39 protein-coding genes and 3 rRNA genes (1 of these 42 running past the window's edge) are annotated in these 57,671 nt (G+C 73.8%); 14 read left to right on the top strand and 28 right to left on the bottom strand.

Annotation, left to right across the window (positions count from 1 at the left end; all coding sequences use genetic code 11):
- Together ACYX4T_RS00210 and ACYX4T_RS00205 are read left to right on the top strand one after the other, a co-directional pair.
- A protein-coding gene (locus ACYX4T_RS00210; RefSeq protein ID WP_476012575.1) for an aromatic ring-hydroxylating oxygenase subunit alpha crosses the window boundary here: on the top strand, positions 1-986 show its 3' portion. Its footprint begins 202 nt before the window's first position; 986 of the gene's 1,188 nt are visible here — the last part of the coding sequence; the start codon falls outside the window, past its left edge; its stop codon occupies positions 984-986.
- 111 nt (positions 987-1,097) lie between these two features.
- A complete protein-coding gene (locus ACYX4T_RS00205) occupies positions 1,098-2,087 on the top strand; it encodes a GDSL-type esterase/lipase family protein (protein ID WP_476012574.1) in 990 nt (329 codons plus the stop codon).
- A gap of 3 nt (positions 2,088-2,090) precedes the next feature.
- On the opposite strand, the gene ACYX4T_RS00200 is transcribed toward ACYX4T_RS00205, so the two are convergent.
- The 6 genes from ACYX4T_RS00200 to ACYX4T_RS00175 all read right to left on the bottom strand — a co-directional run bounded on the left by ACYX4T_RS00200 (position 2,091) and on the right by ACYX4T_RS00175 (position 6,374).
- Entirely contained in the window at positions 2,091-2,801 is a 711-nt protein-coding gene (locus ACYX4T_RS00200) for a PIG-L deacetylase family protein (RefSeq protein WP_476012573.1), read from the bottom strand.
- Positions 2,802-2,835: 34 nt separating this feature from the next.
- On the bottom strand, positions 2,836-3,210 hold the full coding sequence (locus ACYX4T_RS00195; RefSeq protein ID WP_476012572.1) for an MmcQ/YjbR family DNA-binding protein: 375 nt from the start codon (positions 3,208-3,210) through the stop codon (positions 2,836-2,838).
- 14 nt (positions 3,211-3,224) lie between these two features.
- Positions 3,225-3,371 carry a hypothetical protein gene (locus tag ACYX4T_RS00190; protein ID WP_274201517.1) on the bottom strand — a complete coding sequence of 49 codons (147 nt, stop codon included), beginning with the start codon at positions 3,369-3,371 and terminating at the stop codon, positions 3,225-3,227.
- 40 nt (positions 3,372-3,411) lie between these two features.
- Positions 3,412-3,834, bottom strand: coding sequence for a hypothetical protein (locus ACYX4T_RS00185; protein WP_476012571.1), 423 nt, complete (start codon positions 3,832-3,834; stop codon positions 3,412-3,414).
- A gap of 1,224 nt (positions 3,835-5,058) precedes the next feature.
- Entirely contained in the window at positions 5,059-5,874 is an 816-nt protein-coding gene (locus ACYX4T_RS00180; protein WP_476012570.1) for an Fpg/Nei family DNA glycosylase, read from the bottom strand.
- A gap of 29 nt (positions 5,875-5,903) precedes the next feature.
- Positions 5,904-6,374, bottom strand: a complete 471-nt coding sequence (locus ACYX4T_RS00175) for a ribose-5-phosphate isomerase (RefSeq protein WP_476012569.1) — start codon at positions 6,372-6,374, stop codon at positions 5,904-5,906.
- Positions 6,375-6,471: 97 nt separating this feature from the next.
- Here ACYX4T_RS00175 and ACYX4T_RS00170 point away from each other — a divergent pair, with 97 nt between their 5' ends.
- From ACYX4T_RS00170 to ACYX4T_RS00140, 7 genes are all read left to right on the top strand, one after another.
- Positions 6,472-9,063: a glutamate--cysteine ligase gene (locus tag ACYX4T_RS00170; RefSeq protein WP_476012568.1), complete on the top strand. Its 2,592-nt coding sequence runs from the start codon at positions 6,472-6,474 to the stop codon at positions 9,061-9,063.
- A gap of 29 nt (positions 9,064-9,092) precedes the next feature.
- Positions 9,093-10,868, top strand: coding sequence for an N-acetylglutaminylglutamine amidotransferase (locus tag ACYX4T_RS00165; protein WP_476012567.1), 1,776 nt, complete (start codon positions 9,093-9,095; stop codon positions 10,866-10,868).
- A 63-nt stretch (positions 10,869-10,931) separates the two neighbouring features.
- Positions 10,932-12,776: a S9 family peptidase gene (locus ACYX4T_RS00160; RefSeq protein ID WP_476012566.1), complete on the top strand. Its 1,845-nt coding sequence runs from the start codon at positions 10,932-10,934 to the stop codon at positions 12,774-12,776.
- Between the two features lie 58 nt (positions 12,777-12,834).
- Positions 12,835-13,185, top strand: coding sequence for a type VII secretion target (locus ACYX4T_RS00155; RefSeq protein ID WP_476012565.1), 351 nt, complete (start codon positions 12,835-12,837; stop codon positions 13,183-13,185).
- Complete coding sequence (locus ACYX4T_RS00150; protein ID WP_476012564.1) at positions 13,185-14,462, top strand: RNase A-like domain-containing protein; 1,278 nt, start codon at positions 13,185-13,187, stop codon at positions 14,460-14,462. The genes ACYX4T_RS00155 and ACYX4T_RS00150 overlap by 1 nt, the downstream gene beginning before the upstream one ends.
- Before the next feature lie 2 nt (positions 14,463-14,464).
- On the top strand, positions 14,465-14,815 hold the full coding sequence (locus tag ACYX4T_RS00145; RefSeq protein WP_476012563.1) for a contact-dependent growth inhibition system immunity protein: 351 nt from the start codon (positions 14,465-14,467) through the stop codon (positions 14,813-14,815).
- Entirely contained in the window at positions 14,812-15,495 is a 684-nt protein-coding gene (locus ACYX4T_RS00140) for a contact-dependent growth inhibition system immunity protein (RefSeq protein ID WP_476012562.1), read from the top strand. The genes ACYX4T_RS00145 and ACYX4T_RS00140 overlap by 4 nt, the downstream gene beginning before the upstream one ends.
- Positions 15,496-15,556: 61 nt before the next feature.
- Here the strand turns inward: ACYX4T_RS00140 and ACYX4T_RS00135 are convergent, their stop codons facing one another.
- The 5 genes from ACYX4T_RS00135 to ACYX4T_RS00115 form a co-directional block, all read right to left on the bottom strand.
- On the bottom strand, positions 15,557-16,657 hold the full coding sequence (locus ACYX4T_RS00135) for an acyltransferase family protein (RefSeq protein ID WP_476012561.1): 1,101 nt from the start codon (positions 16,655-16,657) through the stop codon (positions 15,557-15,559).
- A 67-nt stretch (positions 16,658-16,724) separates the two neighbouring features.
- Entirely contained in the window at positions 16,725-18,149 is a 1,425-nt protein-coding gene (locus ACYX4T_RS00130; RefSeq protein ID WP_476012560.1) for an aldehyde dehydrogenase family protein, read from the bottom strand.
- 82 nt (positions 18,150-18,231) lie between these two features.
- Positions 18,232-19,242: a TauD/TfdA family dioxygenase gene (locus tag ACYX4T_RS00125; RefSeq protein WP_476012559.1), complete on the bottom strand. Its 1,011-nt coding sequence runs from the start codon at positions 19,240-19,242 to the stop codon at positions 18,232-18,234.
- 48 nt (positions 19,243-19,290) lie between these two features.
- Positions 19,291-20,319, bottom strand: coding sequence for a 2,3-diaminopropionate biosynthesis protein SbnA (gene sbnA / locus ACYX4T_RS00120; RefSeq protein WP_476012558.1), 1,029 nt, complete (start codon positions 20,317-20,319; stop codon positions 19,291-19,293).
- A gap of 169 nt (positions 20,320-20,488) precedes the next feature.
- The gene (locus tag ACYX4T_RS00115; RefSeq protein WP_476012557.1) at positions 20,489-22,402 is read right to left on the bottom strand and encodes a serine/threonine-protein kinase; all 1,914 of its coding nucleotides are present in this window, start codon (positions 22,400-22,402) and stop codon (positions 20,489-20,491) included.
- 145 nt (positions 22,403-22,547) lie between these two features.
- On the opposite strand from ACYX4T_RS00115, the gene ACYX4T_RS00110 reads away from it, so the two are divergent.
- Complete coding sequence (locus ACYX4T_RS00110; RefSeq protein WP_476012556.1) at positions 22,548-23,153, top strand: FHA domain-containing protein; 606 nt, start codon at positions 22,548-22,550, stop codon at positions 23,151-23,153.
- A 24-nt stretch (positions 23,154-23,177) separates the two neighbouring features.
- Here the strand turns inward: ACYX4T_RS00110 and sbnB are convergent, their stop codons facing one another.
- The 4 genes from sbnB to ACYX4T_RS00090 form a co-directional block, all read right to left on the bottom strand.
- Positions 23,178-24,206 (bottom strand): 2,3-diaminopropionate biosynthesis protein SbnB, encoded by a 1,029-nt coding sequence (sbnB, locus tag ACYX4T_RS00105; RefSeq protein WP_476012555.1) that lies wholly within the window; start codon positions 24,204-24,206, stop codon positions 23,178-23,180.
- 20 nt (positions 24,207-24,226) lie between these two features.
- Complete coding sequence (locus ACYX4T_RS00100) at positions 24,227-26,884, bottom strand: amino acid adenylation domain-containing protein (RefSeq protein WP_476012554.1); 2,658 nt, start codon at positions 26,882-26,884, stop codon at positions 24,227-24,229.
- Between the two features lie 21 nt (positions 26,885-26,905).
- Positions 26,906-31,963, bottom strand: coding sequence for a Pls/PosA family non-ribosomal peptide synthetase (locus ACYX4T_RS00095; RefSeq protein ID WP_476012553.1), 5,058 nt, complete (start codon positions 31,961-31,963; stop codon positions 26,906-26,908).
- Positions 31,964-32,140: 177 nt separating this feature from the next.
- Positions 32,141-32,749 carry a mycothiol-dependent nitroreductase Rv2466c family protein gene (locus ACYX4T_RS00090; protein WP_476012552.1) on the bottom strand — a complete coding sequence of 203 codons (609 nt, stop codon included), beginning with the start codon at positions 32,747-32,749 and terminating at the stop codon, positions 32,141-32,143.
- Between the two features lie 86 nt (positions 32,750-32,835).
- On the opposite strand from ACYX4T_RS00090, the gene pepN reads away from it, so the two are divergent.
- Positions 32,836-35,406, top strand: a complete 2,571-nt coding sequence (pepN, locus tag ACYX4T_RS00085) for an aminopeptidase N (protein ID WP_476012551.1) — start codon at positions 32,836-32,838, stop codon at positions 35,404-35,406.
- An 83-nt stretch (positions 35,407-35,489) separates the two neighbouring features.
- Here the strand turns inward: pepN and ACYX4T_RS00080 are convergent, their stop codons facing one another.
- The 4 genes from ACYX4T_RS00080 to ACYX4T_RS00065 form a co-directional block, all read right to left on the bottom strand.
- Complete coding sequence (locus ACYX4T_RS00080) at positions 35,490-36,017, bottom strand: DUF5130 family protein (protein ID WP_476012550.1); 528 nt, start codon at positions 36,015-36,017, stop codon at positions 35,490-35,492.
- Positions 36,004-36,249, bottom strand: a complete 246-nt coding sequence (gene ctaJ / locus ACYX4T_RS00075; RefSeq protein WP_476015149.1) for an aa3-type cytochrome oxidase subunit CtaJ — start codon at positions 36,247-36,249, stop codon at positions 36,004-36,006. The genes ACYX4T_RS00080 and ctaJ overlap by 14 nt, the downstream gene beginning before the upstream one ends.
- 69 nt (positions 36,250-36,318) lie before the next feature.
- On the bottom strand, positions 36,319-37,731 hold the full coding sequence (locus ACYX4T_RS00070) for an amidase (RefSeq protein ID WP_476012549.1): 1,413 nt from the start codon (positions 37,729-37,731) through the stop codon (positions 36,319-36,321).
- Between the two features lie 105 nt (positions 37,732-37,836).
- On the bottom strand, positions 37,837-38,334 hold the full coding sequence (locus ACYX4T_RS00065) for an HNH endonuclease (RefSeq protein ID WP_476015148.1): 498 nt from the start codon (positions 38,332-38,334) through the stop codon (positions 37,837-37,839).
- A gap of 416 nt (positions 38,335-38,750) precedes the next feature.
- On the opposite strand from ACYX4T_RS00065, the gene ACYX4T_RS00060 reads away from it, so the two are divergent.
- The 3 genes from ACYX4T_RS00060 to ACYX4T_RS00050 are packed head-to-tail and all read left to right on the top strand — an operon-like array spanning position 38,751 to position 40,907.
- On the top strand, positions 38,751-39,749 hold the full coding sequence (locus ACYX4T_RS00060) for a mechanosensitive ion channel family protein (protein WP_476015147.1): 999 nt from the start codon (positions 38,751-38,753) through the stop codon (positions 39,747-39,749).
- 53 nt (positions 39,750-39,802) lie between these two features.
- Positions 39,803-40,201, top strand: coding sequence for a globin (locus ACYX4T_RS00055; protein WP_476012548.1), 399 nt, complete (start codon positions 39,803-39,805; stop codon positions 40,199-40,201).
- Between the two features lie 10 nt (positions 40,202-40,211).
- A complete protein-coding gene (locus tag ACYX4T_RS00050; protein WP_476012547.1) occupies positions 40,212-40,907 on the top strand; it encodes a dienelactone hydrolase family protein in 696 nt (231 codons plus the stop codon).
- 42 nt (positions 40,908-40,949) lie between these two features.
- Here ACYX4T_RS00050 and ACYX4T_RS00045 read toward each other — a convergent pair whose 3' ends face one another.
- The 9 genes from ACYX4T_RS00045 to ACYX4T_RS00005 form a co-directional block, all read right to left on the bottom strand.
- Positions 40,950-41,522: a DUF8010 domain-containing protein gene (locus ACYX4T_RS00045; RefSeq protein WP_476012546.1), complete on the bottom strand. Its 573-nt coding sequence runs from the start codon at positions 41,520-41,522 to the stop codon at positions 40,950-40,952.
- Positions 41,519-41,962, bottom strand: a complete 444-nt coding sequence (locus ACYX4T_RS00040; protein WP_476012545.1) for an acyl-CoA thioesterase — start codon at positions 41,960-41,962, stop codon at positions 41,519-41,521. The genes ACYX4T_RS00045 and ACYX4T_RS00040 overlap by 4 nt, the downstream gene beginning before the upstream one ends.
- A gap of 26 nt (positions 41,963-41,988) precedes the next feature.
- The gene (locus ACYX4T_RS00035; RefSeq protein WP_476012544.1) at positions 41,989-46,935 is read right to left on the bottom strand and encodes an NAD-glutamate dehydrogenase; all 4,947 of its coding nucleotides are present in this window, start codon (positions 46,933-46,935) and stop codon (positions 41,989-41,991) included.
- A 149-nt stretch (positions 46,936-47,084) separates the two neighbouring features.
- A complete protein-coding gene (locus ACYX4T_RS00030; protein ID WP_476012543.1) occupies positions 47,085-49,622 on the bottom strand; it encodes a hypothetical protein in 2,538 nt (845 codons plus the stop codon).
- A gap of 13 nt (positions 49,623-49,635) precedes the next feature.
- Positions 49,636-51,312 carry an energy-dependent translational throttle protein EttA gene (gene ettA / locus ACYX4T_RS00025; protein ID WP_476012542.1) on the bottom strand — a complete coding sequence of 559 codons (1,677 nt, stop codon included), beginning with the start codon at positions 51,310-51,312 and terminating at the stop codon, positions 49,636-49,638.
- A 50-nt stretch (positions 51,313-51,362) separates the two neighbouring features.
- Positions 51,363-51,932, bottom strand: a complete 570-nt coding sequence (locus ACYX4T_RS00020) for a single-stranded DNA-binding protein (protein WP_476012541.1) — start codon at positions 51,930-51,932, stop codon at positions 51,363-51,365.
- A 312-nt stretch (positions 51,933-52,244) separates the two neighbouring features.
- Positions 52,245-52,361, bottom strand: a 5S ribosomal RNA gene (gene rrf, locus ACYX4T_RS00015).
- Between the two features lie 123 nt (positions 52,362-52,484).
- A 23S ribosomal RNA gene (locus ACYX4T_RS00010) occupies positions 52,485-55,592 on the bottom strand.
- Positions 55,593-55,961: 369 nt separating this feature from the next.
- Positions 55,962-57,493: ribosomal RNA gene (locus tag ACYX4T_RS00005) — 16S ribosomal RNA — on the bottom strand.
- Together the 16S, 23S and 5S rRNA genes form the textbook arrangement of a ribosomal RNA operon.
- Positions 57,494-57,671: the final 178 nt, after the last annotated feature.

Here is a 57,671-nt window from a genome sequence, read left to right as displayed (position 1 = left end):
GCGGGGTCCTGCACGCCCACCACGACGTGTGCGCCCACCGCGGCTCGCGCGTCGCGCCCGACGACCGCGGCCAGGTCAGGGCGTTCGTCTGCCCGTACCACCAGTGGGTCTACGCCCTGGACGGGACGCTGCGCTCGGCGCGGCTGATGGGCGACTGCTTCGCGACGTCGTCCTACCGGCTCGCGCCCGTCGCCGTCCGCGAGATCGCCGGGCTCGTGTTCGTGTGCCTCGCCGACGAGCCGCCCGACGTCGGCCCCTTCGCCGCCGCGCTCGAGCCGCGCCTCGGCCCGCACGGGCTCGCCGACGCCCGCATCGCCCTGCGCGAGCACTACCGCGTCGCCGCGAACTGGAAGACGCTCGTCGAGAACAACCGCGAGTGCTACCACTGCGCCGGCAGCCACCCCGAGTTCTCCCTGTCGAACTTCGACGTCGGCGTCAACGGCGACGTCCGCACCAACCCGCGCTACGACCGGGCGCTCGCCGCCGCCCGCACCCGCTGGAGGGCGCAGGGCCTGCCCGGCGAGGACGTCAACTTCCCCGGCGGCGCCCCGTACCGCATCGCGCGGCTGCCCCTGCGCGACGGCTTCCTGTCCGAGACTCTCGACGGGCGACCGCTCGCCCCGCCGATGGGGACGCTGTCCGACCCCGACGTCGGGAGCCTGCGCGTCATCTCGCTGCCCAACCTGTGGGCCCACGCCAACGCCGACTACGCGGTGACCACCCGCCTGACCCCGATCGACGCCGCGACCACCGACGTCGAGCTCTGCTTCCTCGTCGACCGCGACGCGGACGTCGACACCGACGCCCTCGCCGCGGTGTGGCGCGCGACCTCGGAGCAGGACTGGGTGCTGTGCGAGAAGAACTACGCCGGCATCGCGTCGCGCGGCTACCGCCCGGGCCCGCTCTCGCCGGTGGTCGAGGCGTCGGTGGAGGCGTTCCTCGACTGGTACCTCGCCACCCTCCACCCCCGCCCCGCCGCCGCGTAGGTGCCTTCGGCAGGTGGGCGCACCCCGTGTGGGTGGTCGCGGCACCTCGATGGCGTGACGCCTGATGTCTCTTGTGGGGGTCGGGGCCGACACTGACCGCCGTCGGACAGCGTGATCGTGACGGTGATCGGGGCGAGGATGGGCTGTCGGTCGGTGGTGGTCGCGGCGCTGGTCGCGACGGCGCTGACGCTCGGGGCGGGCGCGGCGGGCGCGGCGGGCGCGGCGGGCGCGGCGGGCGCGGCGGGTGCGTCGGAGCCGGCAGGCGCGGCGGGTGCGGCGGGTGCGGCCCTGCCCACGGGCAGTCCGGCCAGCGGCGGCGACGGCAACCGGCGCGTCGCGCTCGGCGACTCGTGGGCCGCCGGGACCGCGGCCGGCGCGGTCGAGGCGGCCTCGGGCACCTGCCGGCGCAGCGACGTCGCCTACCCCCCGCTGCTCGCCCGTGCCGCCGCCGAGACGGCCTGGACCTCGCGCGCGTGCTCGTCGTCCACCGGCGGCGGCAACGGCCAGTTCACCTCGCTCACGGCCACGACCGAGGTCGTCACCGCGACCGTCGGCGCCGACGCCACCGGCCTGGGCGCGCTCGCCGCCGCCTGCTCGTCCGCGGGCACCCCGGCGCGCTGCGACACCGCTCTCGCCCGCTTCGACCGCGCCCTGCGGACCCTGCCGGGCGCCCTCGACGCGGCGCTGCGCGACATCCGCGCCCGGGCCCCCCGGGCCGCGGTGACCTTCACCGGCTACCCCCACCTCGCCGAGGGCAAGGCCTGCCCGAAGGGCCCGGCCGACGCCGCGCGCGCGGCCCGCGTCGACGGCGCCGTGGACCGGCTCGACACGGTCCTCGCCGAGCGGGTGACCGCCGCCGGCCTGCGCTTCGTCGACGTCCGCCCGGCCTTCGCCGGCCACGGCGTCTGCTCGGGCACGCCCTGGCTGACCTCCCTGACCGACAGCGAGGCACTGCTGGCCGGCGGCCCGAACGCCGACGGCCACGCCCGCGGCGTGCTGACGGCTCTGGCCGCGGCCGGCCCCGCGGTCCCGCCGACGACGCCCCCGACGCCCGCCTCCCCCGCCGACGGGCGCGTGGCGGCGGGCCTGTTCCCGGGCTGAGGGTCAGCCGCCGAAGACCTCGAACGCGACGCGCTCACCGTCCGTCGTCATCTCCACGACCTCGCGGGCCTGCTCCGTGACCGGGCGCGGGTCGAGCGCCGCCAGATAGGTCGCGTGCTCGGCGAGCGAGGCGACGGCGACCTCCCGGTACCCCGCGACGTCGACGGCGTGGGTCGGCTGCGTCGAGGCGGCCACGGCGACCCGCTGCACCCCCTGCCACGGCTCGAAGCCCTCGTCGACGAGCTCGGGGAAGATCCATCGGTTGCCCGCGTCCCCGGCGGCGTCGATCGTCGCGCGGCCGACCGCCCGGTGGTCGGCGCTGTTCCACAGGCCCGGCCCGAACGTCTCGTGGTGGCTGCCGACGACCACCATCTCCGGGCGCACCCGGCGGATCTCCCGCGCGATGTCGCGGCGCAGCGCGGGACCCTCGACGACCACCCCGTCGCGGTGGCCGTCGAGGAAGCGCACCTCGTGCGCGCCGACGACGGCCGCGCTGCGCCGCTCCTCGTCCTCGCGCACGCCGGCAGCCTTCTCCGGGGGCAGGTCGTGGATGCCGGCCTCACCGCGGGTGACCAGCAGGTACGACACCTCCTTGCCCTCGGCGGTCCAGCGCGCGACCGCGGCGGCGGTGCCGTACTCGAGGTCGTCGGGATGCGCGGCGACGGCCAGCACCCGCGTGACGTCGTCGGGCAGCGGCGGCAGGTCGGTGTTCATGACGGACAGGGTGGGACCTCGAGCAAGGTCGAGGTCAAGCCGTCGGGTCCAGCTGCGCCACCAGGCGCTTCGGTGCCACACAGCGGTAGGCGTCGGTGACGACGCCCCGGACCTCGTCCCAGTCCGGCCCGCCCGGCTCGACGTCGAGACGCATCCCGAGCCAGCCGCGGTGCCCGACGTAGGGCGGGACGAAGAAGCGGGCCGGCTCGGCGTCGACCATGTCCTGCTGGGCGCCGTCGGGCGCGGCCACCCAGATCGCGAGGTGCTTGTCACCGTGGTGGTACGGGACCCAGCTCGCGAACATCCGGCGCACGAACCACGACGGCGACCCGTGGCTCACCTTCTCGGTCGCCTCGGGCAGCGCGAGGCAGACCTCCCGCATCCGCGCGAGCAGCTCGTCGGGGTCCACGCCCGCGATCCTGCCTAGAGAGCGAGCGCGCTCACCAGCGTCGCGAGCACGAACACCGCGAGCACGACGATTGTGACCACGCGGATCCAGGGCCGGTGCGTCGTCACCCCGGGCTCGGAGGCGCCCTCGGTGGGGTCGGTGCGCTCGGCGGGCTCGGTCATCTCGTTCCTCACGAAGGGGACGGATCGGGCACCCACGAGGCTACCGTCCCGCGCTCGACGTACCGGCCGGGGTCGCGTGGCGCCCGGCGTTCGGGCCGGGCCGGCCGCGGCGGGCCGCCACCGGATCCTCGACGTCGGCCGCGTGCCGGGCCCGTCGGGACGGGGTGTCGTCGGCGGCGTGGCGGCTGCCGGACCTGCTCGACGCGGGCGCCCGGGTCGAGGGGGCGGTCGAGGGGGTGGGCAACGGGGTGGGCGCGGCCGTCGGCAGCGGGCCGGAGAGCGGGGACGACGTCCGCGGTGCCGGCGCGGGGTCGAGGGGCGCGTCGAGCGGGTCGACCCGCGCGTGCTCGCCGGTCGGCACGTACCGGGAGGACCGGCCGGCCGTGCCGGCGGTGCCCCCGGCGCTCGGCGCGCCGAACGACAGCGCCGAGGCGAAGCTGTCCAGCCCGGCCAGGGCCGGCACCTCGGCGTCGCGCCGAGGAGCCGGTCGCGTCGGGCCGGAGCGGACACGGAAGGCGTCGGTGCGGTCCTCGGACGGGGGTGCGGTCGAGGACGGAGGTGCGGTCGAGGACGTGGCGGCGACGGGGGCCGCGGGACGAGCGGGGCGGGGCACCGGGCCGCTCGGCGGCCGGGCCGGGGACGCCGTCGACGGCCGGGCCGCAGTCGGGGCCGCAGTCGGGGCCGCAGTCGGGGCCGCAGTCGGGGCCGCAGTCGGGGCCGCACGCGGAGCCGCACGCGGAGCCGCAGGCGGGTTCGGGGCTGCGGGCTGGGCCGCGGTGGGGACCCCGGGTGCGGCCGGGCTCGGGGCCGCAGGTGCGGCCGGGCTCGGGGCCGCAGGTGCGGCCGGGCTCGGGGCCGCAGGTGCGGCCGGGCTCGGGGCCGCAGGCGGGGCGGGGTCCCGGGGCGACGCCGGCGGAGCGGCCGGGCCGGCGGTCGGGACGGCGGCCGGGCGCCGGGCTCGGATGGCGACGCGCGTGGGTTCGCCCGCCGGGCCCGGGGCCGGAGCAGCGGCCGGGGCCGTCTCCGCAACCGGGGCCGGGGTCGGGCCCGGCGTCGAAGCCGGGGCCGGGGCCGGGCTCGGGCCCGATGCCGGGGCCGGGGCCGGGGCCGCCGGGGAAGCCGCTCCCGCGGGCCGCCCCACGGTCTCGGTCGGCGCCGCGCCGCGCGCCGCGGGTCCGGGACGGGCGGACCCGTCCGCCTCCTCCCGCCGCGGGCGGGGCCGGGCGGGGCGCACCGGGACGGGCACGATCTCCTCGACCGGCGCGGCGGCGGCCCCCGGCGCCGGTGCGGGCGGGCGACGCCGGAAGAGGTGCTGGGCGGCCGCGGAGCAGAGGTAGCCGAAGCCCACGAGGCTCCAGAACGCGACGACGACGAGCTGCACGACGGTCGGCGGGTCGCTGAGCATCACCAGCTGCACGCCGGCCACCGCGAGGCCCGCGACCCCGAGCAGGACCGAGAACCGCGAGCGCGTGGTCAGCTGCCACCGCGGGCGACGCGGGGCGACCTCCGTGGGTCGAGCCGCGGTCCGCTGCCTCTCCCGGGCCACGCCCACCTCCCTCGTTCGGGTCGCGCGACCCGGACACCAGTCAACACAACGGGCGAACGGGCGTCGCGCACCCCCGCCCCGGACGGGCCACGCGTCACCCTCCCGAGTGACACATCGGTCGCGGGGCGCGAAACGTAACGGTCAGGTCGCGGACTGGCATCGCTCGCACCAGAACAGGTTCCGGCTCGCGTGCGTGCGCTGGGAGACCTCGGTGCCGCACACGCGGCACGGCTGACCCGTGCGGCGGTACACGTACACCTCGCGGCCGCAGCTGCGGCCGTGCGGCTGGTCGTGCCCGTGATCACACGACCGGTGCTCGGGTCGCACGGTGTCGATCGCCCCGCGGCGAACGCCGTCGGCGAGCAGCGCCACGAGGTCGGCCCACACCGCCTCCCACCGCTCGCGCCCGAGCTCGCGACCGGGCAGCAGCGGATCCAGGCCGTGCCGGAACAGGACCTCGGCGCGGTAGACGTTGCCGACCCCGGCGATCACCGACTGGTCCATGAGCAGCGTGGCCAGCGGTGCGCGCGAGCGGGAGATGCGGGCCCAGGCGGCCTCGGGGTCGGTGTCCGCGCGCAGCGGATCGGCGCCGAGGCGGGCGCGCAGGCCGTCGACCTCGCCCTCGGTGAGCACCTCGCAGGCGATCGGCCCGCGCAGGTCGGCCCAGTGCGTCGGACCGACCATGCGCATCCGCACCTGCCCGCGCGGGGGCGTGACGTCGCCGCGATGGGTCGAGAACTTGCCGTAGAGCCCGAGGTGCACGTGGACGACGAGGTCGTCGGCGTAGACGTGGAAGAGGTGCTTGCCGTGCGCCTCGGCCGCGCGCAGCACCCGGCCGTCGACGAGCTCGGCGTCCCGGGCGAAGCGGCCCTGCGGCGAGGACACCGCGACCTCGTGCCCGACGAACCGCCGCGTGTGTGTGCTCGCGAGCCGGCGAATCGTGTGGCCTTCGGGCACCCGGCGTGCGTACCCCGCGTCCGGGGCCGTCAGTCCTGGGGCAGCGCCGGGGGCCGGCCCGTCTGCTCGTAGGTGGTGAGCATGTCGATGCGTCGCTGGTGGCGCCCGCCCTCGAAGGCGGTGGCGAGGAACGCGCTCACGATCTCGGTGGCCTGCTCGAGGCTGTGCATCCGCGCGCCGACGGCGACGACCTGAGCGTCGTTGTGCTTGCGGCCGAGCTGCGCGGTCTCGACGCTCCAGGCCAGCGCGGCACGGCAGCCGGGCACCTTGTTCGCCGCGATCTGCTCCCCGTTGCCCGACCCGCCGATCACGACGCCCAGGGCGCCCTGCTCGGCGACGGTCCGGCGACCGGTCTCGACGCAGTAGGGCGGGTAGTCGTCGTTCGGATCGAACTCGGCCGGCCCGACGTCGACGACGTCGTGCCCCGCCTGCGCCAGCTCGCGCAGCAGGTGGGCCTTGAGCTCGAAACCCGCGTGGTCCGATCCGAGGAAGACGCGCACCCGCGCAGTCTGTCAGGTGTGATGCGGACCGCCGCGGGGGTAGTGGTGAGCCGCTCGGAAACATCGCCGTGACACACCGATCGTAGGTTGACCAGCTATGACAGCGCGTTCGTCGGACCGTCGGCTGGCTCCCGCGCGCGAGGTCGTCCTCGGGGTGGAGGAGGAGTTCCACCTCGTCGACCTCGAGACGCGCTCGGCCGTGCCGCGCGTGCCCGAGCTGCTCGACGAGCTGCAGGCCCTCGACGGCGGGATCGGCACCGCGTTCGCCGCGGAGCTGAAGCCCTCGATCATCGAGACCAACTCCGCGCCGACGACCGACCTCGCCGACCTGCGCACCGACCTCGTGCGGCTGCGCGGCATGCTCGCGAACATCGCCGACGAGCACGGCCTCGGCGTCGTCGGGTCCGGCAGCGTCCCCCTCATCGACGGCTCGGCCGAGGGCATCACGCCGTCGCCGCGCTACGAGCGGATGCGCGACGAGTACCAGATGCTCGCCTTCGAGCAGCAGATCTGCGGCACCCAGGTGCATGTCGACGTCCCGGACCGCGACGCGGCGATCACGGTGATGCAGCACAGCGCGCCGTGGCTGCCGATCCTGCTGGCGCTCTCGGCGAGCTCGCCGTTCTGGAAGAGCGAGGACACCGGCTACGCGAGCTCGCGCACGCTGGCCTGGCACCGCTGGCCCACCGCCGGCCCGCCGGCGCCCCTGCGTGACGCCGCCGACTACGACGCGCTTATCGCCGACCTGCTCGCCTCCGGGACCATGTCCGACCCGGGCATGGTCTATTTCGACATGCGGCCCTCGGCGCACCAGCGGACGGTCGAGGTCCGCATCTGCGACGCGAGCCCGAGCGTCGACGGCGTCGTGCTGATCGCCGGGCTGTCGCGGGCGCTCGTGCGCCACGGGGTGCGCGCCCACCTCGAGGGCCGCCCGACGCCGCAGTACCGCGCGGAGCTGCTGCGTGCCGCGAGCTGGCGGGCGGCGCGCTCGGGGCTCGAGGGCGACCTCGTCGACGTGCCGGGCCGCGAGCTCGTGCCGCCCTCGCGGGCGGTGCGGCTCATGCTCGAGCACCTCGCCGACGACCTCGACGAGGCCGGCGACCGCGCCGTGGTCGAGGAGCTGGCGCTGGAGGCGCTCGCCCGCGGGAGCTCGGCGGCGCGGCAGCGCCAGCGCGCGAACCGCAACGGCAACCTCGAGGCCGTCGTCGACATGCTCGTGGCCGAGACCCGCGGTGCCCCGGACTCGCCGGTCGACGCGCCGGTCTCGGCGACCGTCGCCCCGGTGATGCTCGCCGACTACGTCTCCCCCGGGTACGACGAGGCCGTCGCCGAGGACGGCACCGTGCGCCCGGCGTACTCGTGGCTCGTCTCGACCCTGGAGCGGATCGGCCCGTCCGGGCTGCTCGTGCACGAGAAGAGCCGTGACGCCGAGCAGCGCGCCCGCGACATGTTCTTCCCGCAGTCCGACGACGCCGAGCGGCTCTTCCCCCTCGACCTCGTCCCGCGCCTCATCACCGCGGGCGAGTGGACGACGCTCACCGAGGGCCTGGTCCAGCGCGCCCGCACCTGCGAGGCGCTGCTGCAGGACCTGCACGGCGAGCGCGCCTGCCTGCACGACGGGGTGCTGCCCGAGGGCGCCCTGCGCTGGCTGCCCCGCCCGCACGAGGCCGCGATGAACCTGCACCCGGGCGCGACGCGGGCCCTGATCAGCGGCCTGGACCTCGTGTGCGACGGCGAGGGCGAGTGGAAGGTCCTCGAGGACAACCTGCGCATCCCGTCGGGCATCGGCTTCGCGATGGCCGACCGCCGCGTGGTGCGCAGCGTGCTGCCCGAGCTGCAGGCCCCGAACGGCGTGCTCGACGCCGACGAGGGTCCGGCGATGCTGCGCGAGGCGCTGCTGGCGTGCGCGCCGCCGGCGGCGGGCAGCGACCCGGTGCTCGCCGTCGTCACCGAGGGCCCGAGCGACGCGGCGTACTTCGAGCACCGCATGCTCGCCGAAGAGATGGGCGTGCCGTTGCTCACGCCGGGCGAGCTGCGCGCGGCCGCCGGCATGATCACGGTGGCGGCGACCGGGCGCCCCGTCGACGTCGTCTACCGGCGCATCGACGAGGAGGTCCTCTTCGAGGCCACCGACGCGGGCGGCGTCCGGCTCGGCGGCCCGATCCAGGACGCCGTGCGCACCGGCCGCCTGACCCTCGCCAACGCGCCGGGCAACGGGCTCGTCGACGACAAGGGCGTCTACCCCTTCATCTCCGCGCTCACGGAGTACTACTTCGGTGAGAAGGCGACGCTCGCCGCGGTCCCGACCTGGTCGTGCGCCGAGCCCGACCAGCGCGAGTACGTCCTGGACCACCTCGCCGAGCTCGTGCTCAAGCCCGTCGACGGCTACGGCGGGCAGGGCATCGTCATCGGGCCCCACGCGCAGGAGCGGGAGCTCGAACAAGCCGCGGCGGCGGTGCGGGCGGAGCCGAACGGGTTCGTGGCCCAGGAGACCGTCCGGATCTCCACGCACCCCACGTTCACGGGCACGGCGCTGGAGCCGCGGGTCGTCGACCTGCGGGCGTTCGTCGTCCTCGCCCCCACCCCGACCGTGCTCCCGACCCCGCTCACACGGGTCGCGCCCGCCGACTCGCTCGTGGTCAACTCCTCGCGCGGCGGCGGGTCGAAGGACACCTGGATCCTGCGCTGACGTGCGCGTGACCCGGAGGAGGCAGAAGTTTGTGCGGCATCGCCGGTGAGTTCCGCTTCGACGGCCGGTCGGCCGAGGCCCGGACGGTCCTCGACATGGCCCGGGTCCTCGAGCCCCGCGGCCCCGACGGCTGGGGCGTGGTCGGCCACGGGCCGCTGGCCCTCGCCCACCAGCGGCTGAAGATCATCGACCTGTCCGAGACCGGCGCGCAGCCGATGGTGGACTCCGAGCTCGGTCTCACCGCCGTCTTCAACGGGATCATCTACAACTACAAGGAGCTGCGCGACGAGCTCCACGCGCAGGGCTACCGCTTCTTCTCGACCTCGGACACCGAGGTGCTGCTCAAGGCCTTCCACCGGTGGGGGAAGGCGTGCGTCGAGCACTTCAAGGGCATGTTCGCGTTCGCCGTCGCCGACCGCCGCACCGGCGAGCTCGTGCTCGGCCGTGACCGGCTGGGGATCAAGCCGCTCTACGTCGCGCAGGTACCCGGCGCGCTGCGCTTCGCGTCGTCGCTGCCGGCGCTGCTCGCGGGCGGCGGGCTCAACACCGACGTCGACCGCGTCGCCCTGCACCACTACATGAGCTTCCACTCGGTGGTGCCGGCGCCGCGCACGATCCTGCAGGGCGTCCGCAAGCTCCCGCCCGCCACCGTGCGGACGGTCTCCCCCGACGGCGGCACCGAGGACTGGCTCTACTGGACCCCCGAGTTCGTCCGCGACGGGGAGAAGAGCGCGCAGGAGTGGGCCGACACCGCGCTGACCTCGCTGCGCACCGCCGTCGAGCGCCGCATGGTCGCCGACGTCCCGGTCGGCGTGCTGCTCTCCGGCGGCATCGACTCGTCGATCGTCGTGGCGCTGCTCGCGGAGATGGGTCAGAAGGACCTCAAGACCTTCTCGATCGGCTTCGAGTCCGAGGCCGGCGAGCAGGGCGACGAGTTCGACTACTCCGACCTCGTCGCGAAGACCTACGGCACCGACCACGTGAAGTTCACGGTCCCCAAGCACGAGACCGACGACGCGCTCTCCGGCGCGGTCGCGGCGATGGCCGAGCCGATGGTCAGCCACGACGTCGTCGCCTTCTACCTGCTCTCGCGCGAGGTCTCGAAGTCGATCAAGGTGGTGCAGTCGGGGCAGGGCGCGGACGAGATCCTCGGCGGCTACGACTGGTACCCGCCGCTCGCCGGCATCGCGCGCGACGGCGCCCTCGACGCCTACCAGAAGGCCTTCTTCGACCGGCCGCACAGCGAGGTCGCCCAGCTGCTGACCACCGAGGCGCTGGTCGACGACGACGTGAGCCGCGCGTTCGTCGCCGAGCACTTCGGCCGGCCCGGCGCGGACTCCGCCGTCGACGCCGCCCTGCGCCTCGACACCACGATCATGCTCGTCGACGACCCCGTGAAGCGCGTCGACAACATGACCATGGCGTGGGGCCTCGAGGCGCGCGTGCCGTTCCTCGACCACGAGTTCGTCGAGACGATGGGCGCCTGCCCGCCGGAGTACAAGCTCGCCGACGGCGGCAAGGGCGTCCTCAAGGCCGCCGCCCGCGGCGTGCTGCCCGACGAGATCATCGACCGGAAGAAGGGCTACTTCCCGGTGCCGGCGATCCGCCAGCTCTCGGGGCCGGTCCTCGAGCGCGTGCGGGGCGCCCTCACCGACCCCGCGGCGACGTCGCGCGGGCTCTTCCGCCCGGAGGCCGTCACGCAGATGCTGGACGACCCGAACTCCGGTCGGACCAACCTCGGCGCGAACGCCCTGTGGCAGGTCGCACTGTTGGAGATGTGGCTGCAGGCCCACGGCATCACCTAGTCGCGCGCTGGGTACCGTGCCCGGCGACGGGGAACGTGTGCGACGAGGAGGAGGCCCGGGGCGGTGGACGAGTGGATCAGCGCCACGCGTTGCTGGTCACCCAGCCCCTCCCCCGACGGCACCGCGATCGCCTTCGTCTGGGACGGCGACGGGCGCCCGCAGGTCCGCCTGCACCGGCGTGCCACCGGCGAGGAGTGGTCCCTCGACACCGGACCGGACCTCGTCTCCGCGGTGCGCTGGTCCCCCGACGGCGCGTGGCTCGCGGTGGAGACCGCGCCCGACGGCGGTGAGCGCACCAACGTCGCGATCATCCGGCCGGACGGCAGCGACCTGCGCCCCGTGCGCGGGGTGGGCGACGCCGACCGGGGCGCGGTGACCCTGGACCGCTTCACGCACACCGGGTCGGTGCTCGCGATCACCGAGTCCGACGTCGAGACGACGACGGCCTGGCTCGTCGACGCCGACAGCGGGCAGCGCCAGCGGCTCGGTTCCGGGCACGCCCTGCAGATCCTCGACGTGAGCCGCGACCGCCGCCGCGTCCTGCTGCGCCGCGGGCGGCGGGGCTCGCGCCACGTCGGCATCGTGGACCTCGACGGCACCGAGGGCTGGCACGAGATCGACAGCAACCGCGGGCCCGGCGGGCCCCCGGGAGCCGTCGAGCACCCGGTGGCCATCACCTGGAACTCCAGCGTCGTCGCGGGCCGCTTCTGCCCCGACGGGACGCAGATGTACCTGCTCACGGACGGCGGCCGCGAGCGGGCCGCGCTGGTGCGGGTCGACGTCGCCACCGACGCGCGGCCCATGAGCCCCGAGGTCCTCGCCGAGCGCACCGACGCCGACCTCGAGCGCTTCGCGCTCACCGAGGACGCCGCGCTCGCCGCGCTGGTGTGGAACGTCGAGGGGCGCAGCGAGGTCGACCTGCTCGACATCGCCACCGGCAAGTGCTCGTCCTACGCCCCGCCCGGCGACGTCGTCACCGGCGCCGTGTTCAGCCACGACGGCGACTCGCTGGTCATGGGCATCCAGTCGCCCGAGGTGCCGGCGGCGGTGTGGTGCCACGAGCTGTCGTCGGACACCACGGCGCTGATCTGCCCGCAGGAGGAGCCCCGCTGGTCGCCGGGGCAGCTGGTGCACCCGACGCTCGAGGTCGTCGCCACCCCCGACGGCCTGCGCCTGCCCGGCTGGCTCTACCGCCCGCGGGGCCAGACCGGGCCGCTGCCGACGGTGATCTTCCTGCACGGCGGGCCGGAGGCGCAGGAGCGCCCGGTGTTCACCCCGCTCTACCAGCACATCCTCGCCCGCGGGATCGCCGTGTACGCCGCGAACGTGCGCGGCTCGGCGGGGTTCGGGCGCTCGTTCGTCAACGCCGACAACGGCGCCGGGCGCTTCGCGGCGATCCGGGACGTGGCCTCGTGCGTCGAGCACCTCGTCGACTCGGGCGTCACCGACCCGGCACGCGTCGGCGTCATGGGCCGGTCCTACGGCGGCTACCTGACGCTCGCGGCGCTCGTGAACCACCCGGAGCTCTTCGCCGTCGGCATCGACGTGTGCGGCATGGCCGACTTCGAGACCTTCTTCGCCCGCACCGAGCCGTGGATCGCCGACGCCGCGGTCGGCGAGTACGGCCACCCGATCCACGACCGCAACCTCCTGCGCGAGCTCTCCCCGGTGCACCGCATGGAGCACCTGCGGGCGCCGCTGCTCGTCGTGCACGGCAAGTGGGACACCAACGTGCCCGTGCACGAGGCCGAGCTCGCGGTGCACGGGGCCAAGGCCGCGGGCGTGCCGTTCCGCTACCTGCTCTTCGACGACGAGGGCCACGAGATCCAGCGCACCGAGAACCGCGTGCGCTTCATCCACGAGTGCGTGGAGTGGCTCGGCGAGCACCTGGACGCTCCGGCGGTCTGACCGCCGACTTCCGCCGAACGCCCCTCTCCGGGCCGCGGCTCCTGCCAGCATCCGGGGTGTGACCGCACCGGGCGAGGGGTTCGACGTCCGCCCCGGCGAGCTGCGCGCGGGCGCGGCGGCCCTGCGCGGCGACGCGGAGGCGCTGGCGGCCGCCGGTCGGGCGGCGTCCGCCGCCGCGACCTCGGTGGGTGGGGCGTGCGGCGTCGAGCCGCTGGTGACCGCGGTGGCCCGGTTCGCGCAGGCCCTCGACGGCGCGGTCGGCGCGGTGGCGACGCGGGTCGGTGACGCCGCCGCGTCGCTCGACGCCTCGGCGACCACGTACGCCACCGACGACCGGGGCGCCGCGGGCGGGCTCGGCGGGCCGGACGGTGGACCCACGGTCGTGCTGCCCGGGCTGGGTGGGCCCTGATGCCGCTGCCCGGCGACCCGGGCGCGGTCGAGGCGGCCGCCGACGCCCTCGACCGGGCCGCCCGGGACCTCGCGACGGTCGGCGACGGCGTGGCGGGCCACGGGCGGGTCGCGACGGCCGCCTGGTCGGGGTCCGCGGCGGTGCTCGCGGCGAGCACCGTCGGCACGGCCGCCACCGGCACCCGCGCCACCGCCGACGCGACACGCGCCGCGGTCGGGCCGCTGCGCACCTTCGCCGCCGAGCTCCGCCGCGCGCAGCAGGACTGGCTCGAGGGCGAGCGGATGGCGGTGCAGGGCGAGGCGCTGCTCGTCGGGGTGGGGTCGGGCGCGCCGGCCGACGCCGCGCGGGAGTCCGGGCGGCTCGCGGTCAGCGACGGCGTCGCGGTCATGGCCTCGGCGGAGGACCGGGCGCGTGCCGCGGCCGAGGACGCGGCGCGGGCCCTCGACGCCGCCGGCGCGACCCTGGCCGGGCTGATCCCCGCCGCGCCGACCGGTGCGCCACCCGACGGCAACGCGTGGGACGGGCTGGTGAAGGCCGGCGGGGACGTCGTCGACGAGGTCACGAACACGGTCGGCGGCGTCCTCGACCACGTCAACGTCCTCGACCCCGGCTTCGGCGACACGTGGGCGGGCACGTGGGAGACCACCCAGGCCGCGGTGACCGACCCGCTCGGTGCCGTCGGGAGCATGGTGCAGGGCACGGTCGAGCCCGTCGTCGACTCGTACCGGACCGGCGGGCTGGACGAGGCCATCGGCCGCAGCCCCGGCGTGATCGCCGCCGCCCTGGGCGGCAAGGGGCTCACCAAGCTCGGACGCTTCGGCGAACTGCCCGAGTACGGCCCCGATCCCCGCCCGAGCACACCCCTCGCCCCTCACGGCGGGCTCCAGCGGCACGAGGACGCCGGTGGGCACACGCTGAGGCCGAGAAAGGCGCATGTCGGCGCGACCGACGAGGAGCTCCTCGAACGCCAAGCGAGGGCGAACAGACCCATCGAGTCCTCGAGCTACGACGACCGCCAGACCGCCGAGAGGGCCATCCACGACAACATCGCCGCGAACCAGGCGGCGATCGACGACTGGCTCGCCTCTGGTCCGACCCTGCCGCAGGAGTTCGAGTTCGAGCACCCGTGGTCCATCGGTCGGTATGCCCCGGAGAACGCGACCCTGTCCGACGTGGTCGACGTCCCTGTCTCTCGGGTGGTCCTGATGGCCGACCCGTCCATGCCCGGCGGCTACTACATCCTGACGTCCTATCCCCGGCCCGTGGAGGATCCGTAGACATGACCAGCGCTCGACGCTCTCAGCTCCGGACCCTCTTCGCCACTTACCTCAACCAGGATTTCGAGGACGACTACGGCAGCCCGTCAAAGGCGGTCGGCGCCTACTGCCGAGCGGCGAGCGAAGAGCACCGGATGACGACCGCCCAAGAGGTGGGCGACATCCTGCGGATGACCAGCGACGAGGAGGGCGCGCGGCGCGCCGTGGCGGCCCTGGCGCTCGAGTACCACCCCGAAGCGGAGGGCTGGCAGATGCGCGAGTGGCTCGCCGAGCTGGAGCGCTTCCTGCGCGACCCGGGCGGTCCGACGCGGCTCGACTGGCCCCACGAGACCACCGAGGGGACGACGTCGTGACCGACCGACGCATCGACCTCGACGGCATCGCGTGGGACTGGCAGCCCGGGCGGCAGGACGTCACACCGTCCGGCCGGTCGATCGAGTCGTCGAGCTTCCCCGACCGCGAGGTCGCCGAGCACTGTGTCGCGGCGAACCTGGCGGGCAACGGCGACGTCATCGCGGCGTGGCTCGCCACCGCGCGCCCGACGCTGGGGACGACGTGGGAGCACGGCACCACCGCCGGACGTCACGTGCCGAAGTGGGCGGAGGCCGCGGCCGACATCGTCGACGTCACGTCCTCGCTGGTCGTGCTGCGCCGGGACCCGACGATGCCCGAGGGCTACCACGTGCACACCGCGTACCCGGTCCCCACGCGCCACGTCGACGGCGTCGACCCGACGTCGGCGCCGTGGCAGGCGCTCGCCGGCGTCTTCACCGGCTACCTCCACCAGGACGTCGGCGACGACCACGGGTCGATCGCGGGCGGGCTGCAGGCCTTCGCACAGGAGTGGCCGCGGGACGACGTGTGGGCGGCGACGGGCCAGGCGCAGCGGCTGCTCGACCGCTTCCCCACCGAGGACGCCACGCGGGCGGCGACCGAGGCGCTGGGCCTCGAGTTCCACCCGCCCTCGGCGGGCCAGTCCTACCGGCTCTGGCTGGGCGACCTCCAGCAGATCCTCTGGCGCGCCGCGCCCTGACCCCGACCGCCGCAGCACTGGCGGCACTCTCAAGAGATCGACAGGGAGAGCTCCCGCGCCGTCACCACCGCTCCGCCCGCCGGAACACGGCCACGAGCACGACCAGCACCACCGCGGGCGCCAGGAGCCAGAACGGTCGGGCGAGCACCCACCCCGCGTCCGGCACCCCGCCCGGAGCCGCGCCGAGGCGCTCCACCACGAGGAACACCGCCGCGAACGCCGTCATGTGCCATAGGAACAGCGTCATCGCCGTCGCGTTGACCGCCACCACCCCCCGCCACGGCCGGCGCCGGCGCAGCAGCCGGTCCGCGGCCGGCGCGACGAGCGCGATCAGCCCGAGCTGCAGGACGGCCAGCGCGGCGACCGTCGGCGTCGTCGGCCACAGGTTCGCGCCCACCATCGTCCGCGGGTAGCCGAGCACGCCGGTCAGCACGACGAGCAGGCCGAACCCGCTTCCGGCGACGGCCAGCGCCACCCCGCGCGGCACCCGTCCGCGGTCGCGCCAGAGGTAGCCGAGCTGGTGCACGAGCACCCACACCAGTGCCGACGACAGCCACCCGACGGCCGGCAGGGCGGCGACCCGCAGTGCCTCGGCCACGGCCACCGCGAGCACCAGGACGAGCAGGGTCGCCGCCGGCGCCCGTCGGTGCCACTCCGCCGTCACGGGCACCAGGGCCGTGACCAGCGCGTACACGCCGAGGAACCACAGCGGCGTCAGCATGCCCGGGAACCACGCCACCAGCGGCGTCGCCGCTCCCGCCGCCGTCGCAACGGCCTCGACGACGACCCACGCCCCGACCCACACCGCGACCGGCACGAGCAGGCGCCGCGCCCGCCGCCGCAGGAACACCCCCGCGCGGCGGCCCGCGGCGTCCCACCCGGCGAGGTCGGCGAACCCGCCGACGACGAAGAACGCCGGCATCACCTGCAGCACCCACGTCGCCGCCCACCCGAGCGGCACGGCGTCGACCGGGTTCGACATCACGATCACGCCGTCGGCACCGCGGTGGGTCAGCGACCCGACCCAGTGCCAGAGGATCACCACGACGATCGCGGCGGCGCGCACCGCGTCGACGAGCCGGTCCCGCGCGGGCGGGGTCGCGTCGGCGAGGGCCGCGACCCCGCCCGGCGCGCGGTGCCCGTCGTGCCGACCAGTCGTCACGCACGAGAGCATCCCGTCGATGACCGTGCAGGTGAAGCGGGTGGCGCCAGGGTCCTGGCCGAGGTGCTCAGAGCTGGATCGACTTGACCTCGAGGAACTCCTCGAGCCCGTAGCGCCCGAGCTCGCGGCCGGTGCCCGACTGCTTGTAGCCGCCGAACGGCGCGAGCGGGTTGAACGCGCCGCCGTTGACGTCGACCTGCCCGGTGCGCATCCGCTTGGCGACCTCCAGCCCGCGCTCCTGCGACCCCGCGAACACCGCGCCGGCGAGGCCGTAGACCGTCGCATTGGCGATCTCGACGGCCTCGTCCTCGTCGGCGTACGGCATCACCGACAGCACCGGGCCGAAGATCTCCTCCTGCGCGATGGTCATGTCCGGCCGGACGCCGGAGAAGATCGTCGGGCGGACGTAGGCGCCGCGCTCGAGCCCGTCGGGACGCCCCGGGCCGCCGGCGGCCAGCTCGGCGCCCTCCTCGACGCCCCGGGTGATGTAGTGCTCGACCCGCTCGCGCTGGCGGTCCGACGACATCGGCCCGACGCGCGTCGACTCGTCGGTGGGGTCGCCGACGGTGTACTTCGCCGACTGCTCGACGGCCATCTCGACGACCTGGTCGTGCAGCGCCTCGGGCACGAGCAGGCGGGTCCACGCGGTGCACGTCTGCCCGCCGTTGATGAAGCAGTTGCCGAGGCCGAGCTTGACCGCCTGAGTGAGGTCGGCGTCGTCGAGGACGATGTTGGCGGACTTCCCGCCGAGCTCGAGCGCGACCCGCTTGACGGTCCCGGCGGCGACCTCCTGGACGCGCCGGCCCGCGGGCACCGACCCCGTGAACGACATCATGTCGACCAGCGGGTGCTTCGCCAGCGCCTCGCCCGCCTCGGGTCCCGTGCCGTGGACGACGTTGAGGACCCCGCCGGGAAGGCCGGCCTCGGCGGTGATCTCGGCGAGGATGCTCGCCGTCAGCGGCGCGACCTCGCTGGGCTTCAGCACGATCGTGCAGCCCGCGACCAGCGCCGGCGCGACCTTGGCGACGACCTGGTGCAGCGGGTAGTTCCACGGCGTCACCGCCCCGACGACACCGACGGGCTCGCGGACGACCAGCGAGTTGCCGATCTCCTCGGTCCACGGGAACGACTCGGCGAGCCCGGCGACGCCCTTCGAGGTCGCCATCGGCATACCGACCTGGACGGAGTTCGCGAACTTCGTCGGCGACCCCATCTCGGCGGTGATGGACGCCGCGATTTCCCCGCTGCGCGCCTTGATGCCTTCGCGGATCGCCAGCACCGTCGCCACCCGGTCCGCGAGCGGCGTCGCCGCCCACCGGTTGAAGGCGTGCCGCGCGGCGACCACCGCGGTGTCGATCTCCGAGGCGCCGCCCGCGGGCACCTCGGCGATCGTCTCCCCGGTCGCCGGGTTCACCACCGGGATCGCTCCGGGACCCTCCTGCCAGGTCCCGTCGATCCAGTGCCGCGACAGGGTCTCGACGCTCGCCGTCATACCCGCTGACCTCCAGGGTGCTCGTCCGGTCCTCCACCCAAGGTGCCCGCGGAGGCGGCGACGAACCCCGAGAGGCGACCTCTCAGCGACGCGGCCCCGGGACCGCCGGGCCGCCGCCGCCGTCGAGGCGGATCGCGTCGGCCATCCCCACGACGACCTCGCGGTCGCCCTCGTAGGGGTCGCGGCCGTGGGCGGTGCGGATGTTGTCGACGACCAGCACGTCGCCCGCCTGCCACGGTTCGCGGACCGTGTGCGCGGCGTACGCGTTGTTGATCAGGTTGACGACGTCCTCGCCGATCGGCTCGCCGTTGCCGAACCGCGTGGTGAACGGCAGCCCGTCGGGCCCGTAGGACTCCACGAGGTACTCGCGCACGTCGGGGTCGAGCGTCCACTCGTTGAGGAACGCGACCTGGTTGAACCAGCACGGCCGCCCGTCCACGGGGTGCCGCACCACGGCGCGCCGGCGCTGGCGGGTGCTCAGGCCGTCGCCGTTCCAGGTGAACTCGATGCCCTGACTGCGGCAGTAGTGCTCGACGGCGCCCCGGTCGTCGGTGCCGAACGCCTCGGCCCACGACGCGCCGATCTCGTCGTTGTAGTTGCGGACCAGCATCCAGCCCTCGTGGTCGAGCCGTGAGACCAGCGCCGGCGGCAGGGCCTGGAGGACGGCGGAGGCGTCGCCGACCGGGGTGGCGCCGCCGGCGGCGGGCGGGGTGAGGCAGGCGAAGAACATGAACGCCGGCGGGTCGGGCAGGTAGCTCAGCTCGTTGTGCAGGCACATCTGCTGGGTCGAGGGCCACGGGGTGGCCGAGTACAGCCCGTTCCCGAGCGCCGTGCGAGCCGCGAACGCCTCCCGCTCGGCCAGCAGGCCCACCGCCGCGAGACGGCCCATCACGGCCGCGGTCTGCGCGTGGTCGCGGACCCCGAGGCCCCGGATGAGCACCGAGCCGTGCCGGGCGACGATCTGCCGGACGTCGTTGCGGTGGAACGCCGCCCAGCCGACCGGGTCGGGCCCGGGGTTGACCCACAGGACCGGCGGGTGGCCGGGGCGGAGGTCGAGGTTGCCGGCGGCGGGCGGCTGCATCGTGGACGACATGGCGGGACTCCCAGGGCGGATCGGGCGGTCGGCGGGTCGGGCGGGAGATCAGGCGGGCGGGGTGGGCGTGCTCTGCGAGCCCACCGTGGGCAGCTGGTCGGGGTCGGGCAGGGTGTAGCGGCCGGTCAGGCGCGCGTAGGCGCCGTAGTGCTCCTCGCGCCACATCGGGGCGTACACGGTGTCGAGGTAGCGCTCGCCGGAGTCCGGCGCCAGGGTCACGGCGGTCATGCCCGGTCGGCCGTGCTCGTTCATCCAGGCCTGGGCGCCCGCGACGACGGTGCCGGTGGAGCCGCCGAAGAGGAACCCGCGCATCGCGAGGCGCTGGCACATCCGCAGGGTCTCGGTCTCGGGGACGATGACGACGTCGTCGATCATCGAGCGGTCGAGCGCGGGCGGGGTCATGCCCATCCCCAGGCCGGGGATGCGGCGGGTGCCGGCCTCGCCGCCGAAGCTCACCGAGCCCTCGACGTCGATCGCGACGACCTTGACGTGCGGGCGGTGCTGCTTGAACCAGCGCGCGGTGCCCATCAGCGTCCCGCAGGTGCCCGCACCGACGAACACGACGTCGAGGCGCGGGAAGTTGTGGGCGATCGCCGGCCCCGTCTGGGCGTAGTGGGCGCCGGCGTTGGCCGGGTTCTCGTACTGGTTGAGCCAGACGGCGTCGGGGTTCTTCGCGCAGATCGAGGCCAGGTGCTCGATGCGGGCGCCGAGCAGGCCGGTCTCGGGGTGGGGCACGTCGACGACGTGCACCTCGCCGCCGAAGGCCTCGATGAGCTTGCGGGTCTGCTCGTTGCAGCGGTCGTCGGTGACGCAGATGAAGCGGTAGCCGTGGTTGGCGCAGACCATCGCCAGCGCGACACCGAGGTTGCCCGACGACGACTCGACGACGATCGACCACGGGTTGAGCAGTCCCTGGGCCTGCGCCGACCCGATCATCGAGGCCGCGGCCTTCAGCTTCACCGACCCCGCGAAGTTCATGCCCTCGACCTTGAGGAACAGGTTGTGCTCGACGATCGCCCGCAGGTCGACGAAGAGGTCGTCGGTGTTGTACTGCTGGGGGGCGGAGATGATGGTCATGGCGACCTCCTCGGTTTCGCTGTCGTCGTCCCGGTGTGATCACCAGAATCCGCCGTGGCGGTCCGCGTCGACATCGCCGCGGGGCCACCCTTTCCCCGGCCCGGGGTCAGGCTTTCCTCACCCCGGGGCAAGGGGGCGCGGGTGCCGTGATCCATCGCGGGGCCTCCGATCAGCCCGCGGCGGGCGTCAGGAGGATGGCCACGTAGACGGCGCCCGCGATCAGCGCGGCGGCCCCGAGGACCGCCAGGACGACCCAGAGGACCGTCCGCAGGGTGTGCCGCTCGGCCGCCGGTTCCTCCGGCGTGGGCGCGCCGAGCGGTTCCGGCGCGGTGGTCGGGCCCTGCGCCGTGCTCGGGGCCTGCGCCGTGCTCGGGGCCTGCGGGGGCGCGGGAGCCGGGACGGGCGTCACCGGCCGCAGGGCCGGCGACGACGCGAACGACTCCCCCGCGGGCGGGCCCGAGGGCCGGGCGGGGGGACGGCCGGTGGAGGGCGACGCGGTCGGCCCCGCCTGCCCGGCCTGCCCCGGGGTCCCGCGCTGCCGGTCGCCGAGCCGCAGGTCCGACGTGACGCCCTCCCCGCCGGGCGGGCGCGCCGGGCGGGACGGGCGCGTCGGCTGGAGGGGCTGGGAGTGCTGGGTGGCCTGAGAGGCCGGCTGTCCTGGTGGAGCCGGTCGCGGGCCGCCTCCCGCACCGACGGTCCCGCCCGCCCGGCCGGTCGTCGGCCTCGGCGCGTCCCGCCTCGCCGTCCCGATCTCGCGCGTCGGGGGCGTTTCGGGTCGCGGTGTCTCGGGTCGCGGCGTCCCGCCGATGCGGGTCCGCGGGCCGGGTGCGTCGCGGACCACCGCCGCCTGCGCCGCGGGCCGCGGCATCGCCGTCGTGGCGTCGGCCCCGGCGGGCGCGACAGCGGGCGCCATGGCGGTGCGTGCGGGCACGGCCGTGGTCGGCACGTCCAGCGATGCCGCGGCGGGCGAGACCTGGGTGCCGCTGCGAGGGGGGGCCGTGCGGGCCTCGGACGGCGCGGACGGCGCGGACGGCGTGCTGGTCGGCTGCTTCTCGACCGCTGCCGGCTCGGCGGCCGGTGCCTCCCGGGCCTCCTGGACCCCCTGGGCCTCCTGCTCCTGCACGGCCCCGGCGGGGGCCGCCGCGGGCGCGGCGAGCTCGGGCGTCGCGCCGTCGACGACGTGCTCGGCGGGTGCGGGTGTCTCCTCCCGCGGGGCCGCGGTGGTCGGGGTCGACGGCACCGGCGTCCCGGTCCCCGCGTCGAGCGCCGCCCGGGCCGCGGCGGCGAGCTCGCCCGCGCTCGCGGGACGCTGGGCGGGGTCCTTGGCCAGGCCCGCGGCGATGACGGCGTCGAAGGCCTCGTGCAGGCCGGGGACCGCGCGCGACGGGGTGGGCGGCGTCCACGTCAGGTGGGCGGTCATGAGCTCGGTGAAGCCGTCGAGCGGAAAGGGTCGGCTCCCGGTGAGGCACTCGAAGAGCAGGCACGCCAGCGCGTAGATGTCGATGCCCACCCCGCCCTCGCCCCGGAACCGCTCCGGGGCCATGTAGTCGAGGCTGCCGATGAGCGTGCGGGTCCCGGTGAGCGCCGAGCTCTCGTCGCCCGTCATGGAGCGGGTGATCCCGAAGTCGACGAGGTAGACGAAGTCGTGGGCGCCGACCGCGTCGTCGATGAGGACGTTCGACGGCTTGACGTCGCGGTGCACGAGGCCCGCGTGGTGGGCGGCGTCGAGCGCGGAGGCGACCTGCTCGATGATCGCCACCGCGCGGGCGGGCTTCAGCCGGCCCTCGGCCTCGATGGTCTTCTCGAGGTCGGCGCCACCGACGAGCCGCATGTCGAGGAACAGCCGCCCGTCGATCTCGCCGTAGCGGTGGATGGGGATGACGTGCGGGCTGTGCAGGCGCGCGGTCAGGCGGGCCTCGCGCCGGAAGCGCTTCTGGAACTCGTCGTCGTTGGCCGTCCCGGCCACGAGGCGCTTGAGCGCGACGACGCGGTCGTGCTCAGTGTCGAAGGCCTCGAACACCTCGCCCATGCCGCCGCGACCGACGCGACGGCGCAGCTCGTAGGGCCCGAACCGCTCGACCACCCGAGGCACCCCCTGACACCCGGTCGACGCTGGTGACACTATGTCGCACGCACACCCGTTCGTGGTACATGCCGCGTAGTAGTCTCACCCGAAAGTCACGTTCTGTCACCACCCCCGCTCGGGTGGATCCGCGGGAGGAGGCGAGGTGGCCGACGACGGGGACCGCGCGACGAGCTTCCTCGAGGTGTGGCGGCCCGGCGGCGTCGAGGTCGTCCTCCTCTCCCCACCGACGGTGACGGTCGGGCGCGGCGAGGGCAACGGTGTCGTGCTCGACCACGACGGCCAGGTGTCGTCGCTGCACGCCGTGCTGCAGGCCTACGGGCCGAGCTGGGCGATCCGCGACCTCGGCAGCACCAACGGCACGGTCGTCGGCGGCGAGCGCCTCATCGCCGAGCGCGCCCTGCGCCACGGCGACGTCATCCACGTCGGCGCGACCCGCATGGTGTTCCGCGGCGCCGCGGGGCGGGCGGCGCCCACGACGGCGCCGCGCCGGGCCCCGGAGCTCACGCGCCGCGAGCACGACGTCCTCGTCGCGCTGTGCCGGCCGCTGTTCTCCGGGGCGGTGTTCACCGAGCCGGCCACGGCGCGCGACATCGCCGCCGCGCTCGTCGTCTCCGAGGCCGCGGTCAAGCAGCACCTGCTGCGCCTCTACGACAAGTTCGAGCTCGACCCGGCGAGCACCCGGCGCCGCGTCGAGCTCGCCAACGCGGCCCTCGAGCGCGGGGCGGTCACCCCCGGCGAGCTGGCCTGACGCCCGCCGGGAGCCGTCCCGCCCTCAGCCGTACCGCTTGAGCTCGTGGAAGAAGTCCTCGACCACGTGCAGGCCCCCGGTCCTCGTGACGTGGTCGTAGACGTCCTTGCCGAGCGCGAGGTCGAGGATGCCGAGGCCGAACGGCGAGAACACGACGGTCCGGTCGGTGGGCAGCGTCATCCGCTCCTCGAGCACGTCGCCCAGCGTCCCGTGCACGTGCTCGCGGTTGCCGGTCTCCTGCTCCACGAGGTGCACGGAGGTGTTGGCGCGCAGGCAGTGGTCGACGTCGTCGACGATGTTGGTCGACGCCTGGATGACCTCGGTGCCCAGGTCGCGCAGCGACACGTGCAGCACCAGCGGGTGGTGGTCGAACCACGCCGGGTCGTGGACGTGCGGCGTCCCGGCGACCGTGGCGAAGACGACGAGGTCGCTGTTGCGGATCAGCGACTCGGCGTCGTCGTGGACGGTGACGGTCCCCGTGCCGTCCTGCGTCTCGAGGTAGCCGCGGAAGCCCTCGGCGCTCTCCGGCTTGAGGTCGAACACGCCGGTCTCGTCGAAGGTCCAGCCGGTGGCCGCGAGGTAGGTGTGCAGGTAGCGGGCGATGAGGCCCACCCCGAAGAAGCCGACGCGGCGGGGCCGCTCCCGGCCCCGGGTCAGCCGATCGGCGGCCAGCGCCGCCGAGGCCGAGGTGCGGCTCGCGTTGATGATCGACGCCTCGAGGCAGGCGAAGGGGTAGCCCGTGTCGTGGTCGTTGAGGATCAGCACCGCCGACGCGCGGGGCACCCCGGCCGCCACGTTCTCGGGGAAGCTCGAGACCCACTTGATCCCGTCGACGTTGACGTCGCCGCCGACCGACGCGGGCAGCGCGATGATCCGCGACGTGGGCCGGTCGGCGAAGGTGAGGAAGTACGACGGCGGGTTGTGGGTGCGCCCGGCGTCGTGGAGCCGGTAGGTCTCCTCCATGAGGGCGACAACGTCGCGCTCCCGACCGCGCAACGCCTCTCCCACCTGGGCACCCGGGATCACCGCGAACGGCGGCACCGTCACTGACATCGCAGACTCCTTCGGGGTGGTCACGTCGAGGGCGTGAGGTCGGAGGGACGCAACCGGACCGTCGGGGCGTCCACCGCGGCCGTCGCCCCGGGTGACGCGGGCGCGGGTGCCGGGGCGGGAGCTGAGGCGGGAGCCGGGGCGGGTGCCGGCTCGGCGGCCGTGCGGCCGTCGATGAGGGCGGCGAGGTCGGCGAGCACGGGGTGCGCCACGATCTCGGGCAGCGTGACGGCCTTCTTCAGGCCGACCGCCATCTTCACGGCGAGCAGCGACGAGCCGCCGCGCTCGAAGAAGTGGGTGTCACGCCCCAGCGCCGACGCGTCGACGCCGAGCAGCGGCGCCCAGACGGCGGCGACGCGCTCCTCGGTCGGGGTCAGCGGGGTGGTGTCGCCGTCGCCGGCGGGCTCGGGCTCGTCCATCGCGAGCGCGAGGGCCGTGAGCGCCTTGCGGTCGATCTTGCCGTTGGGCGTCAGCGGCAGGGTCTCCTGGTGGTGCAGCACCGGCGGGACCATGTACACGGGCAGCGAGGCCTCGAGGGTCCCGCGCAGCACCGCGGTCTCCACGGGCGCGGCGGCGCCGTAGAAGCCGACCAGCTGCTTGCCCCGCCCCGGCCGCTCGGCGACGACCACCGCCGCGTCGCGCACGCCGGGCGCGCGCAGCAGGGTGTTCTCGACCTCGCCGATCTCGATGCGGAACCCGGAGATCTTCACCTGGTGGTCGCGGCGGCCGAGGAAGTCGAGCTTCCCGTCGGGCTGCCACCGACCGTGGTCGCCGCTGCGGTAGAGCCGCTCGCCCGGCCGCAGCGGGTCGGGCACGAACGCTATGGCGGTTCGTTCGGGGTCGTTGACGTAGCCGCGCCCGACGCAGACCCCGGAGAACACGATCTCGCCGGGCGCACCGAGCGGCACCGGGTTCAGGTGCTCGTCGACGACGTACACGCGCACGTTGGGGACGGCGGGCCCGAGCGGCACCCGCTCCCCCGTGGGCACCGCGGTGAGGATCTCGTGGTTGGTGTCGTCGCAGGTCTCGGTCAGGCCGTAGGCGTTGACCACCGCGACGTCGGGGCGCACCGAGAACCAGCGCGCCACCAGCTCCTTCTTGACCGCCTCGCCGGTGACCGCGATCCGGCGCAGCGCGGGCAGGACCTCGGTGGCCGGCGCGTCCTGCTGCTCGAGGAACGAGACGACGACGTCGAGGTAGGACGGGACGAGCTGGGCGACCTCGACCCGCCGTCGGGCCAGGAGGTCGACGAAGCGCGGGACGTCGAGGATCGTGTCCTGCTCGACGATGACCGTCGTGCCGCCCACCAGCCACGGCGCCACGAGCTGCCAGAGCGAGATGTCGAAGCACTGGGGGGCGGTCTCGGTGACCACCGTGCCCTCGACGATCCCGAGGTCCTCGATCTTGGCGTAGAGGTGGTTGACCATCCCCGCGTGCTCGCACATGGCGCCCTTCGGCTCGCCGGTGGAGCCGGAGGTGAAGTACAGGTAGGCGAGCCGGTCGCCGGCGATCTCGACCCGCGGCACCGCGTCCCCGTGCTCCTCGGCGACCGCGTCGTCGAGGAGCAGGCGCTCGGGGGCCGCCGTCCCGAGGTTCGCCAGGGCCTCGTCGAGGGTCGTCGTGCTGCCCCGCTCCCCCAGCACCAGCTGCGCGTCGGCGCGGGTGAGGACTCCTGCGATGCGGTCGGCCGGGAAGTGGGGCTCCAGCGGCAGGTACGCGGCGCCCGCCTTGAGGATGCCGAGCACGGACGCGGCCCAGTCGAGGGTGCGCTCGGCCACCACCGCGACGATGCCCTCGTGCGGGAGGCCGCGGGCCAGGATCGCGCGCGCGACGCGGTCGGTGACCTCGTCGAGCTCGCGGTAGGTCCACGACCGGTCGCCGTTGACCACGGCGACGCGATCGGGGTCGGCGGCCGCCCGCGCCCGGATGATCTCGTGCGCGGGCATGGCCGGGCGCTCGCGGACCGGGCCCGCGAGGCCGTCGACCTGGGCGGCCAGCTCCTCCGGGCCGACGAGCCCCTGCGCGCCCGGCGCCGCGTCCGGGTCGGCGCACAGCTGCCCGAGCGCGGTGAGGTGGTAGCCGGCGACCCGCTCGGCGGCCGCGACGTCGAGCTCGCCGGGTCGGTGCACGACCCGCAGGACGTCGGCGGCCGGGCGGTCGATCCGGACGACGGCGTCGTCGGCGAGCGGGGGCGCGTCCTCCGTGCCGCCGACCGCGGGCGCCAGCACCGTCTCCGGCCACAGGCCGGTCAGGTCGCGCCGGGCCTGGGCCAGGGCGACCTCGTCCCCGGGCTGGTCCGCGCCGGTCAGCTCGGTGAGCGCGGTGGCCGCGGCGGCGGCCAGGACGCGCCACGACGCGACCTCGGTGTCGAGGCGGGCCGGCAGCGTCCGGCCGGCGACCTCGACCCCGGCGAGGACCTCGGGCTCCGCGGTGAGCGCCGCGAGGACCCGGGCGTGCGCCGCGAGCAGCAGCGCCTCCGGGACGACGCCCAGGCGCCCGGCCTGCGCGGAGACGTCGTCGAGCAGCGCCGCCGGGACGGGCACCGTGGTCGCGACCGGCCCCTCCCCGGGCGCCCCGGGGGTCAGGCTCCACCGGGGCACGGCGGTGGCGCCGCTGGCCAGGACGGCGCGCCAGCGGGCGTCGTCGGTGACGGCGCACGCGGCGGTCGTGGTGTCGGTCATGGGATCCGTCCTCGGGTTCGGTCAGTCGAGGCCTCGGGCGGGGTTGCCGCCCCAGGACTCACCGGCCGGCACCTCCTCGCCCTTCATCAGGAACGTGTCGGGGGCGAGCTTCGCGTCGTCGCCGATGGTCGTGCCGTAGTGCACGAAGGAGGAGACGCCGAGCGTGACGCGGTCGCCGATCGCGACGCGGTCCGACTTGAACCCGCCGTCCTCCTGCGAGTGGCACTGGACGACGGTGCCCTCGCCGAGCGTGACGTCGTCACCGATGGACGTGAACGCCTTCTCGGTGAGGTTGACGCCGTCGTCGAACACCCGCTTGCCGACGCGGACGCCGAGCAGGCGCCACACCATGGGCTTGAACGGGGTGCCGTTGAACATCTGCACCCAGTCGGGCGCGGGCACCTTCCAGTACCTCTCGTGGCGCCAGAACCGGGGGTCGTAGATCGAGCAGCCGTCCGGCGCGAGCTCCTTCAGCGGCGCGACGGCGCGCTCGACCAGCGCGAACCAGGCGACGAGCAGGACGATGCCGACGAGCTCGACGATGACGACCTCGCCCGGCCCCGCCTGGATCGGCAGCGACGCGACCGCCACGACGCCCACGAGGGCCAGGTAACCGAAGAGCCACCGCGTGAGCAGACGCAGCGCCATCGAGACACCGTTGTGGCGGTTCTTGCGGCGCAGCGACGCGGCGAGCTCGGCGGCGTCCTCGACGTCGAGGGCGCTGTCGCGCGCGACCTTGCGCGGGATCTCGAAGCTCGGGGAGCCGAGCAGGCCGACGCCGTGGCGGACCTTCCCCTGCATCGGGACCTGCACCTTCGTCGCCAGCAGGCAGTCGTCGCCGGTGCGGCCCTGCGGCGGGTAGGCGATCTTGTTGCCGAGGAAGTTGTTCGCGCCGATCGTCGTCCGGGAGACCCGGAACGACGTCGCGGAGTACTCGGCGTTCATCACCGACAGGCCGTCGGCGACGACGGTGCCGCGCCCCACGCTCGTCAGGTACGGGTTCTCGTGCTGGACCGCCATCCCGAAGTTCGAACCGGTCTGCACGAGCGGGCGGAGCTTGTAGCCGATGAACACGAGGTAGTGCGCGATCGCGGAGCTGTCGCCGAACAGCTCGACGTAGGACTTGATGTTGGTGGACGCCCCGATCCCGCGGTGCAGCCAGTAGCGCACCCCGTAGAGGGGGTAGACGTGGTCGGGCCGGACCCCGAGCGCGAAGAGCCGCGGGAGGGTCGCGACCGTGACCAGGCCCAGGACGATGGCGCCGAAGTAGAGCGCCCCGCTGAGCGCGAGCAGCTGGAGGTGGAAGCTCGCCGTGGCCAGCACGCCGGGCGCGGGCTCGAGGAGCGAGGCGAACAGCGGCACCAGGCTGTAGAGCGCACCCGCGATCGCGAGGGCGGCCGGCGAGGCCACCGCGAGGACGAACGCGAGCAGCACCGACGAGTAGACGACGCGGCGCACGCGGCTGCCGGGCGCGGGCGGGACGGCGGGCAGCGGACCCTCGGTGGTGCGCCGTCCGGGCGAGCCGTGCCAGACCTCGCCCACCGGGATCGCCTGGCCCGCGTGCAACGACGAGCTGTGCGCGAGCGACGCGCCGTCGCCGACGGCGGTCCGCACGTCGAGCACCGTCGACTCGCCGACGAAGGCGCCCGCGCCGATGCTGACCCCGCCGATCTCGATCCGGCCGTCGTGCGGGCGGTAGCAGGCGATGACGGACTGCTTCCGCACGAGGCTGCCGTCGCCGACGCTGAACAGGTCGGTGCACACCGGCACCTGACCCGAGAGGTAGACGACGTCCCGGCCGACCTTCGCCCCGAGCGCGCGCAGGTAGAGCGTGAACGCGGGCGTACCGGCGAACAGCACCATCGGGCTCGTGCGGACCAGTGTCTTGACCACCCAGAACCGCAGGTAGGCGGGACTCCACACGCGGAACGACCCGGGCTTCCAGCGCCCGATGAGCACCCACTTCGCCACGATCGGCAGCACGCTCAGCGCGACGAACCCGACGACCCCCGCCCAGAGGGCCGAGAGATACCCGCCGACGACCCCGGGCGCGGTCGTGACCCCCTCGAAGCCCCACACGAGGATCACGGCGGCGAGGTAGCTGTAGGCCAGGACGCACGCGAGCTGGGCCGCGCCGCACAGGACGAACGCCGCGGTGCCCGCGCGGGGACCGGTGGGCTCCTCGGTCTCGGTCACCGAGGGGCCGGCGGGCCCGGACGGCCCTCGGTCGGCGGCGCCGCCGAGGGCCTTCGTGAGGCTCGCGATGGTCGGGTTCGCGTAGATGTCGGGCATGCCGACCGACGGCAGGTCGTCGCGCTTGCGGGTCCGGGCGCAGAAGCGGGCCATGAGCAGCGAGTCGGCGCCCAGGTCGTCGAAGAAGTGCGCGTCGGGCGGCACGTCGGGGCGCTCGAGCACCTCGGCGAGCACGCCGGCGAGCCCGCTGGTCGTGCGCGCGGCCCCGCCGGCATCGGCCGGCTTCGCGGCGGGGGCGAGGGCCACGGCGAGCGAGGCGAGGGTCGGGTTCTGGTAGATGTCCTGCATCGCCGCCGACGGCAGGTCGGGGTGCTTGCGGATGCGCGCGCAGAAGCGGGCCATCAGCAGCGAGTCGGCGCCCAGGTCGTCGAAGAAGTTGCCGTCCTTCGGCACGTCCGGGCGGCCGAGGATCTCGACCAGGATCTCCCGCAGCAGGGCCTCGGTCGCGCCGGGCGCCGCGGCCGCGCTCGGCGTCTCGGGCTTCGCGGGCGGGGCCGGCGCGGTGACGGGCTTCGCAGGAGGGGCGGGGGCGGCCGCCGTGTACCCGGGCCGGGCCGCGGGCGGACGCACGCCCGGCCCGGCGGGACCGCGGTGTGGCGGCGGGCCCGGGCGGGTCGGTGGAGCGGGTCGGCCCGGGGCGCCGGGTCGCGGCGGCGCACCGTGGCGCGCGGGCGGCGCCGGCCGGCCGCCGGCGGGGGTCGGGGGTCCGGGGGCTGGTCGGCCGGGCGTCGCGGGACCGGGCGCCGCCGGACCCGGGGCTCCCGGGCGGCGCCCGGGCGGGGCGGGCTGGGCGGGCGGCGCCGACGGGCGTGCGGCCGGCGCTACGGGCGCGCTCGGGCGCAGGGCGGAGGGCGGTGTGGCTGCGGGCGGTGTGGCTGCGGGCGGTGTGGCTGCGGGCGGTGTGGCTGCGGGCGGTGTGCTGGCGGGCTTGACGGCGGGCGGGGCGGGGGTGGCCCGCACCGCGGTCGTCGGCGCGTCGACGGAGCTCGGTGCCGGGCGCGCCGGCGTCACCCGCGTCGGCGCGTCCAGGCCCGAGGCCGATGGTGGGGCGGTCGGTCCGGCGCTCCGTGCGGCGCTCGGTCCGACGCCGGGTCCGGCGCCCGGTCCGGCGCCCGGTCCGGCGCCCGGTCCGGCGCTCGGTCCGCCGTCGGCCGGGCGGTCGCCGCTCGCTCCGCCGTCGGTCGGGCGGTCGCCGCTCGGCGGGGCGTGGGGCGGCGGGCCCTGGGTGGACGGGGCGTCGGTCGACGGGGCCGGGGTCGCCGCTTCGGCGTCCGCGGTGGCCGTGGACCCGCCGACGGCCGTGCCCTCGTCGGCCGCGGTGGTCTCGACGGCCGGCGGAGCCTCGCCGACCTCGCCGACCTCGTCGGGCAGCGTGTCCGGCAGGGACATGACGGTCGTGCGCCGCGACTGCCGGGGACCGGGACGGGGCGTCGGACGCGCCGACGTCGGCGCGATGCGCTCCCCCCGGCCGCCGGAGCCGTCGAGGCGGGCGATCCGCTCGACGTCGCCGGCGGGCGTGACCCGGCCGAGGTCGCCGGTGCGGAACATCGTCCCGCCACGACCCGGCACCGGCACGAACGCCTCGGCGCTGAGGTCCCGACGCCCGACGTAGCCGCGCCCGACCCCGACCCCCGTGACGCCGATCTCGCCGATCGCGCCGGGCGGGAGGAGCCGTCGCGGGTCGGCCGGGTCGGCGACCACGACGTCGTCGCCGGGCAGCGGTCGCCAGAACCCCGCCGGCTGGTGGGGCGACACCTCGGTCCACAGGGCCGCGACCGTGGTCTCGGGGCCGCCGTGCAGGGCGACGATCCGCCGGCCGGGGCGCTGCCAGCCGGCGAGGAGGTCGCGCGGCCGGTCGGGCCCGGTGAGCAGGAGCAGCCGCAGGTCGGGCAGCGGCTCGTCGACCCCGTCGAGGTCCTCGGCGCTCGCACGGAGCACAGTGACACGGTGCTCGCGCAGGTGGCGCCCGAGGTCGGCACCGCGCAGCCGCGGTCCCGGCGGCGCGGTGACGACGGCGGCGCCGGACGACCACGCGAGCCACGTCTCGAGGAGCGCGAGGTCGGAGCCCGCGCTGGTATCGTGGTGGACCCGGTCGTCGGCCCCGAGCCGCAGGAGCCCGACGGCGGCGTGGAGGAAGGCGGCGGCGGCGTCGTGCCCCACGGCCGTGGCGCGCAGGCCGCCGCGGGCCCCGGCGGCGTGGTCGGCGGCGTGGACCACCACGTAGGCCGGCATCCCGACGACCGCACCGCGCTCGGCCTCGGTCAGCCGTTGGGCGTCCTCGTCGTCGACGCGGGACCGGACGCGGTCGAGGTAGACGGCGTCGACGTCGGACTCGTCGAGCCGCGCCGCCGCGGCGGTCGTCGTGAGCACGACGCCCGCACCCGCCGCCTCGAGCACGGCCGCGAGCGCCCCGTCCGGGAGGCGGGCGTCGAGCGGCACCCAGACCGCACCGATGCGGGCCGTCGCGAGTTGGGCGACGAGGACGTCGGCGGGGCGGTCGAGCAGCAGTGCCACCCGGTCGCCGGCCGCGATCCGGCGTCGTCGCAGGTAGCGGGCCAGGCGCACCGCCGCGGTCTCGAGCGCGACGTACGACATCGGACCGTCCGCGGTCTCCAGCGCGGTCCGCTGGGCCCGGCCGTGGCGGCGGAGCTCGTCACAGGTCCGCTCGGCGAGGCGGTCGATCCTGGCGTCGGCGGGAGCGGGCGCCGGCCCGGGGGCCGGCCCCGGACCGGCGCCCGGCCGGCGTCGGGATTCGGTCCACCGGCGCCGGGCCGCGGGCGCGTCGGGGCGCACCGCCGCGACGCCGTGCGGTGCACCGGCGACCATGGCGGCTCCCCCACGTTCGTGCCCTGACCCTTGCGCGGACCACGGCATCGTCACGCAGAGACGTCATGGTCGCCCAGGGTCATCACACGAACGGAGTACGTGCGCCGGGACGTCGTGGATCCACGGGCACGTGGAGCGCGCCCCCGACCACGGGCGGTCACCGCCCGTGGATCACAGTCAGTCGAACGACAGCTCGGTGTCGCGGGTGCGCTTGAGCTCGTAGAAGTACTCGTAGCCCGCGAGGAGCTTGGCGCCGTCGAAGATCGTGCCGGCCTGCTCGCCCTTGGGGATGCGGGTCATGACCGGGCCGAAGTACGCCGAGCCCTCCACGTGGATCACCGGGGTGCCGACGTCCATGCCGACCGGGTCCATGCCCTCGTGGTGGGACTTCTTCAGCGCCTCGTCGACGTCCGTCGACGTCGCGGCCTGCGCGAGCGACTCGGGCAGGCCGACCTCGGCCAGCGACTTCGCGATGACGTCGTCGAAGTCCTTGTTGCCCTCGTTGTGGATCTTCGTGCCCATCGCCGTGTAGAGGGGCGCCAGGACCTCGTCGCCGTGCTCCTGGGCGGCCGCGATGCACACGCGCACGGGCTTCCAGCCCTCGTCCATCATCGACTGGTACTTCTCGTCGAGCTCGCGACCCGAGTTGAGCACCGAGAGGCTCATGACGTGCCAGTGCGTCTCGACGTCGCGCACCTTCTCGACCTCGAGCATCCAGCGCGAGGTGATCCAGGCGAACGGGCACAGCGGGTCGAACCAGAAGTCGACGCGGGTCTTCTCAGCCATGGGGTCGGGTTCCCTTCTCCGATGTCCTCACTCGGCCAACCCGTGCGATGGGCCGTGATGTTCCCGGTCCGCCGTAGGGTGGCGCCGTGGCTGCCCCGAACCTGACCCGCACCGACGCGATCGCGCGCGCCGAGCTGCTCGACGTCGCGTCCTACGCGGTCGACCTGGACCTCACCGACGGGGCCGGCGCCCCCGGCGAGGCCACGTTCCGCACCACGACGACGGTGCGCTTCCGGGCCGCCGAGCCGGGCGCGTCGACGTGGATCGACTTCGTCGGCGCCGGCGTCCGGTCGGCGACCCTCAACGGTCGCGCGCTCGAGGTCGGCGGCTACGACGAGGAGAAGGGCATCGCGCTGCCCGACCTCGCCGCCGAGAACGAGCTCGTCGTCGACGCCGACGGGCGCTACATGAACACCGGCGAGGGCCTGCACCGCTTCGTCGACCAGGTGGACGGCGGGGTCTACCTCTACAGCCAGTTCGAGACCGCGGACGCCAAGCGGATGTTCGCCTGCTTCGACCAGCCCGACCTCAAGGCCACGATCACCGTGACCGTCACCGCGTCCCCGGACTGGCAGGTCGTCTCCAACGGCGCGACCGAGGCCGTCACCGAGGCCGACCACGGCGCCAAGAGGCACGCGTTCGCCACCACACCGCCGATCTCGACCTACCTCGTCGCGCTCGTCGCGGGCCCGTACGCCCGATGGGACGACACCTACACCGACGAGCACGGCACGATCCCGCTCGGCATCTTCTGCCGCGCGAGCCTCGCCGAGCACATGGACGCCGAGCGGCTGTTCACCGAGACCAAGCAGGGCTTCGGCTTCTACCACCGCAACTTCGGCGTGCCCTACCCCTTCGGCAAGTACGACCAGCTCTTCGTGCCGGAGTTCAACGCCGGCGCCATGGAGAACGTCGGCGCCGTGACGTTCCTCGAGGACTACGTCTTCCGCAGCCGCGTCACCCGCTACCTCTACGAGCGCCGCGCCGAGACCGTGCTGCACGAGATGGCCCACATGTGGTTCGGCGACCTCGTGACGATGCGCTGGTGGGACGACCTGTGGCTCAACGAGTCGTTCGCGACCTGGGCCAGCGTCGTCAGCCAGGCCGAGGCCACCGAGTACCGCAACGCGTGGACGACGTTCGCCAACGTCGAGAAGTCGTGGGCCTACCGCCAGGACCAGCTGCCCTCGACCCACCCCGTCGCCGCGGACATCCCCGACCTGCAGGCCGTCGAGGTCAACTTCGACGGCATCACCTACGCCAAGGGCGCGTCGGTGCTCAAGCAGCTGGTCAGCTACGTCGGGCAGGAGGAGTTCCTGTCCGGGCTGCGGCTGTACTTCTCGCGCCACGCCTACGGCAACGCGACCTTCGACGACCTGCTCGGCGCCCTCACCGAGGCCTCCGGCCGCGACCTGTCGGGCTGGAGCGCGCAGTGGCTGCGCACCACCGGGCTGAACTCCCTCGCGCCGTCGTTCGCGGTCGGCGAGGACGGTCGATACACCGCGTTCGAGGTGGTCCAGGGCGGCGCCCGGCCGGGCGCGGGCGAGCTGCGGACCCACCGCCTCGCGGTCGGCGTCTACGGCTCCGAGAACGCTGACGGCTCCGGGAAGCTCGTGCGGCAGCACCGCGTCGAGCTCGACGTCGACGGCGACCGCACCGAGGTCCCGGAGCTGGTCGGGGTCGAGGCCGGCGCGCTCGTGCTCGTCAACGACGACGACCTCACCTACTGCACGATGCGCCTCGACGAGCGCTCGCTGACCACCCTGATCGACCGCATCGGCGACATCGCCGAGCCGCTCCCGCGCACCCTGTGCTGGTCGGCGGCGTGGGAGATGACCCGCGAGGCCGAGCTGCGCGCCCGCGACTTCGTCGCGCTCGTGACCGCGGGCCTCGCCGCCGAGTCCGAGGTCGGCGTCGTCCAGCGGCTCCTGCTCCAGGCCCAGACCGCGCTCGCCTCGTACGCCGAGCCCGGCTGGGCGGTCACCGAGGGGTGGCCGACGTTCGTCGCGCGCCTGCTCGAGCTCGCCCACGCCGACCCGGGCTCGGACCACCAGCTCGCGATCGTCAACGCCCTCGCGGGGTCGGTGCTCACCGCCGAGGCGCTCGACACCGTCGCCGGCTGGCGGGACGGGACCGCCCCGCTCGAGGGCCTGACCGTCGACACCGACCTGCGCTGGCGGCTCCTGCACGCACTCGTCGCGCACGGGGCGGCGGGCGAGGCCGAGATCGACGCCGAGTACGAGCGCGACAACACCGCCACCGGACGCCGCATGGCCGAGCGGGGCCGCGCGCTCATCCCGACCCCGGAGGCCAAGGCCGAGGCCTGGCGGCGCGCCGTCGAGGACGACACGCTGCCGAACGCCATCAACGCCGCGATCATCATGGGCTTCTCGCACCCGGCGCAGCAGGCCCTGCTCACCGACTACGTCGGGAAGTACTTCGCGGTCGTCGACGAGGTCTGGGCCCGCCGCTCCTCCGAGCAGGCCCAGCCGATGGTGCAGGGGCTCTTCCCGTCCTGGGCCGTGGAGCAGGCGACGGTCGACGCCGCCGACGCCTGGCTCGCCGACGAGCACCCGCCGGCCCTGCGCCGCCTCGTCACCGAGGGCCGCGCCGGCGTCGTCCGCGCCCTCGCCGCCCGGGAGTTCGACCGCGGCTGAGGCCCGACCCCAGAACGAACGAACGCGCTGTTCGCTGCGCTAGAAGCAGCGAACAGCGCGTTCGCTGCTCTCGCCGGGCCGGCTCAGTGCGCGTGTCCTGCCTGGTCGGCGAGCATCGTGATGCCCTCGACCATGCCGCCGACGAGGTCGGACTCCTTGAACGAGGCGACCATGCTCATCACCGCGAGCTTGGCGCCGCGGTCGTCGATGCGCCGGCCCGACTCGGCGCCGGTCACGACCTCGACGACCCGCTCGCCCGGCGAGACGGCCACGACGACCGCCTCGGGGGCGTGGTCGGCCAGCGAGGCGTGCAGCTCCTCGGCGCGCTCGCGCGACCGGGAGCCGAGCGCCCCCACGTAGAGGGTGAACAGCAGCCCGGTCTCGCGGCAGGCGAGCGTCAGGGCCTCGTCGAGGCGCGAGAGCTGCGACGGGGAGAACGGCGCGCGGTTGTCCTCCGCGTGCACGTCGGCGGCCTCGGAGATCCGCCCGGAGGCGGTGGACACGCGCGCCTGGCCGACGATGGGGTCCTCGAGGACCCCCGGACCCTGGGTCAGCCGGGTGGTCTCGCCGGGGGCGTCCTGACCGGCAGGGACGACGTCACCACGTGCCACGAGCGCCTCCTCGGGCGGTGTGCTCGGCGGCCGGGCTCGCGGGCACGGCCTCGACGGTCGGCCCGGTGACGCCCGAGCCTCGGGGGTTGCCCATCCACCACAGCGGCTCGTGGTCCCACACGTCGCCGGAGCGGTACCGCGCACCACGCCCCGACGGACGGATCAGGGTCATGGCCGCGATCAGGGCGATCCCCCCGAGCGAGGTCACCCCGTAGAGCAGGAACGTGGTCATCGGGCTCACGCGCAGCACCGTAGTGGATGCCGTCGACGACGTCCCGTCGTAGGAGGGGTGCTCACACGCTCACCCCTCGGGCGGGCGACGATCCCTCCAGGGCCGCGCCGCCTCGAGCTCCGCGGCCAGCCCGAGCAGCACGTCCTCCTCCCCGCGGCGCCCCCGCAGCGCCGTCCCGACGGGCAGCCCGTCGGACCAGCAGAGCGGCAGCGAGATCGCGGGCTCGCCGGTGAGGTTCGCGATCGCGGTCCAGGGCGTGAAGGCGATCTGGCGGGCGAAGTCGTCGGCAGGGTCGCCGCCGGTGGTGAACCAGCCGACGGGACGCGGGGGCAGCGCGACGGTGGGGGTGAGCACGGCGTCGTAGCCCGCCCGCTCGGCGACGAGGCGCCGCGTCACGACCTGCACCGTGTGCAGCGCCCCCATCGCCGCCGCGCCGTCGTACTCGCGTCCGCGGGCGCGCAGGTAGCGGGTCAGCGGCAGCAGGCGCGGCTCGTCGGCGGGGTCGACGGGGTCACCCAGCGAGAGCACCTGCCACAGCGTGAGGAACGCCGCGACGCCCTCGTCGGGCAGGCGGACCCGCACCGGCTCGACGTCGTGCCCGATCTCCTCGAGCAGGGCGCCGACCTCCTCGGCGGCCGCACGGCACGCGGGGTCGACGACCACGTCGTGGCCGTCGAGCGGCGGGTCGACGGCGAGCGCGATCCGCCGGCGCCCCACCGGCCGCGCCAGCGCGCCGAGGTAGCCGCCGGCGGGCGGGGCCGCGGGCACGAACGGCTCCCCCGCCGACGGGCGCGCCATCGCGTCGAGCAGCGCGGCGGCGTCGGCGACGGTATGCGCGAGCGGGCCGTGCACCGACAGCCCCGCCGGGTCGCCGCCGGCCGGGCCCGCCGGCACGCGCCCGCGTGTGGTCTTGAGCCCGACGAGCCCGCACACCGCCGCCGGGATGCGGATCGACCCGCCGCCGTCGGTGCCGTGCGCGACGGGCAGCACTCCCGCGGCGACGGCGGCCGCCGCGCCACCCGACGACCCGCCCGCCGACCGGGTCCGGTCCCACGGCGTGACGGCCGGCGGCGCCCCGGCCGGCTCGGTGTAGCAGGGCAGCCCGAACTCGGGCACGGCCGTCTTGCCGACGCTGATCGTGCCGGCCTCGCGCAGCAGCCCGACGACGTCGTCGTCGCGGTCGGGGACCCAGCCGTCGTAGATCACCGAGCCGCGCCGGGTCAGGACGCCGGCGGTCGCCGTGAGGTCCTTGACCGCGGTCGGGACGCCGGCGAGCGGGCCGGCGCCGTCCGGGCCCGCCCGGTCGAGCGCCCGCGCCGCGTCCCGGGCGCGCTCGGGCGTGAGCAGCGCGAACGCGCCGAGCTCCGGGCCCAGACGTTCGGCGCGCGCGAGGGCGGCGTCGACGGCGTCGAGCGCCGGGAGGTCGCCGCGCCGGATCGCCGCGGCGGTCTCGAGGGCGGTCAGCTCGTGGAGATCGCTCACGGTTGCGCCATGCTGCCGCACGCCGGGGACACGCGTCGTGTCAGCGAAGTGCCCTCGCTGACACCGAACGTCCGTATCGGTACTTCGATCACCGAGCAGACGACGTCAGGCGGCCGTCTCGCCCAGGTACGGCAGCCACAGCGGATCGGCGTCGACGAGCCCGGCGAGCAGGCGCCAGTGCCGCCCGCGGGGCGCGGTGGGCATGGTGCGCAACGGCCAGCCGAGCTCGGCGAGCAGCTTGTCGGCCTTGCGGTGGTTGCAGCGCGCGCAGCAGGCCACGCAGTTCTCCCACGTGTGCGTGCCGCCGCGGCTGCGGGGCACCACGTGGTCGATGGTCTCGGCGCGCCCGCCGCAGTACGCGCAGCGGAAGCGGTCGCGGTGCATGAGGGCGGCCCGCGTCAGCGGCACCCGCGCCCGGTACGGCACGCGGACGTAGGCGACGAGGCGGATGACGGAGGGGACCTCGACCGCGCCGGTCGCCGAGTGCAGGACGAGCCCGGCGGCGTCGCCGTGGACCACCTCGGCCTTGCCGCAGACCAGCAGGACGATCGCGCGCCGCAGCGGCAGCGCGGTGAGGGGCTCGAAGGTGGCGTTGAGGAGCAGGACCCGGCGGCGGCCCCAGGGCGGCGACGGCGGCGGGGCGGGGGGATCGTCCGGGGAGGCGGGAGGAGGGGGAGCGACGGTGAGCTCGGGGACGGGATCGGGAGGGTCGGACGCGCGGTACGGCGCGGTGGTGGGCGAGACCTCGCTGACCAGCGGAGTCACGCTGCCGGGTTGTCGTTCGTGCACACGACCACCTCCCGGAGAAGTTGGCCTAGTCGACCACACAACGGGCCCGATCGCACGCGTGTTCTCACCGTGCGCATCGGCGCGCCATCCCCGCGTCACCGGCGTGTCGCCGGGGGTCGGGAGGCGTCGGGACCCGCCGAGCCCGTGCTCTACCGTCGGGTGACGTGACCGTGCCGCCGCCGACCCCGCCACCGGCCACCCCCGGGCCGGAGCCCGACCTCTCGTCGCCGCTGTCCGCGATCCCGTCCACGCCGCCCGCCTGCGCCGCCGACCAGGGCTCGCTGTGCGAGCGGGTCTACCGGCTCACCCAGACCGATTGGCTATCGCGTTCGGCCGACGAGCTGTTCGCCCACCTCGTCGTCGTGCTGCTCATCGTCATCGTGGCCGTGGTGCTGCGGCACATGGTGCACCGCGCGATCAAGCGCCTGACCAGCGGCGCCGGCCGGGGACGCGTGCCCGCGCTGCTGCGTCCCCTGCGCGACCGGGCCGTGCGCACGCTCAAGGACGCCGCCCCGCTGATGGTCGAGCGGCGCGCCCAGCGCGCCCAGGCGATCGGGTCGGTGCTGCGGTCGTTCTCGACGATGCTGATCTACGGCGTCGCGTTCGTGCTGATCCTGGGCGAGTTCGGGGTCAACCTCGCCCCGATCATCGCCTCGGCCGGCATCGTCGGTGTCGCGATCGGCTTCGGCGCGCAGAACCTCGTCCGCGACTTCCTGTCCGGCATCTTCATGATGCTCGAGGACCAGTACGGCGTCGGCGACGTCGTCGACCTCGGTGAGGCCACCGGCACCGTCGAGGCGGTCGGCCTGCGGGTGACGACGCTGCGCGACATCGCCGGCACCGTCTGGTACGTCCGCAATGGCGAGGTGCTGCGGGTCGGCAACTCCAGCCAGGGCTACTCGGTCGCGGTCGTCGACATCCCCGTCGGGCACACCGCGGACGTCGACGACGCCCTCGAGATCGCCGAGCGCGCCGCGAACGCCGAGTGCGCGGAGCCGAAGATCGCGAGCAAGGTGATCGCGCCGCCGGAGATGCTCGGCGTCCAGTCCGTGACCGCCGAGGGCGTCCTCCTGCGCCTGACCATCCGGACCCGCCCCGGCGAGCAGTGGGCGGTGCAGCGGGCGGTCGCCGCCGAGGTCAAGTCGCAGCTCGACGTCGCGGGCGTGCCGGCGCCGTTCCCGTTCGCCGGGCGCCCCGGCGTCGCGGGCCCCGGCACCCCGGCGGTCTGACCCGGGGCCGGTCTGGCTCCACCCACCCGGACCGGATCTGGGACGGTGGAGGGGTGAGCGCACCACAGGCCGGTCGACCCGACACGTTCTACGAGGCCGTGGGCGGGCACGAGACGTTCGTGGCGATCGTGCACCGCTTCTACGAGCAGGTCGCCGACGACCCGGTCCTGCGTCCCCTCTACCCCGAGGAGGACCTGGGGCCCGCCGAGCAGCGCCTGCTGATGTTCCTCGAGCAGTACTGGGGCGGCCCGCAGACCTACTCCCACCAGCGCGGGCACCCGCGCCTGCGCATGCGGCACGGCCCGTTCCCGATCGGGCCGCTCGAGCGCGACGCGTGGCTGCGCTGCATGCGCGTCGCCGTCGACGAGGCCGACCTGCCCGAGGAGCGGCGCCGCCAGATGTGGGAGTACTTCGAGATGGCGGCGACGAGCATGATGAACAAGGCCTGGTAGACACGCGATCATGACCGACAACCCGCTGCAGAACGTCAGCTTCCCCTCCGGCGGACGGACGGCGCACGGCTACCTCGCGCTGCCCGAGTCGGGCGTCGGCCCCGGCGTGATCGTGATCCAGGAGTGGTGGGGCCTGACCAGCCACATCGCCGACGTCACCAACCGCCTCGCCGCCGAGGGCTTCGTCGCGCTGGCCCCCGACCTCTACGGCGGGACGACCACGCACGACGCCGACGAGGCCGGCCGGCTCATGCAGCAGCTGCCCGTCGACCGGGCGGCCACCGACCTCGCCGGCGCCGTCGACTTCCTGCTCGACCACGAGGCCGTGGTCGGGCGCAAGGTCGGCGCCGTCGGGTTCTGCATGGGCGGCGGGTTCGTGCTGGTCCTGGCCGCGCAGCAGGGCGACCGGATCGGCGCCGCGGTGCCGTTCTACGGCGTGCTGGGCGAGGACTACCCGAGCTTCGCGAACCTCTCCGCGCCGCTTCTCGGGCACTTCGGCGAGCAGGACGAGATGGCCGGCCCCGAGGCCGTGAAGCAGCTCGCCGACCGGATCGAGGCCGAGGCCGGCCGGCGCCCCGACTTCCGCCTCTACCCCGCGGGCCACGCGTTCTTCAACGACGAGGACCACCTCGGCACCTACGACCCCGACCAGGCCCGCATCGCCTGGAACGAGACGCTGAACTTCCTGCGGTCGACCCTGCGCTGACCCTTCGTGAGCACTTTCCGGGCCTATAGGCCCGGAAACTGCTCACATCAGCACGGTGAGGGCCGGGCGGCGGTGGCGGACGATCGCGGCCGCGCCCACCTCGAGGCGCAGCCACCCCCCGTCCCCGGACAGCGCCACCGGCACCGGCCCGCGGTCCTCCGGCCACCCCATGCCCGCGACGGCGACGACGCAGCGCGCCGGCACCCGCACCCCGCCGCCCTCCCACACCGGCTGGTCCAGCCGTGACGGGTCGGCGCGGGCCACCGCGTCGTCGACCTCGTCGGCCGCGAGGTGCCCGATCACCTCCCACGCGAGGGCGCCGGGCAGGTCGCCGCGCCAGCGATCGTCGACCGCCCTGCCGGGGTCGAGCTCGGGGGCGTCGACCACCGAGAGCGCCGCGAGCAGGTCCGACGCCACCACGGTCACGTCGGCGGGGGTGACGGAGCCGCGCGCGCCGGTGGTCACGAGCACCCCGAACGGCGTGCCCGCCCACAGCGCGACCGCACCGTCCGTGTGGCGCAGCCGCACCACGGCCGCGGAGTCGAGGCGCACGACGCGGCCGACGACGTCGGCGAGCGTGGCCCGGTCCGCCGCGTCCGGGATCGCCAGGGTCACGCCGCGCGGCCGTCCTCGGTGTACCCGGCCAGGAACTCCCGCTCCTCGGCCGTGAGGCGCCGGGGTCGTGCGGTGGCGAGCTCGTAGGGCACGAGCTGGGTGGTGGCGGTGACGGCGGGCTTGGCCGCGTCCCAGCCACCGTCGCCGTCGGGCAGCAGCAGCCGGTACGCGACGCGGAACGACGCGGCCCGCACGTCCCGGGCGGTCATCTCGACGCGCACGCCCGCCGGTGTCCACGGGATCGGCCGGTGGTAGGCGACGTCGAGGGCGGCGACCAGCAGCCCGGCCTCGAACGCCGCCACGCCCGCCCGGGTCGCGGCGTCGAAGAGCAGCCCGGTGCGGGCGTCCTCGAGCAGCGTCACCACGCGGGCGTGGTTGACGTGCCCGTAGGCGTCCTGGTCCGACCAGCGGACGGCGACGTCGGCGACGTAGGGGGCCACGCGGCTGCTCTCTCCTGATCCCGTCCTCAGCGGACCATGCTGCGGATCTGGCGTGCGGCGACCGACACCGTCGCGAGGTCCGCGTGCCCGACCTTCGCGATCTCGGCGAGCGCCGAACGGGCCCGCATCAGGCGCGAGGCGTTGGCCTGCTCCCAGTGCTCGATCTTCTCGTCCGCGGACTCCTCCGGCCCCGTGTCGGCGAGCACGTCGAGCGTGATCGCGCGCAGGGACGAGTACAGCTCGTCGCGCAGGGACAGCCGGGCGAGCGCGTGCCACCGGTCGGAGCGCTCGAGGCCGGCGACGGCCGTGAGCAGGGCGTCGAGGCCGAGGTGCTCGGAGAGCGCGTAGTAGAGCTCCGCGACGGCGAGCAGCTCGTCGTCGGTGACCTCGCCGTCGTCGGCGACGAGCCCGCCCTGCTCGCGCTCGGCGTACTCGGCGATCTCCACGACGTCGAGCAGCCCGAACGCGTAGAGCCCGCCCACGGCCCGGCGGGCGAGGTCGACCGGCGCGCCGGCGTCGACGAAGGCCTGCGTGCGGTGCGCGAGCCCCTCGGCCTCGCGGCCGCGCAGGAGCTCGGGCACCCGGGGCGCCAGCTGGCTGACCCACGGCGAGAACCGCGCGACCTCCGCGCCCACCGCCAGCGGCTGCGGGCGGTGGGTGAGGAACCAGCGCGCGACGCGGTCGAGCTGGCGGCGCGCGGCGAGGGTGAGCCGGTCGGCGACGAGCGTCGAGAGCGTCTGCTCCCCCGCCGCGACCTCGTCGGCGAGCGCGTCGAGCCCGAACACGGTGGTCGCGACGTGGAAGGCGCGCGCCGCGTCGCCCGCGGTGGCGGCCACCTCCTGCCCGAGCCGGTGCACGAACGTCAGCCCGCCGCCGTCGACCACGGCGTTCGACAGCATCGTCGTCACGATCTGGCGGCGCAGCGGGTGCGCGGCGACGGCGTCGGGGAAGCGCTCGGCGAGCACCGGCGGGAAGTAGGACGGCAGGCGGCGCGCGAACACCTCGAGGTCGGGCACCTCGGACGCCGCGAGCGCGTCGGTGAGGTCGAGCTTGACGTGCGCCATGAGCGTCGAGAGCTCGGGGCTCGACAGGCCCTCCCCCGCCGCGCGCCGGGCCGCGAACTCCTCGGCGTCGGGCAGCACGTCGAGCTCGCGGTCGAGCCGGCCGCGCTCCTCGAGGTCGGCGACCAGCGCCTCGTGCACGTGCGCCATCCCCGCCGCGTGCGACCGGGAGACGCCCAGCACCTCGTTCTGGCTGACGTTGTCGGCGAGCACCAGCCCGGCGACGTCCTCGGTGGTCGCCGCGATCTGCTCGTCGCGCTCGGCGGGCGCGAGCTCCCCGCGCTCGACCAACGAGTCCAGCAGGATCTTGATGTTGACCTCGTGGTCGGAGCAGTCGACGCCGGCGCTGTTGTCGATCGCGTCGGTGTTGACCTTGCCGCCGCGGCGGGCGTACTCGATGCGCCCGCGCTGCGTGAGGCCGAGGTTGCCGCCCTCGCCGACCACGACCACCCGCAGCTCGTCGCCGTCGACGCGCACGGCGTCGTTGCCCTTGTCGCCGACGTCGGCGTGGGTCTCGGTGGACGCCTTGACGTAGGTGCCGATCCCGCCGTTCCACAGCAGGTCGGCGGGCGCGCGCAGGATCGCGCGCACCAGCGTCGGCGGTTCGACCTCGCCGGGGTCGATGCCCAGCACCTCGGCGGCGCGCGGGGACACCGGGATCGCCTTCATCGTGCGCGGGTAGACGCCGCCGCCCGCGCTGATGAGGGACTCGTCGTAGTCCGTCCACGACGAGCGCGGCAGCTCGAAGAGCCGGCGCCGCTCGGCGTACGAGACGGCGGGGTCGGGGTCGGGGTCGAGGAAGACGTGGCGGTGGTCGAACGCCGCGACGATCCTCAGGTGCTCCGAGAGCAGCATGCCGTTACCGAACACGTCGCCGGACATGTCCCCGACACCGACCACGGTGATCTCGTCGCGCGCGAGGTCGCGGCCGAGCTCGCGGAAGTGGCGCCGGACGCTCTCCCACGCGCCGCGGGCCGTGATGGCCATGGCCTTGTGGTCGTAGCCGACCGAGCCCCCGGACGCGAACGCGTCGCCCAGCCAGAACCCGTACTCGGTGGCGACCGCGTTCGCGAGGTCGGAGAACGTCGCCGTGCCCTTGTCCGCGGCGACCACGAGGTACGGGTCGTCGCCGTCGTAGCGCACGACGTCGGCGGGCGTGCGGATCGCCGACTGCGCCCCGTGCCCGGCGCGGTCGTCGACGAGGTCGAGCAGGCCGGACACGAACATGCGGTAGCAGGCGACGCCCTCGGCGCGCGCGGCGTCGCGGTCGGCGGCGGCGTCGCCGGTCGGGGCCGGCGGGCGCTTCACGACGAACCCGCCCTTGGCGCCCACGGGCACGATGACCGCGTTCTTCACGGCCTGCGCCTTGACCAGCCCGAGGATCTCGGTGCGGTAGTCCTGCAGGCGGTCCGACCAGCGCAGCCCGCCGCGGGCGATCGCGCCGAAGCGCAGGTGGACGCCCTCGACGCGGTTGGAGTGCACGAACGTCTCGACCGCGGGCACCGGCTCCGGCACGCCCGGGACCTGCGCGGGGTCGAGCTTGAGCGCGAGGAACGGCCGGGGCGCGCCCTCGGCGTCACGACGGAAGAAGTTGGTGCGCAGCGTCGCCCGGACCACGCCCAGCAGCGAGCGCAGGATCCGGTCGGCGTCGAGGTTGGTGACCTCGGCGATCGCGGCGGTGACCCGCGCGTCGACCTCGGCCACCCGCCGGTCCCGCTCCTCGTCGCCGAGCGCGGGGTCGAAGCGGGCCTCGAACAGCTCGACCAGGGCGACGGCGACGTCACGGTGCGCGCCGACGACGTCGGTGATGTAGCTCTGCCCGTAGGCGCTGCCGACCTGGCGCAGATAGCGCGAGAACGCCCGCAGCATCGCGGCCTGCCGCCACGTCAGCCCGGCGCGCAGGACCAGCGCGTTGAAGCCGTCGGCGCCGGCGAGCCCGGTCCACACCGCGTCGAACGCATCGGCGAACCGCTCGGTGAGGTCGTGCTCGGTGCCCGGCGGCACCGCCTCGGTGTCCCCGAGGCGCAGGCCGAAGTCGTTGATCCAGCACGCGACGCCGTCGCTGCGGGTGACGCCGTAGGGGCGCTCGTCGACGACGACCACGCCCAGCGACTGCAGCGCCGGCAGGACCGACGACAGCGTCGCCCGACGGCCCGCGAGGTAGAGCTTCAGGCGCCGGTCGCCGGCGTCGGGCGAGTCCGGCCGGTAGAGCCGCACGGCGGTGTCGCGGCCGTCGGCGGGGTCGTCCTCGTCCGTGCGTGGTGTGAGGCCCTCGAGGACGCGCAGGTCCAGCAGGCCGCGGTCCGGACCGAAGTCCTCCTTGTAGGCCTCGGCGAACGGCTCCCCGACGGCCGCGATGGCCGCACGCTCCTCGCCGGTGGCGAGCTCGCGCAGGCGGTCGGCCCAGGTCCGCGCCGCCTCGGCGAGGTCGTCGGTGAGCGCCTCCAGGTCCGGCGTCACCGGGTCCTCGCGCCCCGTGTGCACGGTGACGTGCAGGAGCGCCAGCTGGTCCTCGGTGACGCGGGCGGTGTGCTCGATGTCGGTGCCGCGCAGGTCGCGGGTGAGGACCTCCTGCATCCGCAGCCGCGCCGCCGTCGTGTAGCGGTCGCGGGGCAGGTAGATCATGCAGGAGAAGTAGCGGCCGAACGGGTCGCGGCGCAGGAACAGGCGCACCCGGCGCCGCTCGGCGAGGTCGAGCACGCCGGTGGCCGTGGCCTCGAGCGAGGCGCGGTCGGTGCACAGCAGCTCCGCGCGCGGGTAGGTCTGGAGCACCTCGAGCAGGCGCTGCCCCGACCACGAGTCCACGGGCAGCCCCGCCTCGACGACGACCTCCTGCACGCGCCGGGACACCACGGGGATGCCGAGGACGTCGGCGTGCCGGGCGGCGACGGTGAGGATGCCGAGGAAGCGGTGCTCGCCGACCAGCCGGCCCTCGTCGTCGAAGATGCTCACGCCGACGTAGAGCGGGTGCTCCGGGCGGTGGACCGTCGAGCGGGCGCTGGCGCGCGTCAGCACGAGCCGCCGGCGCGGCGCGGTGGCCCCCGCGGTGCCGGCGGGGCTCACGCTGTCCGGGCTCGCGGTCAGGGTGCGGGCGACGAGGCTGTCGCGGCGCAGCACGCCCAGGCCCGAGGCGAGGACCCCGCGCAGCGCGGGCCCGTCCGGGGTGTCGACGAGCTCCTGGCGCCGGTAGCCCAGCATGATCAGGTTGCCCTGCGCGAACCAGCGCAGCAGCGCGACCGTGTCCGCGATCTCCGTCCCGCCGCCGTGCCCGTCGAGCTCGTCGGCGAGCGCGCGGGCCGTCGACACCATCCGGTCGCCGTCCTCGACGACCTCCCGGACGTCGGTGAGCACGCCGGAGAGCCGCGCGTGCAGGTCGGCGGCGAGGTCGCGCGCCGGGTCGGAGCCGGGCAGGTCGCCGAGCTCGATGTTCATCCACGACTCGGCGACCGTCCCGGGCGGGGGTGCCGCCGCGTCGGCGAGCGGGAGGATGTCGAGCAGCTCCCCGCGCACGTCGCGGCGCACGACGATCACCGGGTGCACCACGCGGTGGACGCTCGCGCCCGTGCGGTCGAGCTCGGCGAGCACCGAGTCGATGAGGAACGGCATGTCGTCGGTGACCACGAGCACCGAGATGCGCCCCTCGGAGCCCGGGGTGTCGAGCACCGCGGTCACCGGCTTCCCCGGCACCCGCAGCCGCGCGAGGCTGCGGTGCGCGCGCACGGTCGCGAGCGCGTCCTCGGGCTCGGCGACGAGCTCGCCCCCGGGGACGCGGTCGAAGTAGGTGACGGCGAGCTCGCCGAGCGCGGAGTCGGGCGGATCCTGCGACGCGGCGACCGTGCGCAGGGCGCCGCGGTCCGCCGGCCAGCCGGTGCGGGTGCCGGCCGCGACCGTCGTGCTCGTGCTCGACGTCATGTCGCGCTACCGGGTGCCGGGGACCGGCGGGCCGCCACACGCCCGGCCCGGGAGGCGTCGCTGTACGTCCGCGCGTCCACGGCGGCCCACCCTAACGTCGCGCGGCCGTGCGCCGCGGGCCGGAGGACGGGCGGCGGCCGCGGGGAGACTCACCGCCGCGCCCGCCGGTCGTCGACGGGCGCGACCGGGCCCTGGTCCGCGGAGTGGTACGCATCCATGGCGTCGGCGAGCAGATCGGCGAGTCGGGGCCCGGAGTCGTCGGCGCGCCGGGCCGTCGGGACCCCGTTGCGCGTGCGCGGGCCCGGGCGGCCATCGGTCCGCCGCGGCGACTCGGGGCCGCGCGGCGCGTCGTGGCGGTGGGCCTCGACCTGCGTCGTCGGGGCCGGCGGGCTCTCCGCGACGCCCGCCGTGCCGCCGAGCGGGCCTCCGTGGGGCTGGTACTCGCTGAGCAGGTCGACCAGCGTCAACGCCAGCTCCTGCGCGTACTCGTCGTCCTCGGGGCGGCTCGTCCCGGGAGGGAGGAGCGCCCCGACCTCGGCCCCGCCGTTGCCACGCCCGTCCGGGTGCGCGGTGACGGTGACCGGCTCGTCGGTGAGCTCGGGTCGCCCCCGATCGGGACGCCCGCCGAGGCCGGCGAGGTGCTCGCGGTCGGCGCGCCGGTCGCCGGCGCGGGGGACCCGCCCGTTCCCCCGGTCGCCCTCGTCGCGCACGGCTTGCGGGTCGGCTGCAGGCTCCGACGCCACCGGCCGCACCCGGGGCCACCCGTTCGACCGCTCGCCGCCCGCGAGCCCGATCGCTCCGTCGGCGTCGGGCGCACCCCCTCCGTCCGGGTCGGCCCGCACCACGCGGCCCGCCCCGACCGAGCCGTTGCGCCGCTCGCGGTCCTCCCGATCGTCCCCGGGGTCCGGGGCGCGGTGGCCTCTGCGGCGTCGCGGGGCGGGCTCGTCGGCCGCCGTTTCCGCGCTCCGAGGTCGGCCGGACGAGCCGGCGGGTGCGGTGGCGCTCCCGTGGGCGGAGCGGTCGTCGTCCGGGCCGGCCGCGCCGGCGACGGAGCTCGCGGACTCCGCCCCTCCGCGGTCGGGGCGCGGGGCGCCGAGCGCGTCGTCGTGGCCGTCCTGCTCGGGGCGGCGGCGCAGGATCGACTCGGGCACCTCCCACCGCGCGCGGGCCCGGGCGAGGCGACGGCTGCGGGCCTCGGCGGCCGCGTCCACGTCGTCCGCGGCGCCGTCGCCGGAGACCTCGTGGCTCTCCTCCCGGACGGGGGTCCCGCCGGGCGGGGTCGTGAAGGGGTCGAGGCTCCCCCCGCGCGCGGCGGCCAGGGCCGCGGCGAGCGCGTCGCCCGGGTCGGCCTCCTCCCGGTACCGCCCGCGACGGCGCGGCGCCGCGGCGTCGGTCCGGTCCGGGGCCACCGACGCGGCGGGCTCCGCGGCGCCGGTCGCCGCGAGGTGCGCACCGTCGACGTCGCCGAGGCCCGCACTACCGGGGGCGTCGCTCCGTGGTCTCTCGACCACCGCAGCGCTCTCCACCGCGACGACCGGGGACTCCGCGACGACCGGGGACTCCGCGACGACCGGGGACTCCGCGACGACCGGGGACTCCGCGACGACCGGGGACTCCGCGAGGGCCGGGGGCTCGGCGACGTCCGACGGCCGAGCGGGCCGGCCCCCCGGCGTCGCCAGCGCGACGGCCAGCGCGATCCGCGCGGTCGTGGTCTCGTCCCTCGCGGCCTCGGCGTGGGCGTGGGCGCGTCGCAGCTCGTCGAGGACGTGCCGGCTCTCGCCCCGGCGGGCCGCGACCTCCGCGAGCACCTCGACGGCCTCCGCGGCCTGCCCCTCGTGACCGTGGTCGACGAGGTCGACCTCCGCCTCCCGCGCCAGGCGCGCGGCGGTGTCGACGTCCCCGGCGGGCAGCCAGACACCGCGGGCGAGGACGCAGCGCATCCGGCCGACCGCCAGCGACGTCGTGGCCTGCGGCGTCGCCGCGAGCCAGGGCGCCGCCAGCTCGCGGGCCTCCTCGCCTCGCCCGAGCTCGGCGAGCAGCCCGACCTGGTCCGCCACGAGGATCGCCGCCTCGCGGCCGGTCCCGGTGCCGACCGTCGTCACGTCCCGCAGCACCGCGAGTGCCCCGGACGCGTCCCCCGCGACGCGACGGGCGCGGGCCCGCGACCGCTGCACGGCGAGCCGCCGGACGTCGTCCGACGCGTCCCCGACGAGCTCCTCGACCTGACGGGCCGCCGCGTCCACCCCGGGGACGTCGCCCCGCGCCGCCCGCGCGGCGCACCACGCCACCAGCGCGTCGGCACGCGCCGCGGCCGGGAGGACCTGGCCCCCCGCCAACGGCTCGAGCACCGCCTCGGCGGCGTCGACGTCCTCGCAGCGCACCGCGGCCCGGGCCAGTTCACAGCGCAGCAGCGCGGCGTCCGTGGTCCGGCCCTCGCGCTCCGCGGCCTGCAGTTGCGGCACGGCGCGCAGGATCAGCGCCGCGGCCCGGTCGGACTGCCCGAGCGCGAGCACCGCCGAGCGCTCCGCCGCGCTGCGGGCACCGACGTCGGTGCCCGCAGACCGCGCGACGTGCTCGGCCAGCGCGACGCTGAGCTGCGGGTCGGCCCACCGCAGCCCCTCGGCGACCTCGAGGATCGCGCTCGCGCTGAGTCCGTGGACCGCGGACTGCCGCGCCGAGCTCTCCACCGCGTCCGGGTCCTCAGTCCCGGGTCAGCTTGCGGTGGGTGACGCGGTGCGGACGGGCGGCGTCGGGACCGAGGCGCTCGATCTTGTTCTCCTCGTAGTCCGCGAAGTTGCCCTCGAACCAGAACCACGCCGCCGGGTGGTCGTCGGTGCCCTCCCACGCGAGGATGTGGGTGCAGACGCGGTCGAGGAACCAGCGGTCGTGCGACACGACCACCGCGCAGCCCGGGAAGTTCTCCAGGGCGTTCTCCAGCGACGACAGCGTCTCGACGTCGAGGTCGTTCGTGGGCTCGTCGAGCAGGAGCAGGTTGCCGCCCTGCTGAAGGGTGAGCGCCAGGTTCAGGCGGTTGCGCTCACCACCGGAGAGGACGTTTACCGGCTTCTGCTGGTCCGGTCCCTTGAACCCGAACGCCGACAGATAGGCCCGCGACGGCATCTCGACCTGGCCGACCTGGATGTGGTCGAGGCCGCCCGAGACGACCTTCCACACGTTGTCCGTGCCCGACAGGCCCTCGCGGCTCTGGTCGACGTACGACAGCTTCACCGTGTCGCCGACCCGGACCTCGCCCGAGTCCGGCTTCTCGAGCCCGACGATGGTCTTGAACAGCGTCGTCTTCCCGACGCCGTTCGGACCGATGACCCCGACGATGCCGTTGGGCGGCAGCGAGAACGACAGGTCCTTGATGAGCAGGCGGTCGTCGAAACCCTTGTCGAGGTGGCTGACCTCGACCACCACGTTGCCCAGCCGGGGGCCCGGCGGGATCTGGATCTCCTCGAAGTCGAGCTTGCGCGTCTTCTCCGCCTCGGCGGCCATCTCCTCGTACCGGGCCAGACGCGACTTGCTCTTGGCCTGCCGCGCCTTCGCCCCGGAGCGCACCCACGCGAGCTCGTCGGCGAGCCGCTTGCGCAGCTTCGCGTCCTTGCGGCCCTGGACCGCGACGCGCTCGGCCTTCTTCTCGAGGTAGGTCGAGTAGTTGCCCTCGTACGGGTAGGCCCGGCCGCGGTCCAGCTCGAGGATCCACTCGGCGACGTTGTCGAGGAAGTACCGGTCGTGGGTGACGGCCAGGACGGCGCCCTCGTACGACGCGAGGTGCTGCTCGAGCCACTGCACGCTCTCGGCGTCGAGGTGGTTGGTCGGCTCGTCGAGCAGGAGCAGGTCGGGCTTGCTGATGAGCAGCTTGCACAGGGCGACCCGGCGGCGCTCGCCGCCCGACAGGTGCGTCACCGGCTCGTCGCCGGGCGGGCAGCGCAGGGCGTCCATCGCCTGCTGCAGCTGCGAGTCGAGGTCCCACGCGTCGGCGTTGTCGAGGTCCTCCTGGAGGCCGCCCATCTCCTCCATGAGCTCGTCGGAGTAGTCGGTGGCCATGAGCTCGGCGATCTCGTTGTAGCGCGCGAGCTTGCTCGCGACCTCGCCGGCGCCCTCCTGGACGTTGCCGAGGACCGTCTTCTCCTCGTTGAGCGGCGGCTCCTGCTGCAGGATGCCGACGGTCGACCCCGGGGCAGCGAACGCCTCGCCGTTGTTGGCCTGGTCCAGTCCGGCCATGATCTTGAGAACGCTCGACTTGCCCGCCCCGTTGGGGCCGACGACACCGATCTTCGCGCCAGGCAGGAAGTTCAGCGTGACGTCGTCGAGGATGACCTTGTCACCATGGGCCTTGCGAACCTTCTTCATGGTGTAGATGAACTCAGCCACGCCCACGATGGTAGTTGCCACGACTCGGCGTCCACCGGCCCCGGGGCGGTTCAGGCGCTCGCCCGCCCGGCGCCGGACCGCCGACGTTCCCCCGCCTCGATCCCGGTGACCGTCGCCCCCTCCGCGCTCGCCTCAAGGCCCACGCCCGGCACCTCTTCGTCCACGCCGGCCGCGGCCTCGGCCGTCGGCGTCACCACGACGCCCGCGTCGGCGGTGACGTCGCCGGCTTCCGTCGTCACGCCGGCCTCGCCCGCTCCCGGACGCCAGCGGTGGACCTTCGCGGTGCAGCGCGCGAGGTCGGGTCCGACCGCGACGGCGCTGATCTCGGTCATGTAGCGGCGCACGCCCTCGGCCTCGTACTCCCGGACCGACAGCCGCCCGGTGACGATGACCGGGTCGCCCTTCGTCAGGCAGCGCGCGCCGTCGGCGAGCCGCCGCCAGCAGTTCACGGAGGCGGTGAAGCGATCCCCGTCGATCCACGTCTCCGACGCCTTGTCCCACCGGCGCTCCGAGCTCGCCACCCGGAACGTCACGAGCTCGTGCTCCTGGTTCGGACCCACCCGCCGCGCGATCACGTCGCCGGCGACGTTCCCCGTCACCGTCACCATCGTCTCGTTCACGTCGCACTCCGCTCGTCTGAGAGGACGGGGCACTTCCCCGGCCCGCACGAGGAGCGTCGCGCGGTGACGTGCCCGGGCGTGAGCACCATCCGACGGCCTGGGGACAACCGCCAGGGGTGGGGACGCAGCGGCGCGGCCGTGACCGCGTTCTCGGTCCATCTGGACCAGACGGCAGGTCCGTCGGGCCCACCGGTCGTGTCCCTGGGGGGAGACGTGAAAAAAAGGGGCGAGTGCTCCTGGGTGGGAGTTCTCGCCCCTTTTTTTTGGGGGTGGTGCTCGAGATGTGTGTGTGTGTGTGGGGGTGGTCGGGTGTTCCGGCGGTGTCCTACTCTCCCACGACCTGTCGGTCGCAGTACCATCGGCGCTGGAGGGCTTAGCTTCCGGGTTCGGGATGGGTCCGGGCGTTTCCCCTCCGCTGTGACCACCGGAACACCCCACCACCCCCACAGATCACCTGTGGGGTGGGGTGTGTGGTCGTTGGGATATGCACAGTGGACGCGAACATCGGTTGTTCGTTACGCAGTTGTACTTGCCGTGAGTCTTGATGGGTGTGTGGGCAAGTCCTCGGCCTATTAGTACCAGTCCACTGAACGCCTTGCGGCGATTACATGTCTGGCCTATCAACCCACTGGTCTGGTGGGGGCCTTAACCCTCGAAGGGGTGGGAGACCTCATCTTGGAACAGGCTTCCCGCTTAGATGCCTTCAGCGGTTATCCTTTCCGAACGTAGCCAACCAGCCGTGCCCCTGGCGGGACAACTGGCACACCAGAGGTTCGTCCGTCCCGGTCCTCTCGTACTAGGGACAGCCTTCCTCAAGTCTCCTGCGCGCGCGGCGGATAGGGACCGAACTGTCTCACGACGTTCTAAACCCAGCTCGCGTACCGCTTTAATGGGCGAACAGCCCAACCCTTGGGACCTACTCCAGCCCCAGGATGCGACGAGCCGACATCGAGGTGCCAAACCATGCCGTCGATATGGACTCTTGGGCAAGATCAGCCTGTTATCCCCGGGGTACCTTTTATCCGTTGAGCGACACCCCATCCACCTGGTGGTGCCGGATCACTAGTCCCGACTTTCGTCCCTGCTCGACCCGTCGGTCTCACAGTCAAGCTCCCTTGTGCACTTGCACTCGACACCTGGTTGCCGACCAGGCTGAGGGAACCTTTGGGCGCCTCCGTTACCCTTTGGGAGGCAACCGCCCCAGTTAAACTACCCACCAGGCACTGTTCCTGGACCAGATCATGGTCCGAGGTTAGATGCCCAATTCGACCAGAGTGGTATTTCAACGGCGACTCCACGACCACTAGCGTGGCCGCTTCCCAGTCTCCCACCTATCCTACACAAGCCGAACCGAGCACCAATACCAAGCTGTAGTGAAGGTCCCGGGGTCTTTCCGTCCTGCCGCGCGTAACGAGCATCTTTACTCGTAGTGCAATTTCGCCGAGTCTGTGGTCGAGACAGCGGGGAAGTCGTTACGCCATTCGTGCAGGTCGGAACTTACCCGACAAGGAATTTCGCTACCTTAGGATGGTTATAGTTACCACCGCCGTTTACTGGCGCTTAAGTTCTCAGCTTCGGCCTTGCGGCCTAACCGGTCCCCTTAACGTTCCAGCACCGGGCAGGCGTCAGTCCGTATACATCGTCTTGCGACTTCGCACGGACCTGTGTTTTTAGTAAACAGTCGCTTCCCCCTGGTCTCTGCGGCCCCACCCCGCTAACCCGCAAGGGGTTTCACGGGACAGGGCCCCCCTTCTCCCGAAGTTACGGGGGCATTTTGCCGAATTCCTTGACCACAGTTCGCTCGAACGCCTCGGTATTCTCTACCTGACCACCTGTGTTGGTTTGGGGTACGGGTCGCGTAGGAACTCGCTAGAGGCTTTTCTCGGCAGCATGGGATCACTCTGCTTCGCCTCAACCGGCTATGCGTCACGTCTCAGCCTCATGGTGTACGGATTTGCCTGTACACCGGCCTACACGCTTGCACCAGCACTACCACTAGCTGGCGGAGCTGCCCTCCTGCGTCACCCCATCGCTTGGCTACTACCAGGCGGGGTCCCGCGCTCCCCCCGAGCTGCTCCCGAAGGAGACAGCCGGGGCTCGGGCGGTTAGCACACCTGGATTCGCCAGGGACGCGCCTACACGAGCACGGGAATATCAACCCGTTGTCCATCGACTACGCCTGTCGGCCTCGCCTTAGGTCCCGGCTCACCCTGGGCGGAAAAACCTGGCCCAGGAACCCTTGGTCATCCGGCGGCAGAGTTTCTCACTCTGCTATCGCTACTCATGCCTGCATTCTCACTCACACGGGCTCCACGGCTGGATCACTCCGCCGCTTCACCGCCCGCATGACGCTCCCCTACCCAACACCACCACCATCCCGCAGGAAGTGTTCACGTGGTGTTGCCGCGGCTTCGGCGGTGCGCTTGAGCCCCGCTACATTGTCGGCGCAGGACCACTTGACCAGTGAGCTATTACGCACTCTTTCAAGGATGGCTGCTTCTAAGCCAACCTCCTGGTTGTCTGGGCGATCCCACATCCTTTCCCACTTAGCGCACGCTTAGGGGCCTTAGCCGGCGATCTGGGCTGTTTCCCTCTCGACGACGAACCTTATCGCCCGCCGTCTCACTGCCGCGCTACACGCTCACCGGCATTCGGAGTTTGGCTGACTTCAGTAAGCTTGTCGGCCCCCTAGGCCAACCAGTGCTCTACCTCCGGTGAGTACCACGCGACGCTGCACCTAAATGCATTTCGGGGAGAACCAGCTATCACGGAGTTTGATTGGCCTTTCACCCCTACCCACAGCTCATCCCCCAGGTTTTCAACCCTGGTGGGTTCGGGCCTCCACGCCGTCTTACCGGCGCTTCACCCTGGCCATGGGTAGATCACCCCGCTTCGGGTCTAGAGCACGCGACTAGAAACGCCCTGTTCGGACTCGCTTTCGCTACGGCTACCCCTCGACGGGTTAACCTCGCCACGTACCGCTAACTCGCAGGCTCATTCTTCAAAAGGCACGCCATCACCCCGCTGTGAAGCTAAGGCTCTGACGGCTTGTAGGCACACGGTTTCAGGTACTATTTCACTCCCCTCCCGGGGTACTTTTCACCTTTCCCTCACGGTACTCGTCCGCTATCGGTCACCAGGGAGTATTTAGGCTTACCGGGTGGTCCCGGCAGATTCACAGCGAATTACACGGGCTCGCTGCTACTCGGGCACGCCACCACGAGGTGGGCGGTGTTTTCGTCTACGGGGGTCTCACCCTCTACGCCGACGCGTCCCAACGCCTTCGACTAACACCACACCACCACCGCACCGGCACGGCAGTACCGGTCCGTGACGCCCCACAACACCCCACCAGCAACGCCTGCCGGCTCTCACACTGGCGGGGTTTAGCCTCTTCCGCTTTCGCTCGCCACTACTCACGGAATCACTCTTGTTTTCTTCTCCTGCGGGTACTGAGATGTTTCACTTCCCCGCGTTCCCTCCCACCGTCCTATACATTCAGACGGCGGTGACACCCCATGACGGGTGCCGGGTTTCCCCATTCGGACACCCTCGGATCAACGCTCGGTTGACAGCTCCCCGAGGACTATCGCGGCCTCCCACGTCCTTCATCGGCTCCTGGTGCCCAGGCATCCACCGTGCGCCCTTGACAACTTGACCAACACACACATCAAGAAATCACGACACAAATGTGCACAGAAACAAAAGATGCTCGCGTCCACTGTACAATTCTCAACGACCACACGAACCAGCGCCCAACCCCACCACACGGTGAAGCGGGCGCTGCCCGTCCAGAGAAGACGTTGTCCCCTCAGGACCCAACAGTGTGCCGCCCCCCGACCCCACCAAGAGGCCAGGAGGACATGTCCGGTGTTTCCACTTTTCTCGAGCAACCCCTTCCCACCCCACGACCACGCCCGAAGACGCGGACCGTGGGAGGTACCGGGGCCCTCCACCACCACGGTGCAGCGCGCAGGACACTCGCCTGCGAGCACCACACCACCAGCGGTGTCCGGTGAAGCTCCTTAGAAAGGAGGTGATCCAGCCGCACCTTCCGGTACGGCTACCTTGTTACGACTTCGTCCCAATCGCCAGTCCCACCTTCGACCGCTCCCCCCCTTGCGGGTTGGGCCACGGGCTTCGGGTGTTACCGACTTTCGTGACGTGACGGGCGGTGTGTACAAGGCCCGGGAACGTATTCACCGCAGCGTTGCTGATCTGCGATTACTAGCGACTCCGACTTCACGGGGTCGAGTTGCAGACCCCGATCCGAACTGAGACCGGCTTTACGAGATTCGCTCCACCTCACGGCTTCGCAGCCCTCTGTACCGGCCATTGTAGCATGTGTGAAGCCCTGGACATAAGGGGCATGATGACTTGACGTCATCCCCACCTTCCTCCGAGTTGACCCCGGCAGTCTCCCATGAGTCCCCGGCATAACCCGCTGGCAACATAGGACAAGGGTTGCGCTCGTTGCGGGACTTAACCCAACATCTCACGACACGAGCTGACGACAGCCATGCACCACCTGCACACCAGCCACAAGGGAACGCCCATCTCTGGACGCGTCTGGTGCATGTCAAACCCAGGTAAGGTTCTTCGCGTTGCATCGAATTAATCCACATGCTCCGCCGCTTGTGCGGGCCCCCGTCAATTCCTTTGAGTTTTAGCCTTGCGGCCGTACTCCCCAGGCGGGGCGCTTAATGCGTTAGCTGCGGCACGGAACCCGTGGAATGGACCCCACACCTAGCGCCCAACGTTTACGGCATGGACTACCAGGGTATCTAATCCTGTTCGCTACCCATGCTTTCGCTCCTCAGCGTCAGTATCGGCCCAGAGACCCGCCTTCGCCACCGGTGTTCCTCCTGATATCTGCGCATTTCACCGCTACACCAGGAATTCCAGTCTCCCCTGCCGAACTCTAGTGATGCCCGTATCGACCGCACGCCCAGAGTTAAGCCCCAGGTTTTCACGGCCGACGCGACACACCGCCTACGAGCTCTTTACGCCCAATAATTCCGGACAACGCTCGCACCCTACGTATTACCGCGGCTGCTGGCACGTAGTTGGCCGGTGCTTCTTCTCGACCTACCGTCAGCCATGCCAAAAGCATGACCTTCGTCGATCGCGAAAGAGGTTTACAACCCGAAGGCCGTCATCCCTCACGCGGCGTTGCTGCGTCAGGCTTCCGCCCATTGCGCAAGATTCCCCACTGCTGCCTCCCGTAGGAGTCTGGGCCGTGTCTCAGTCCCAGTGTGGCCGATCACCCTCTCAGGCCGGCTATCCGTCGTCGCCTTGGTAGGCCATCACCCCACCAACAAGCTGATAGACCGCGGGCCCATCCCCCACCGAAAAAACTTTCCACCAACCAGCATGCACCAGTTGGTCCTATCCGGTATTAGACCCGGTTTCCCAGGCTTATCCCGAAGTGGAGGGCAGGTCACCCACGTGTTACTCACCCGTTCGCCGCTCGTGTACCCCGAAGGGCCTTACCGCTCGACTTGCATGTGTTAAGCACGCCGCCAGCGTTCGTCCTGAGCCAGGATCAAACTCTCCAACAAAAAACATTGGAACAAACAGTCCCAGCAAAAACACCCGGCCCCCACTAGCCAAGGACCAGGCGACTCAAAGAAACCCCACGACACCACACACACGCCACCAACGACGCACACATGATGCCGACGAGGACAAACACACCAAACATTCAGCACACTGTTGAGTTCTCAAAGGACAACCACA

This window comes from Actinomycetospora sp. ABD4_176, assembly GCF_056311855.1.
The sequence above is the reverse complement of the archived record's forward strand: the minus strand, read 5'-3'. Positions and strand labels throughout refer to the sequence as shown.

Excerpts from the sequence above, each read along its gene's own strand:
- sbnB (WP_476012555.1), bottom strand. The coding sequence starts at position 24,206 with ATGTCAGTGACGGTGCCGCCGTTCGCGGTGATCCCGGGTGCCCAGGTG.
- ctaJ (WP_476015149.1), bottom strand. The coding sequence starts at position 36,249 with ATGACCACGTTCCTGCTCTACGGGGTGACCTCGCTCGGGGGGATCGCC.
- ACYX4T_RS00130 (WP_476012560.1), bottom strand. The coding sequence starts at position 18,149 with ATGACGGCGAGCGTCGAGACCCTGTCGCGGCACTGGATCGACGGGACC.
- ACYX4T_RS00145 (WP_476012563.1), top strand. The coding sequence starts at position 14,465 with ATGACCAGCGCTCGACGCTCTCAGCTCCGGACCCTCTTCGCCACTTAC.
- sbnA (WP_476012558.1), bottom strand. The coding sequence starts at position 20,319 with ATGACCATCATCTCCGCCCCCCAGCAGTACAACACCGACGACCTCTTC.
- ACYX4T_RS00050 (WP_476012547.1), top strand. The coding sequence starts at position 40,212 with ATGACCGACAACCCGCTGCAGAACGTCAGCTTCCCCTCCGGCGGACGG.
- ACYX4T_RS00190 (WP_274201517.1), bottom strand. The coding sequence starts at position 3,371 with ATGACCGAGCCCGCCGAGCGCACCGACCCCACCGAGGGCGCCTCCGAG.
- ACYX4T_RS00035 (WP_476012544.1), bottom strand. The coding sequence starts at position 46,935 with ATGACGTCGAGCACGAGCACGACGGTCGCGGCCGGCACCCGCACCGGC.
- ACYX4T_RS00150 (WP_476012564.1), top strand. The coding sequence starts at position 13,185 with ATGCCGCTGCCCGGCGACCCGGGCGCGGTCGAGGCGGCCGCCGACGCC.
- ACYX4T_RS00100 (WP_476012554.1), bottom strand. The coding sequence starts at position 26,884 with ATGACCGACACCACGACCGCCGCGTGCGCCGTCACCGACGACGCCCGC.
- ACYX4T_RS00125 (WP_476012559.1), bottom strand. The coding sequence starts at position 19,242 with ATGTCGTCCACGATGCAGCCGCCCGCCGCCGGCAACCTCGACCTCCGC.
- ACYX4T_RS00200 (WP_476012573.1), bottom strand. The coding sequence starts at position 2,801 with ATGAACACCGACCTGCCGCCGCTGCCCGACGACGTCACGCGGGTGCTG.
- ACYX4T_RS00095 (WP_476012553.1), bottom strand. The coding sequence starts at position 31,963 with ATGGTCGCCGGTGCACCGCACGGCGTCGCGGCGGTGCGCCCCGACGCG.
- ACYX4T_RS00170 (WP_476012568.1), top strand. The coding sequence starts at position 6,472 with ATGACAGCGCGTTCGTCGGACCGTCGGCTGGCTCCCGCGCGCGAGGTC.
- ACYX4T_RS00090 (WP_476012552.1), bottom strand. The coding sequence starts at position 32,749 with ATGGCTGAGAAGACCCGCGTCGACTTCTGGTTCGACCCGCTGTGCCCG.